The 45,523-nt window shown below is 74.9% G+C and carries 37 protein-coding genes; 17 read left to right on the top strand and 20 right to left on the bottom strand.

What is annotated here, in order from left to right; translation table 11 throughout:
- The 5 genes from AB0D46_RS32700 to AB0D46_RS32680 form a co-directional block, all read right to left on the bottom strand.
- On the bottom strand, positions 1–1,627 hold a 1,627-nt coding region (locus AB0D46_RS32700), incomplete at its 3' end, for a right-handed parallel beta-helix repeat-containing protein (protein WP_362882868.1).
- 134 nt (positions 1,628–1,761) lie between these two features.
- Positions 1,762–2,373, bottom strand: a complete 612-nt coding sequence (locus tag AB0D46_RS32695) for a hypothetical protein (protein WP_362882866.1) — start codon at positions 2,371–2,373, stop codon at positions 1,762–1,764.
- A gap of 316 nt (positions 2,374–2,689) precedes the next feature.
- Positions 2,690–3,514: an MOSC N-terminal beta barrel domain-containing protein gene (locus tag AB0D46_RS32690; RefSeq protein WP_362882864.1), complete on the bottom strand. Its 825-nt coding sequence runs from the start codon at positions 3,512–3,514 to the stop codon at positions 2,690–2,692.
- Between the two features lie 76 nt (positions 3,515–3,590).
- Positions 3,591–4,103, bottom strand: a complete 513-nt coding sequence (locus AB0D46_RS32685) for a DUF6643 family protein (RefSeq protein WP_362882862.1) — start codon at positions 4,101–4,103, stop codon at positions 3,591–3,593.
- Between the two features lie 273 nt (positions 4,104–4,376).
- On the bottom strand, positions 4,377–5,549 hold the full coding sequence (locus AB0D46_RS32680) for a glycosyltransferase (protein WP_362882860.1): 1,173 nt from the start codon (positions 5,547–5,549) through the stop codon (positions 4,377–4,379).
- A gap of 138 nt (positions 5,550–5,687) precedes the next feature.
- On the opposite strand from AB0D46_RS32680, the gene AB0D46_RS32675 reads away from it, so the two are divergent.
- Both AB0D46_RS32675 and AB0D46_RS32670 read left to right on the top strand, forming a co-directional pair.
- Positions 5,688–6,482 (top strand): aspartate/glutamate racemase family protein, encoded by a 795-nt coding sequence (locus AB0D46_RS32675; RefSeq protein WP_362882858.1) that lies wholly within the window; start codon positions 5,688–5,690, stop codon positions 6,480–6,482.
- 141 nt (positions 6,483–6,623) lie between these two features.
- Complete coding sequence (locus AB0D46_RS32670) at positions 6,624–7,925, top strand: hypothetical protein (RefSeq protein WP_362882856.1); 1,302 nt, start codon at positions 6,624–6,626, stop codon at positions 7,923–7,925.
- Positions 7,926–7,998: 73 nt separating this feature from the next.
- Here the strand turns inward: AB0D46_RS32670 and AB0D46_RS32665 are convergent, their stop codons facing one another.
- Positions 7,999–8,922: an ADP-ribosylglycohydrolase family protein gene (locus AB0D46_RS32665; protein WP_362882855.1), complete on the bottom strand. Its 924-nt coding sequence runs from the start codon at positions 8,920–8,922 to the stop codon at positions 7,999–8,001.
- Positions 8,919–9,587: a TetR/AcrR family transcriptional regulator gene (locus AB0D46_RS32660; RefSeq protein ID WP_362882853.1), complete on the bottom strand. Its 669-nt coding sequence runs from the start codon at positions 9,585–9,587 to the stop codon at positions 8,919–8,921. The genes AB0D46_RS32665 and AB0D46_RS32660 overlap by 4 nt, the downstream gene beginning before the upstream one ends.
- Before the next feature lie 215 nt (positions 9,588–9,802).
- Between AB0D46_RS32660 and AB0D46_RS32655 the strand changes: the two genes are divergently transcribed.
- The 3 genes from AB0D46_RS32655 to AB0D46_RS32645 all read left to right on the top strand — a co-directional run bounded on the left by AB0D46_RS32655 (position 9,803) and on the right by AB0D46_RS32645 (position 12,569).
- On the top strand, positions 9,803–10,318 hold the full coding sequence (locus AB0D46_RS32655; RefSeq protein ID WP_362882852.1) for a hypothetical protein: 516 nt from the start codon (positions 9,803–9,805) through the stop codon (positions 10,316–10,318).
- A gap of 93 nt (positions 10,319–10,411) precedes the next feature.
- Positions 10,412–12,049, top strand: a complete 1,638-nt coding sequence (lnt, locus tag AB0D46_RS32650) for an apolipoprotein N-acyltransferase (RefSeq protein ID WP_362882850.1) — start codon at positions 10,412–10,414, stop codon at positions 12,047–12,049.
- Positions 12,050–12,083: 34 nt separating this feature from the next.
- A complete protein-coding gene (locus tag AB0D46_RS32645; RefSeq protein WP_362882848.1) occupies positions 12,084–12,569 on the top strand; it encodes an NUDIX domain-containing protein in 486 nt (161 codons plus the stop codon).
- 104 nt (positions 12,570–12,673) lie between these two features.
- Here the strand turns inward: AB0D46_RS32645 and AB0D46_RS32640 are convergent, their stop codons facing one another.
- Complete coding sequence (locus AB0D46_RS32640; protein ID WP_362882846.1) at positions 12,674–13,459, bottom strand: trypsin-like peptidase domain-containing protein; 786 nt, start codon at positions 13,457–13,459, stop codon at positions 12,674–12,676.
- A gap of 214 nt (positions 13,460–13,673) precedes the next feature.
- Between AB0D46_RS32640 and AB0D46_RS32635 the strand changes: the two genes are divergently transcribed.
- Positions 13,674–14,492 (top strand): alpha/beta hydrolase, encoded by an 819-nt coding sequence (locus AB0D46_RS32635; protein WP_362882844.1) that lies wholly within the window; start codon positions 13,674–13,676, stop codon positions 14,490–14,492.
- Positions 14,493–14,546: 54 nt separating this feature from the next.
- On the opposite strand, the gene AB0D46_RS32630 is transcribed toward AB0D46_RS32635, so the two are convergent.
- The gene (locus AB0D46_RS32630; RefSeq protein WP_362882842.1) at positions 14,547–16,013 is read right to left on the bottom strand and encodes a hypothetical protein; all 1,467 of its coding nucleotides are present in this window, start codon (positions 16,011–16,013) and stop codon (positions 14,547–14,549) included.
- Positions 16,014–16,173: 160 nt separating this feature from the next.
- On the opposite strand from AB0D46_RS32630, the gene AB0D46_RS32625 reads away from it, so the two are divergent.
- Positions 16,174–17,463 carry a bifunctional GNAT family N-acetyltransferase/ATP-binding protein gene (locus tag AB0D46_RS32625; protein ID WP_362882840.1) on the top strand — a complete coding sequence of 430 codons (1,290 nt, stop codon included), beginning with the start codon at positions 16,174–16,176 and terminating at the stop codon, positions 17,461–17,463.
- A gap of 348 nt (positions 17,464–17,811) precedes the next feature.
- On the opposite strand, the gene AB0D46_RS32620 is transcribed toward AB0D46_RS32625, so the two are convergent.
- The 5 genes from AB0D46_RS32620 to AB0D46_RS32600 all read right to left on the bottom strand — a co-directional run bounded on the left by AB0D46_RS32620 (position 17,812) and on the right by AB0D46_RS32600 (position 23,139).
- On the bottom strand, positions 17,812–18,417 hold the full coding sequence (locus AB0D46_RS32620) for a hypothetical protein (RefSeq protein WP_362882839.1): 606 nt from the start codon (positions 18,415–18,417) through the stop codon (positions 17,812–17,814).
- On the bottom strand, positions 18,414–20,045 hold the full coding sequence (locus AB0D46_RS32615) for a serine/threonine-protein kinase (RefSeq protein ID WP_362882837.1): 1,632 nt from the start codon (positions 20,043–20,045) through the stop codon (positions 18,414–18,416). The genes AB0D46_RS32620 and AB0D46_RS32615 overlap by 4 nt, the downstream gene beginning before the upstream one ends.
- 124 nt (positions 20,046–20,169) lie before the next feature.
- Positions 20,170–21,426: a Tm-1-like ATP-binding domain-containing protein gene (locus AB0D46_RS32610; protein WP_362882836.1), complete on the bottom strand. Its 1,257-nt coding sequence runs from the start codon at positions 21,424–21,426 to the stop codon at positions 20,170–20,172.
- A gap of 48 nt (positions 21,427–21,474) precedes the next feature.
- The gene (locus AB0D46_RS32605) at positions 21,475–21,987 is read right to left on the bottom strand and encodes an NUDIX domain-containing protein (RefSeq protein WP_362882834.1); all 513 of its coding nucleotides are present in this window, start codon (positions 21,985–21,987) and stop codon (positions 21,475–21,477) included.
- Positions 21,988–22,041: 54 nt separating this feature from the next.
- The gene (locus AB0D46_RS32600; RefSeq protein ID WP_362882832.1) at positions 22,042–23,139 is read right to left on the bottom strand and encodes a cation diffusion facilitator family transporter; all 1,098 of its coding nucleotides are present in this window, start codon (positions 23,137–23,139) and stop codon (positions 22,042–22,044) included.
- A gap of 196 nt (positions 23,140–23,335) precedes the next feature.
- On the opposite strand from AB0D46_RS32600, the gene AB0D46_RS32595 reads away from it, so the two are divergent.
- From AB0D46_RS32595 to AB0D46_RS32585, 3 genes are read left to right on the top strand one after another with little or no spacing between them, the layout of a single operon-like run.
- Positions 23,336–25,690, top strand: a complete 2,355-nt coding sequence (locus AB0D46_RS32595) for an FHA domain-containing protein (RefSeq protein ID WP_362882830.1) — start codon at positions 23,336–23,338, stop codon at positions 25,688–25,690.
- A 6-nt stretch (positions 25,691–25,696) separates the two neighbouring features.
- A complete protein-coding gene (locus AB0D46_RS32590) occupies positions 25,697–26,320 on the top strand; it encodes a hypothetical protein (RefSeq protein ID WP_362882829.1) in 624 nt (207 codons plus the stop codon).
- A complete protein-coding gene (locus tag AB0D46_RS32585) occupies positions 26,317–27,330 on the top strand; it encodes a serine/threonine-protein kinase (RefSeq protein ID WP_362882827.1) in 1,014 nt (337 codons plus the stop codon). The genes AB0D46_RS32590 and AB0D46_RS32585 overlap by 4 nt, the downstream gene beginning before the upstream one ends.
- Here AB0D46_RS32585 and AB0D46_RS32580 read toward each other — a convergent pair.
- Positions 27,325–28,596: a streptophobe family protein gene (locus AB0D46_RS32580; RefSeq protein WP_362882825.1), complete on the bottom strand. Its 1,272-nt coding sequence runs from the start codon at positions 28,594–28,596 to the stop codon at positions 27,325–27,327. The genes AB0D46_RS32585 and AB0D46_RS32580 overlap by 6 nt on opposite strands.
- Before the next feature lie 126 nt (positions 28,597–28,722).
- Between AB0D46_RS32580 and AB0D46_RS32575 the strand changes: the two genes are divergently transcribed.
- The 4 genes from AB0D46_RS32575 (at position 28,723) to AB0D46_RS32560 (ending at position 37,515) form a co-directional block, all read left to right on the top strand.
- Positions 28,723–30,201, top strand: a complete 1,479-nt coding sequence (locus AB0D46_RS32575) for a DUF6777 domain-containing protein (protein ID WP_362882823.1) — start codon at positions 28,723–28,725, stop codon at positions 30,199–30,201.
- 151 nt (positions 30,202–30,352) lie between these two features.
- Positions 30,353–32,575, top strand: coding sequence for a SpoIIE family protein phosphatase (locus AB0D46_RS32570; protein WP_362882821.1), 2,223 nt, complete (start codon positions 30,353–30,355; stop codon positions 32,573–32,575).
- Between the two features lie 275 nt (positions 32,576–32,850).
- Positions 32,851–36,456 carry a phosphodiester glycosidase family protein gene (locus tag AB0D46_RS32565; protein WP_362882819.1) on the top strand — a complete coding sequence of 1,202 codons (3,606 nt, stop codon included), beginning with the start codon at positions 32,851–32,853 and terminating at the stop codon, positions 36,454–36,456.
- A 78-nt stretch (positions 36,457–36,534) separates the two neighbouring features.
- Complete coding sequence (locus AB0D46_RS32560) at positions 36,535–37,515, top strand: hypothetical protein (protein ID WP_362882817.1); 981 nt, start codon at positions 36,535–36,537, stop codon at positions 37,513–37,515.
- Between the two features lie 29 nt (positions 37,516–37,544).
- On the opposite strand, the gene AB0D46_RS32555 is transcribed toward AB0D46_RS32560, so the two are convergent.
- The 3 genes from AB0D46_RS32555 to AB0D46_RS32545 form a co-directional block, all read right to left on the bottom strand.
- Positions 37,545–39,506: an ABC transporter permease gene (locus tag AB0D46_RS32555; protein WP_362882815.1), complete on the bottom strand. Its 1,962-nt coding sequence runs from the start codon at positions 39,504–39,506 to the stop codon at positions 37,545–37,547.
- 230 nt (positions 39,507–39,736) lie between these two features.
- Positions 39,737–40,552, bottom strand: coding sequence for a molybdate ABC transporter substrate-binding protein (gene modA, locus AB0D46_RS32550; RefSeq protein ID WP_362882814.1), 816 nt, complete (start codon positions 40,550–40,552; stop codon positions 39,737–39,739).
- 200 nt (positions 40,553–40,752) lie between these two features.
- Positions 40,753–41,148, bottom strand: a complete 396-nt coding sequence (locus tag AB0D46_RS32545) for a helix-turn-helix transcriptional regulator (protein ID WP_362882812.1) — start codon at positions 41,146–41,148, stop codon at positions 40,753–40,755.
- Between the two features lie 134 nt (positions 41,149–41,282).
- Between AB0D46_RS32545 and AB0D46_RS32540 the strand changes: the two genes are divergently transcribed.
- Positions 41,283–41,714 carry an RNA-binding S4 domain-containing protein gene (locus AB0D46_RS32540; RefSeq protein ID WP_362882810.1) on the top strand — a complete coding sequence of 144 codons (432 nt, stop codon included), beginning with the start codon at positions 41,283–41,285 and terminating at the stop codon, positions 41,712–41,714.
- Positions 41,715–41,872: 158 nt separating this feature from the next.
- Here AB0D46_RS32540 and AB0D46_RS32535 read toward each other — a convergent pair whose 3' ends face one another.
- Both AB0D46_RS32535 and dhaL read right to left on the bottom strand, forming a co-directional pair.
- A complete protein-coding gene (locus AB0D46_RS32535) occupies positions 41,873–42,280 on the bottom strand; it encodes a PTS fructose transporter subunit IIA (RefSeq protein WP_362882808.1) in 408 nt (135 codons plus the stop codon).
- Entirely contained in the window at positions 42,277–42,885 is a 609-nt protein-coding gene (dhaL, locus tag AB0D46_RS32530) for a dihydroxyacetone kinase subunit DhaL (RefSeq protein ID WP_362882806.1), read from the bottom strand. Before dhaL ends, AB0D46_RS32535 begins: the two co-directional genes overlap by 4 nt.
- A gap of 363 nt (positions 42,886–43,248) precedes the next feature.
- Between dhaL and AB0D46_RS32525 the strand changes: the two genes are divergently transcribed.
- Positions 43,249–43,944: a DUF4142 domain-containing protein gene (locus AB0D46_RS32525; protein WP_362882804.1), complete on the top strand. Its 696-nt coding sequence runs from the start codon at positions 43,249–43,251 to the stop codon at positions 43,942–43,944.
- Positions 43,945–43,953: 9 nt separating this feature from the next.
- Positions 43,954–45,324, top strand: coding sequence for a DUF1996 domain-containing protein (locus AB0D46_RS32520; RefSeq protein WP_362882802.1), 1,371 nt, complete (start codon positions 43,954–43,956; stop codon positions 45,322–45,324).
- Positions 45,325–45,523: the final 199 nt, after the last annotated feature.

Here is a 45,523-nt window from a genome sequence, read left to right as displayed (position 1 = left end):
GACGGGCAAGAAGTCCGGGTTCACCGGCAAGGTCTGGGTGTGGGCGCCCAAGGAGTACGACGACCCGAAGTTCGCGAAGAGCGGCTTCCCCGTCAAACGATCCCGCCTGCGCCCCCGAGGGCGCGCTGCCGGCCCCGGACCGGGCGGCCAGTCGCGGCCCGGACTCGTCACTGGTGCACCCCTCGGCCTGCGGGCCGTCCTCCGCGAACTCGTAGCCCCCGCGCTCGCAGCGCTCGGTGTGGCAGGTCGTGAGCGTCGTGCGGCACCCGTCGATGACGTGGAATCCGAAACCGGAACTGCCCGTCACCCGGCACGACCGGAACGTGCCCCGGCCGGCCGCCGACACGTAGAAGCCCGCCTCGGTCGCGTTGGCGACCGTGCACCGCTCCAGCGACGGGTCGGCGCCCTTCGTGACGATCACGCCCGTCTGCACCCCGTCGATCGTGCAGTTGGCGAGGGTGCCGCCGCTGCCGTGGTCGCGGAACCACGCCCCGGTGCCCGCCTCGCGGATCCGGCAGTCGTCGACCTGCGCGGTGGCGCCGTCGCTCACCGAGACCGCCGTGTTGCGCACCTGCGAGAGATCACTGTCGACGACGTCGACGCGCGAACCCCGGTCGAGGACGAACAGCGCGTCCGGCACGTCGTGGACCCGGCAGGAATCCAGCGAGGCGGAGGCGCCGTCGCTGACCCACACCGCCGGGTAGTCGCCCGTGCTGTCGTGGATCTCGCAGGACTCGGCATCGACCCGGGTACCCGGGTCCCACACCGACAGGCCGTTGCGCCCGAACCGGCGGACCGTGGTGCGGCTGAGCGTCAGCACCGAACGGGACCGCAGGTCGACGGCGTTCTCCGGGATGTCGTGGATGTCGCAGCCGGTCAGGGTGAGGACGGCATCGGTGTCCAGGGTGACCCCGTCGGCCGAGGTGCGGTGCACGGAGCAGTCGGTGAGCCGGGCCGCGGCCCGGGCCGCGATCCGCACCCCGGCGCCCTTGATCTCGTACACCTCGCAGCCCAACGCCTCCAGGCCCGAACCCTCACCCGTGACGCCGATGCCCGCGCCGGTGGCGTGGTGGATCCGGCACCGCTCCAGGCGGGGGTGCCCGCCGCCGCGCACCGAAACCCCGGCCTGCCCGGCGGCGACGACCTCGCACTCCTCGAACACCCCGCCGCCGCCGTCCAGCACGGAGATGCCGACGCCGGCCGGGTTCTCCACCGTGCACCTGCGCACCAGCGGGCGGGCGCCGCCGCGCACCTCGATGCCGGCGGCCGAGCGGGTGCTCACGCGCAGGTCGGTCAACTCGGGGGAGCCGTCCTCGACGAGGACCGCGGGCGCCGCCCGGTCCGCTCCCTCCACGTACAGGTCCTGGATCACGGCCGAGGCGCGCACCGTCAGCGCGACCCCGTCGAGCGGGGCGATCCGCACCGAGCCGATCGCGCTCCCCTCGGGCCCGCGCAGCGTGACGGCATGGTGCAGGACCAGGTTCTCCCGGTAGGTGCCGGGAGCGATCGACAGCACGTCGCCGTCGCCCGCGACGGCGAGGGCGGCGCTCAGCGTCGGATACTCACCCGAGCGGCGCCGCCACCGCGAGGCTCCGCCGTGCGTCACCTGGACCGTGCCCTGAGCCATGGTGCTGTCGTGCCCCCACCCTCGTATTCGCGCCGCCGGAGCGGCCGAAGTGAATCAAGTCGTTCGAAGCGGCTGAAGCGATCCGAGCCGGCTTTGCCCCACCGTAGCGCGCGCGGGGCCGGCGAGTTGCCAGGTCAGTTGCCCGCCCCCGCCCGGCCCCAGTCCGGCCCGGCCGCCGCCCACGCGCGGTCCAGACGGAGGTACCGTCGATGCATGAGCCGACGTACGACCAGGCGCCGGACCGTCTCCACCAGGGCGCCCGCCGCGAGCGCGGCCGCGAGCCCGGCCAGACCGGCGTGGAAGGAGGCGGCGGACGGATCGAGCGGCTGCCCCACCAACCGCCCCCGGATGTCGGTCCATATCCGGAACCGTTCGCCGGGGACCGGCGGTTCCTCGGCGGCCGGGACCGTCCCCTCGTGGCTGCTGCCGTCGGGAGCGGTCCACGCGGCCACGATCCGACTGCGCTCCGGTGACTGGCGCCGCGCCGACGGATCCGTCGAAGCACCCGGGGGCGGCTGCGCCGCCGGCCGGACCACCACGGCCGGGACCAGGTAGCGCTCGTGGCGCTGCGCCTGGGCGGCCCGCTGGAGCGTCCCGTCCACCCGGAGCCCCGCGACCGTGCCCACGGCCGGAGCCACCAACAGGACGCACACCAGCGCGGCGAAGGCCACCCACGCCTCGAAGAGGTCGGTCCGCCGGCGCAGCGGATTGCGCCGCCAGCGCCACACACCCATTGCTGTCCGCACGGTTCGGCTCCCCCCGTTTTCGCCGGCTTTCGACTGCTTGCGCGTCCCAGCCTGGCGCACGTCCCGCGGACGCGCATTCCGGGACGCGCGAGACCCGTGGCACCGATCCGGTGGTCGATTCCGGAGGGCTGTCACACGTCCCGAAATCACCAACGGCGCCGCGTGGCCCGTTGGTTCCGGAGAAGGGCCCGAGCCCCTCGAAGGTGTCATTCCATCGCCCGGCCGGGGCGGTTCGCCGCGGCCGACGGCCTTGGCCGGGCCCGCGGCGGCATCCGGCCCCGGACCCCATCGGGGTGAGGACCCCGCGGGCCGCGCCTCACTCCAGGACCCGTACCTCGTCGCCCACGCGCACCGTGCCGAGGGCGACCGGCACCATGTGCCGCCCGAAGGCCAGGGACTTCCCGATCCGTCGGTGCCGGGCCAGGGTCTTCAGCGGCTCCCGGCCGCGCTCCGCCGTCCGCTGGTCGGTGGTCGTCACGACGCAGCGGCCGCACTCGCGCACCCCGCGGAAGACCGCCCCGCCCACCGCGACGCGCCGCCACTCGTCCTCGGCCCAGGCGTCGGCGCCCGCGACCACCAGGTTCGGCCGGAACCGGTCCATCGGCAGCGGGCCCTCCTGCGGATGGTCGCCCCCGGCGATCAGCTCGTTGAGGGCGTCGAGGGAAGCCGTGGTGACGGCCAGCAGCGGGTAGGCGTCGGCGAGGCTCACCGTTTCGCCGGGCAGCGCGTAGTGCGGGTCGACGGGCCGGCGGACCTCCGGATCGTCCATGTGCACGAGCCGCGCGTCACGGCCGAGGAAAGCGGTGAACCAGTCGGCCGCGGACCGCGCCGCGACCAAGGTGTCGATCTTGGTCCCGAAGTGCAGGGCCGGCTCCCGCGGGCCCGGATCGGGGACTTCCACGACCAGCTCCGGCATGCCCGGGGCCGACAGCGCCACCCGCCCTCCCGCCAGCGGGCGCGAGGAGGCCAGGGCCATGCGCGCCTCCTGGCGCTGGCTGATGACCGTGCCCGCGGCGTCGATCACGGCCCAGCGCCGGTCCCCGACCAGGCCCCACGGCTCCACGGCCACCTCGTCGGGAGAGGTCCCCGCCGCGGATTTGACGGGGTGGACGTGGAGCGACTGGACGTACAAGTTCGGCATGGGGGCATTTTGCCGGCCTCCCCCCGGCCGGGCACCGCGATTACCGTGCGCGCGACGCCCTACGGACGGCCGCCCGTCAGTAGCCGCGCCCCTGGTAGGGGCGGCCGTACGGGTCCTCGTACGAGGGGACCTGCGCGGGGCCCTGCACCGGGCGGGGTGCGGCCGGGCGCATGGCCTCGTACCCGGTGGCCGCGGCCATCGGACGGGGCTGCTGCGGCTGGTGCTGCGGGACGTAGCCCGCGAAGGCCGCGACCGGCTGCTGCTGCGGGATGTACGGCGCGGGCGCGTGCTGGAGCGGCACGGGCATCTGCTGTACGGGCGCCGCCTGCTGCTGGTACGGGTACCCGTAGCCCTGCGAGTGCTGCTGCTGGGGCATGGCCGGCGGCAGCGCGGGCATGGAGGAGGCGAGGGCCGGCAGGTAACCACCGCTCGAGTAACCGGCACTGGGCGACTCGTAGGCGGCGGGAACGCGGATCGGGGCGATCTGCGGAGTGCCGCGCTCGGCGACGAGGGAGTCGTAGATGGGGGTGTCCGTGAAGGAGGGCGCGGAGTAGTAACCGCCGCCATAAGTGGAGCGGGGGGAGGTCATGGGACCTAAGTTAAGCCCACGACTTCACGGGGTCCATAGCGAGGTGCCGTCAACCCCGCTCTGACCTGCATATTCGCAGGTCAGGGCCACAGCTTTCACTTCTCGTTCACGTGCCCCGTTTCACCACTTCCGCCCCGCCTTGTTCGTACTCGTACTCACTGGTTGACCCTTGCACCTATGTGGTGCTGACGCAGCGTCACAACGCGATGACCTCGGATGACGCCCCTTCACCGAGTGCCGGACGGGTTCGCCGGACGGGTTCACCGGACGTGTTCAGGCGTCGCCGGGGCGGGCATAGGTCCGGCCCTTCCAGGCGGCCCCGCGACCCCGGTAGTGCTGGACGGCCGAGTCGACGGTCATCAGGAGGTACAGCAGCGCGGTGAACGGCAGTGACGGCGCGAGGACGGCCGGCTGCCGGTAGTGGCGCAGCATCGGCAGGTAGGTCCCGGCCATCAGCAGCCAGGCGAGCCCGCCCGCCCGGGCGACGGCCGGCCGACCGCCCGCGAGCCCCGCGACGCACGCGATCGGCGGGACCAGGTAGACGAGCACGAGCCCCGCCACCGTGCCGGCCAGCAGCAGGGGCCGGTGGCGAAGTTGGGCGTACGCGCTGCGCGAGACCATCCGCCACAGGTCCCCGAGCGCCGGGTACGGGCGCACGCTCTCCGCCCGCTCCGCCAGCCCGAGCCAGATCCGGCCGCCCGACGCGCGGACCGCGCGGGCCAGCGAGACGTCGTCGATCACCGCCTGCCGGATGGAGTCCGGCACCCCGGCGCGCACCGCCACCTCGGTGCGCAGCAGTACGCAGCCGCCGGCCGCGGCGGCGGTCCGGCCGCCGGGCCGGTTGATCCGGCGGAAGGGGTACAGCTGCGCGAAGAAGTACACGAAGGCCGGCACGACGAGCCGTTCCCATCCGCTCGCCACGCGCAGTCGGGCCATCTGGGACACCAGGTCGAGCCGGGCGCTGGTCGCGGCGCAGACCAGTTCGCGCAGGCTGTCGGGCGCGTGCGCGATGTCGGCGTCGGTCAGCAGCAGGTATTCGGGTTCGGCGGCGCGGCAGGTCCGGGCGTGGTCGATGCCGTGCCGCAGCGCCCACAGCTTGCCGGTCCACCCCGGTGCGGGCTCGCCGGGCGACACCACCGTCAGCGGGAGCCCCGGATGCTCGGCGGCCAGCTTCCGGGCCAGGGCCGCGGTGCCGTCCGTGCTGCCGTCGTCGACCAGTACGACCTCGGCCGCGCCGGGATAGTCCTGCGCCAGCAGCGACGGCAGGCTCCGGGGGAGGACCTCGGCCTCGTCCCGGGCGGGAACGACGATCGCCACGGACGGCCAGCGGGCGGGGGCGGTGCGCGGCGGGAGCCGGACGTCGGTGCGCCAGAACATGCCCTGGGCCAGGGTGAGCCAGAGCCAGGCGGCGAGTGAGGCGTAGGCGGCGATCAGGAGGAGGCCCATGCCCCGCAGTCTGCCGAAACGCGATCCCGATGTCCCGCGTCCGGGCCGCGCGGACGCGGGTTGCGAGGGGGCCGCTCGACGGGCCCGGCGGGGGCGGTCGGGAGGGGTCCGGGACGGGGGGTCGACTAAGGTGGCCAGGTGAAGATCGCTCTCATGGACTCGGGAATCGGCCTCCTGGCGGCGGCCGCGGCAACGCGTCGGCTGCGGCCGGACGCCGATCTGGTGCTGTCCTGCGACCCCGACGGAATGCCGTGGGGGCCGCGCACCCCCGCCGACCTCACCGAGCGGGCCCGCGCCGTCGCCCGGGCCGCCGCCGCGCACCGTCCGGACGCGCTGATCGTGGCCTGCAACACCGCTTCCGTGCACAGCCTGGACACCCTGCGGGGCGAACTGGAGCCCGCCATCCCCGTCATCGGCACCGTCCCGGCGATCAAGCCCGCCGCGGCGGCCGGGGGGCGCGTCGCGATCTGGGCGACCCCCGCGACCACCGGGAGCCCCTACCAGCGGGGCCTGATCCGTGACTTCGCCGCCGGCGCGGAGGTGACCGAAGTGCCCTGCCCGGGGCTTGCCGACGCCGTCGAAGCGGCCGACGAGGCCGCCGTCGTACGGGCCGTCGCCGCGGCCGCCGCGCTGACCCCGACCGACGTCACGGACGTCGTCCTCGGCTGCACCCACTACGAACTCGTCGAGGAGCTGATCCGGGCCGCCGTCGACGCGCGCACCGGCGGCACCCCGTTCGCCTTCCACGGGTCCGCCGAGGCCGTCGCCCTGCAGGCCCTGCGCCGCGTCGGTGTCGAACCCCGGCCCGGGCTGGCGCGCACCGGCGGGCTGACCGTGATGCTCAGCGGCCGGCCCGGCGACCTTCCGCGCGCCGCGTTCGGCTACGCCGAGGGCCGACTGCTCGCCGAGCCGGCGCGGAACGCGTCCGTCTGAGCCCGGCGGGGCGGCCCCGCGCGCCCGGCGGAGCCCGGTGGAACCGTCCGGCGCGGGCCGCCCCGCCAGGCCTCGTTCCCGTCACCGATCGTTTCCTCACCGCCCGTTCCGCGGCGCCGGGAGCGCTCGCATACTGAAGCCGTGACTGCCTACGCCAAGCACGTGCCGAGCGGGGTGATACCCGCAACCGGCGTACGTACGTGGGGTGTTCCGGGTGCCGAGAGCTGGCTCAAGGAGCGCGTGCCGCTCTTCTTCACTCCGGGCGGCGGGAGCCTGGCGCTCGGCGCCCTCGTCATCGTGTCCTTCCTGCCGGTGCTCTGGACCGGGGCACCGGACGGTGCGGTCGGCACGGCGTGGCGGGCCTACCCGTCGACCCTCCTCCTCGCGGCCCTGCCCCTGTGGTTCCGGTACCTGCCGGGCGCGGCCGCCGTCTCGGCCACGCTGATCGCCCTGGAGTCCGCCGCCGCCCTCGCCGGCCGGGGGACCGGCGCCGTACGGACCCGGTTCGGCCTCGGCCTCGTCTGCCTCGCCGCGCTGTGGACGCTGGCCGGGGCGCTGCTTCGGCTGCGGGCCCGCCGCCGGCAGGGGGAACGGGCCCTCGCGGCCGCCGGGACGGCCCGGTTCCCCGTACCGGGACCGCTGCCCGACGGGCACCGCCGCCGCGGCCTCCCGGCGGTTCTGTTCGGCGCGCTGCTCTGCTTCGTGGGCGGCGGGATCCTGCTCGACGGCCTGGTACGGGACGTCGGCGCGCACGGTGCGGCGCTCGGGTACGACGCCGTGGGCCAGCAGTGGTTCGCCGCGCCGTTCCTGGTGCTCGGCGCCACCCTGCTCGGTCGCGGCGCGAGCGCCGGCCGGGCGGCGCGGCGGTTGCGCGACGCCTTCGTGCCGGCCGTGGTCGTCGGCGTCCGGAGCTCCCGGTCCGGGCACCACTGGCTGTACCCGGACGCCGACGAGATGGCGGGGCGCCCCCTGATCGCCTTCCGGGCGCGCGGTGTCGACACCCGGCCCGAGGTACGGATGTTGGCCGGCGGGCCGACGGCGGGGGCTGGGCGCGCGACGCACGACGTCGACGCCCGCGGCGAACCCTTCGAGGCGGTGCTGTACGGGGTGCCGCGCGAGGGCGCCGAGGTCGTCCTGGAGTACGCGGTCCACGGCGACCGCGGCTACTCGATCAGCTCCTGCCTCACCGCGGCCGTGCTGTTGCCACGCCGCCGGCACGGGCTCGACGCGTGGGTCCCGGCGGGCGTTTCGTACCGGGAGAGCACGGCGCGGATCAAGGCCCGTGCGGAGGAACGCCGCCGGGAGCAGGCCCGGTCGCGGGCGGAGAAGGACCGGGAGCGCCGCGACGGGCGCACCAACGAGACCGCGGGCGGCTGCGGAGGCAGCTCGGGCGGGTCCGGCTGCGGGGGCGACGGAGGTTGCGGCGGATGCGGGTGCGGCTGACCGGGAGCGTCCCGTCAGCCCCATGACCGACCGTCCCGATCACCCCGACCGTCCCGGCGGCCCCGGTCGGCGCTCAGCCGGTCGGCGCCGCGAGGCGTTCGGCCAGGGCGCACAGGGCCCGCGCGTCCAGCACCCGGTCTCCGTGGCCGGGTAGCGGCACGTGCAGCGGCTCCGTCCACTCGGCAGGGACGGCGTCCCGGCCGTGGACCGCGCCGGCCAGGATCCCGGTGACGGCGGCGACGGTGTCGGTGTCGCCGCCCAGGTCCACCGCAGCCCGTACGGCCGACGCGAAGTCGGTGGTGGTCCGCAGGGCCCACACAGCCGAGCCGAGGCAGGGCCACACCGCTCCGTTGAACTCGGTGGCGAGGCCCGGGTGCCAGGCGGGGTCGAGCACCCGGGCGTAGCGCTCGCGGTGATCGGGGTGCACCGCGTCGAGGGCGTCGGGCAGGGCGGCCAGCGGGTCGTCCCCGTCCAGGGCCACGCGTACCAGCTCGTGCAGTACGGCCGTGCCCTCCCAGGCGGCCCGGTCGCCGTGGGTGAGGGCCGCGATCCGGCGGGCGGCGTCCATGGTGGCCTCGCGTCCGGCGGCGGCGAACCACACGGCCGAGGTGGAGGCCCGCATCAGGGAACCGTTGCCCGCGGCCCGCGCGTTGATCTGGAAGTGCAGGGCGGCGGCCAGGTCCCAGGCCTCGCCGTTGGTCAGGACGTCCTCGGTCTGGAGGCCGATGTCCTTGGGGTGGCCGGCGGCCCACCGTTGGAAGCGGGCGAAGACGTCGGGCAGGTCGAGCCCGCCGTGCTCCAGCAGGGACTCCCCGACCAGCACCGCCATCTGCGTGTCGTCGGTCGCCTCGCCGGGATCCCAGCCGCCACCGCCCCGCATCTCCAGCCCCCGCGCGGTCAATTGGCCCGCCGGGCCGAACTCGTAGGGCGCGCCGAGGGCGTCGCCCGCCGCCGAGCCGAGTACGGCGCCCACGGCGCGGTCGAGTCGGGTGGTCACGGGGTCTCCTCGGGGCACACGGTGTTCAGCAGGCGGAGCGTGAAGGCGTCCAGGTCGTCGAGGCCGGCCGCCGCCAGGGTGGCGGGGGCGCCGGCCAGTAGGTGCGGGATCGCGCCGTGCAGCGCGAGGGTCAGGGCGCGCGCTCCGTCGGACCCCTCGGGCAGCCCGGCCGCCTCCCACAGCCGCCGGTGCGCGGTGAAGTCGCCGGCGCCGATCGGGTCGATCAGCGCGGCCGGCCACGGCCGCCGGGCCGCCTCGGCCCTCAGTTCCAGGTAGGCGAGCATCCGCGACCGGCCGGGCCCGGCGACGTCCCGCAGCCGTCCCGCCAGGAACGCCGCCAACTCCGCCCGCCCGGACGGCCCGGGTGCGGCTCCGGCGCCCGATCCCGCCACGGCTTCCACCCCGGCGCCCGACGCCGTCGTGGTGTCGGCCGCTCCGGCGCCCGTTGTCGGGCCGAGCGCCGCGGCCACGGCCCGGTACTGCTCCAGGCAACGCTCCGCGACGGCCCGCAGCAGGGCTTCGCGGGTCGGGAAGTAGTTCTTGGTCGTCCCCGCCGGCACGTCGGCGGCGGCGTCGACGGCCCGGTGCGTCAGCCCGCGCCCACCCGCCCCGCCGAGTACGTCCACGGCGGCGTCGCGCAGCCGGTCCCGCCGGTCCTGATTCACCCCGTCAGGATAACCACGCACGTGGTACCACGGATGCGGTACCACACATGAGGTATCCAGGTGCCCGGTTGTACGGCCGGGCGGGTCGGGTTTCCCGAACGGGCGGGAGGGCAGACGCTCCAGGCCCCGGGCGGGCGCGGACGAGCCACCGGCCCCGTCGGCCGACCGGGCGGGAGGCGGTGGCGTCCATGCGGAACGTGAGTACGCTGGCACCCATGACCGGTCATCCACCGGGGCCGCTCTGGACGGGCCGAGCCTCGAACCGCGTGCAGTGGGTCCTCGCCGCCGCCGGAGCCGCGTGCCTGGCGCTCGGCATCGAGCTCGCCGTCGACGGCTCCTGGACCTCCGGTATCGCCCCGCTGCTGATGTCCGTGGTCGGCTGCCTCGCCGCCGGCCTGCTGATCCTCTTCGGCACCCTGGCCTTCGTGCACGTCGCCGTCACCGTCGACTCCCAGGTCCTGGAGGTCCGCTGCGGCCACCTGGGCCTGCCGCGCCGGAAGATCCCGCTCTCCGAGGTCACCTCCGCCGAGTTCGTGCCCCGCATCACCCCGCAGCAGTGGGGCGGCTGGGGATACCGCTGGCGTCCGGAGCAGGGCACCGGCGTCATCGTCCGCCGCGGCGAGGGCGTGGAACTGCGGCTCGGGGACGGCAAGCTGTTCACGGTCACCGTCGACGACGCCGAGAACGCCGTCCGCGTCATCCGCGCCCACCTGCGCGCCCTGGCCGGCTGAGCCCCTCACCCCGCCCGCGGCCCGCCGCCCGTCAGGGGCCCCCGCCCCCGGGCGTTGCCCGCCTTTGGCGTGCGGGGACGTACACTCCGCCAGATGAGCAGCAGTGTCACCCGCGACGCCGGGAACGACCCCTCCCCGTCGCCCCCCACCACCCCCGGAACAGCCGAAGCGAGGACCGCCGGCGCCGACGCGCCCGCATCCGGCGCACTGTCGCGGTGGGCCGCCCGGCTGGTGCGGCCCGTACTCGCCGTCCTCGCCGGGGTGCTGCTCTACCTCAGCTTCCCGCCCCGCCCGCTGTGGTGGCTGGCGCCCCTGGCCCTCGCCCTGTTGGCCGGGTGCCTGCGCGGCCGCCGCGCCCGGGCCGGCTTCGGATTCGGGTTCCTCTTCGGACTGGGCTACCTGCTGCCGCTCCTCGTCTGGACCAGCGAGGGCGTCGGCCCGGTGCCGTGGATCGCCCTGGTCACCCTCGAAGCCCTCTTCATCGGACTCGCCGGCCTCGGCATCGCCCTCGTGAGCAGGTTGCCCGGGTGGCCGTTGTGGGCCGCCGCCGTCTGGGTCGCGGACGAGGCGCTGCGCGCCCGCGCCCCCTTCGGCGGATTCCCCTGGGGCAAGCTCGCCTTCGGTCAGGCCGACGGGATCCTCGTCCCGCTCGCGGCCCTCGGCGGTACCCCGCTGCTCTCCTTCGGCGTCGCGCTGTGCGGCTTCGGCCTCTACGAGGTCCTGCGCACCACCCGCGAGCACCCCCGGCAGGTCACCGCCGCGCTCGCCGCGCTCGCCGTCGCCGCGCCCGTCGGGGCGGCCCTCGCCGCCCGTCCCCTGGTCTCCGACGCGGCCGAGGACGGCAAGGCGGTGGCCGCCGTCATCCAGGGCAACGTCCCGCGCCTCGGCTTCGACTTCAACGCCCAGCGCCGCCAGGTCCTGGACAACCACGCGAAGCGTACGATCCAGCTCGCCGAGGACGTCGAGGCGGGCCGGGCCCCCAAGCCCGACTTCGTGCTGTGGCCGGAGAACTCCTCCGACATCGACCCCTTCACCCAGCCCGACGCCTACGCGGTCATCGACCGGGCCGTGAAGGCCATCGGCGTGCCCGTCGCGATCGGCTCCGTACTGGCCCCCGAAACGGGCCCGCTGCGCAACACGATGATCCTGTGGGACCCGGTCAAGGGCCCCGTGGACACCTACGACAAGCGCAAGATCCAGCCGTTCGGCGAGCGCATCCCCATGCGGTCCTTCGTCCGGCTCTTCAGCGCCGACGTGGACCGCGTCCGCCGCGACTTCGGCCCGGGCAAGGACCCCGGGGTGTTCGACATGAACGGCAGCGGGGTCGGCATGGTCACCTGCTACGAGGCCGCCTTCGACGACGCCGTCCGCTCCACCGTCCGGGCCGGCGCCCAGGTCATCGCCGTGCCCAGCAACAACGCCACCTTCGGCCGGAGCCAGATGACCTACCAGCAGCTCGCCATGGACCAGATCCGCGCGGTCGAGCACAGCCGGACGGTACTCGTCCCCGTCACCAGCGGGGTCAGCGCCGTCATCCGGCCCGACGGGTCGATCAGCGAGCGGACCGAGCTGTTCACCGCGGACGCGCTGGTCACCGAGATCCCGCTGCGCTCCACCGAGACCCCCGCCACCCGTTTCGGTCCGCTGCCCGAGTACGTGCTGCTGCTGATCGCCGCCGGTGGGCTCGCCGGCGTCCTGGTCCGTCGGATCCGCGCCGGGCGGGCCGCGTGACGACGCCGCCCGCCGGGCCCCGTAGGGTCGTCGGATGACCACACCCGAGTTCATCCGGGCGATCCGGGCCGGCGCCGGACAGCAACTCCTCCTGCTGCCCGGAGTCACGGCCGTGATCGTCGACGACGCGGACCGCGTCCTGCTCGGCCGCCGTGCCGACACCGGGCGATGGTCGGTCATCGGCGGGATCGCCGAACCGGGGGAGCAGCCCGCGACGACGGCCGTCCGTGAGGTGTACGAGGAGACGGCCGTGCGGTGCGTCCCCGAGCGGGTCGTCCTCGTCGAGATGCTGGCGCCCGTCGTGTATCCCAACGGGGACGTCTGTCAGTTCCAGGACATCACCTTCCGCTGCCGCTTCACCGGCGGCGAGGCCCGCGCCCACGACGGGGAGCTGCTGGAGGTCGCCTGGTTCGAGGCGGCGGAGCTGCCGCCGCTGGAGCGGTTCGCCCTGGAGCGCGTCCGGCGTGCCCTCCTCGACGAACCGACCTGGTTCGCGCCGGCCGCGACCGACGGCGACTGACCCCCACACCGACGGCGCCCACATCGACCGGCGCCCACACCGGCCCACGCCCATATCGACCGGCGCCCACCGCGGCCACCGATGACGCGCACCCCCGGTGACGCTCAGCCGGCGGACCGCGGGGCCGTCGCGAAGGCTCCCGGCGCGGACGCCTCCCGATACAGCGCCAGTGCCCGCTCGCCCATCACCGCGCTGTACGAGACCTCCGGGACCGTGCCGCCGCCCTCGTACCCGCCGAGCACGCCGGCCAGTTCCCCCTCCACGAGCCAGGGACTGCCGCTGGTGCCGCCGCTGAGGTCCGGGCAGTCGACGCGGCGCTGCGTCGGGGAGAACAGCTCGGTGGAGTTGGTGCAGCTCAGTGGGGTCTCCCGGGTGCTGGGGTAGCCGAGGATCGTGACGGGGACGTCGTCCGGCTGCTGCCCGGCCACGGCGAAGCCACCGACGACGTCCTCGACGCGGGCGCCGTCCAGCGGGGCGAGCGTCGCGAAGGCGATGTCGGCGTCCGCGTCCTTCCCGTCCTGCCAGGCCGGGGCGACGTACACGCCGGTCAGCCGCCACACCCCGTACGGGGCCCCACCGTCCCGGTAGCCCGGGACGAAGACCGCCGTGTCGGGGTCGTCCAGGCAGTGCGCCGCCGTCGCGATCAGGTCGTGGCCCTCGCTGCGCACCACGGCGGCGGTGCAGAAGTGGCCGCCGTCCAGCCCGCCCGCGAACAGCGCGCCCACCCGGTCCGCCACCGCCCCGGCGCGGGCCGCGACGGTGAAGCCCGGGGGCGGCGCGGCCGGCGGGTCGGGGACGTCCACGCCCAGCAGGGCGGCCATCGCGCTCAGGGCGAGCAGGAGCCGGGACGCTCGCCGGGTGCGGGGGCGGCCGGCCTGTCGGGGGAACATGCCTTGGATCATGTTCCGAGCCTCCCCGTCGAAACCGTGTGCGGAGCCAGAAATTCCATATGAATCAGCTGTGAATCCGGGAGGAGGGCCCGGGCGGAGGCGGAACCGGTCGAGGGCCGGCCCGGCAGGCGGTCGCACAGGCGGGACCCGGCCCGCGGGGCGAGACTGGCAGAGGTGCTGTTCAGGGGGGCCCAGGCCTTCGGGAGGTCCCGTCATGACCACACGGCGCACACCGGTGATCTTCATCCACGGCATGTGGCTGCACTCGACGAGCTGGCACGGCTGGGCCGATCGCTTCCACGACGCCGGATACGAGCCCTTGATACCGGAGTGGCCCGGGGTGCCCGATACCGTCACCGGGGCCCGCCGGTTGCCCGAGCCGCAGGGCGGCGTGGGTCTGGCGGACATAGCCGAGGCGTACACCCGGGTGATCCGAACGCTCTCCGCCCCGCCGGTGCTCGTCGGGCATTGCGTCGGCGGGTTCGTCGCGCAGCACCTGCTCGGCGAGGGGCTGGCCTCGGCGGCCGTGGCGATCGCCCCGGGCCAGATCAAGGGGGTGAAGACGCCGGCCCCGGCCCAGGCGAAGTCCGCGTTCGCCGTCCTGCGGGACCCCGGCAACATCCACCGCTCGGTCTCGCTCAGCCGGGAGCAGTTCCGTTACGCCTTCGCGAACGCCGTCTCCGAGGCGGACGCGGAGGCGCTCTTCGACGCCTGGACCATTCCGAGCCCCGCCCGGCCGCTGTTCCAGCTCGCCCTCGGCAACTTCACCCCGCACTCCCCGGCCCGGGTGAACACCGACAACGCCTCGCGCGGCCCGCTGCTCCTGATGTCCGGCCGGCTCGACCACATGATCCCCGACGTGCTGACCCGGTCCACGTACAAGCAGTACCGGCACTCCCCGGCCGTCACCGAGTACCAGTGCTTCGAGGACCGGGGTCACTCCCTGGTCGTCGACCCCGGTTGGCCCGAGTTGGCGACCGCCTCCCTGACCTGGCTCGGCACCCACGCCCGCCCCCTGGCGAGCGCCCGCTGAACCAGCGCCCGCCCCCTGCGAGCACCCGCTGAACCCGCGCGGGACAACGCCGGGTCAGCCGCGGCGTTCCCAGACGGTGACGCGGCGGCCGCGGAGCTGTTGGTCCTCGACCACCGTGAAGTGCTCGCGCAAGGCCGCCGCCTTGGCCTTGTCGCGCTCCGCGCTCGGCGGGCGGGCCACCGCGTCCGCGTCCGTGACCAGCAGGACGCGGCGCCGCTCCAGCAGGGCCGCGCGGATCCGGGACGGGTCGGCCTCCTCGCCCTTCAGGGTGGCGGAGGCCGTCGGGCTCTCGGCCAGGGCCACGTCCGCGAGGTCCCGGAACGGGCCGGGGGAGACGAGGGCGGTGTCGCGCCGGGCCGCCGGTACGAAGAGCACCGCGTCCCCGGGACGTCCCAGCCGGGCCACCTCCCCGGCCACGGCCAGCACGTCGTCGACCCGGCTGGCCGGGGCCCGCTTGCCGAGTTCCACGGGCAGCAGCGCGAGCACCGCCACCCCCGCCACCGCCGGGACGAACAGCGCCCGGGCCCCGGGGAGGCGGGGCGTCAGGGCCCGGACGCCCGCGCCCAGCGCGGCGCCGATCAGCAGGGCCAGCCCGAGCATGCTGAACAGGACGTAGCGGTCCAGGAACAGGGGCTGCACGAGGGACAGTCCGATCAGGGCGAGCTGCGGCACCACCAGCAGCGGCAGCCCCACGGCGGCCACCGTGAGCCGGCCCCGGGCCGGTCGGTCCGCCCAGGCCCCGAACGCCCCGACGGCCAGCAGGATGCCCGGCCCGATCATCATGTGCCAGGTCAGCGGCGGTATCCAGGACACCTGGTCGGACTGGCCCCGGCTGAACAGGATCAGGGGCAGGGCCCCCGTCACCGCGCCCGCCCCGGCGGCCGCCCAGCGCAGCCACACCCCGCGCCCGGCCCGCACCCACCACAGGGTCACCGCGTGCGCGGGCAGCGCCAGGAGCGACAGCCAGTTCAGCAGGGCGCAGACCAGCACGAGCAGCCCGTACGCCGTCCAGCGCGGCCACGTCCGCCGCCCGGGGGCCTCCCGGACGAGGGCGACGAGGAGCAGCGCCGACAGCGCGGCCCCGGCGGCGACCAGCGCGTAGGGCCGGCCCTCCTGGAGGTAGAACTGCACGGCGGGCAGCAGTCCGAGGGCCAGTCCGGCGCCCAGCCCGACCGCGGGCCCGGACAGCCGGTTCCCGATCAGGGCAACGCAGGCGGCGGCCGCCGCGACCGCGAGGACGGACGGCAGCCGCAGCGTCGTCGTACCGGCGCCGAAAACCTCGAAGAGGCCGTGCATGAACAGGTAGTACAGGCCGTGCACCGCGTCCACGTTGCCGAGCATCGCCCAGATCTCGCCCACCGACCGCCCGGCGACCTGCCAGGTCGCCGCCTCGTCCCGCCACACGCTGTCCTGCCGGGACAGTCCCCACAGACCGAGCGCCAGGGTCCACAGGACCGGCACCACCCGGACGAGGAACGGACGGTGGCGGGCCGGCGCGGCGCCGGGTATGTGGGATGTCATGAAGGCGCGCGGATCCTCGGTACGGGTCGTCGGTGGAAGACACCAGTCTATGGACGACACGGAGGGTTTCCGGAGGCGGTGTTGTGCACGACGGAGCGTGATCGCCCGGCCCCCTGGCCCCTAGCCTCGCCGCAGGAGCACGAACGAGGGGCGGTACCCGGTGAACTGGCTCATCCACGACTACCGCGAGAGCGATCTCGCAGCGGTGGTCCACCTGATCGACACCACGGCCGAACTCGGCCAGGAGTCCGTCTTCTCCCTGGCCGAGTGCATCAGCGCCCTCACCGACCGGCAGCCCTGCGTGGTCGCCGTCCACCAGGGCGTCCCGATCGGCGCGGCCCTCGCCTGCGTGACGGGGGAGCGGGCCTGGGTGATGCGCCTCGCGATCGCCGCCGGCTGGCGCGGCCGGGGACTGGCCAGCGCCCTGCTCGTCGAGCTCGAACGCCGGCTCATCGCCGCCCGCGTCGGCCGGATCGCGTACGTCCTGCCGGAGGAGGACATGCTCGGCGAAGGCCTCCTGAACGCCGGCTACACCCGGCAGCCCGCCGTCGCCTACTTCGAGAAGACCGAGCCGCTGCACGGACCGGCCGCCGGCCTCCTCGACGACCTCGGCGGCCGGTTCCTGCCGAGCGACCTGTGGGACAAGGTCGCCGGCATGGAGAAGGAGAAGGACCTCATCGAGCGGCGCGTGGTGCTGCCGCTCGCCGAACCCGAACGGGCCGCCTCCCACGGCGTGCGCCCGCCGCGCGCCATCACCCTCTTCGGACCGCCCGGAACCGGCAAGACCACCTTCGCGCGGGCCATCGCCTCCCGGCTCGGCTGGCCGTTCGTGGAACTGCTGCCCTCCCGTCTGGCGGACGAGGGCAATCTGGCGGCGGCGCTGCGCGACGCCTTCGCCCGGATCGGCGAGCTGGAACGGGTGCTCGTCTTCATCGACGAGGTGGAGGAGATCGCGCCGGTGCGCACCGAGCCCGCCCAGCCGGGCGGGATCCACGGCGTCACGAACGAACTCCTCAAGCTGATACCCGGCTTCCGGGAGGGCGACGAACGGCTGCTGGTCTGCGCGACGAACTCGGTCCGCTCGCTCGACCCGGCGTTCCTGCGGCCCGGCCGCTTCGACTACCTGATCCCGATCGGCACCCCGGACGCCGGGGCGCGCGCCGCGATCTGGTCCCGGTACACGGCCGGACGCGCCGACGTCGACGTGGCGGCGCTGGTGGCGGCGACCGAACTGTTCACCCCCGCCGACATCGAGCACGCGGCGCGGATCGCGGCGCAGGTGTCCTTCGAGCGGGACCTGGAAGCGGTGGGCGCGCGGGGCGCGGCGGGCGCGCAGCTCGGCGCGACCACGGCGGACCACCTGGCGGCGATCGCCCAGTGCCGGCCGACGGTGACGCCGGCGATGACGGGCGAGTTCGAGGCGGACATCACCGCCCACGCCCGGTTCTGAACCCCGTCCCCCCGGTTGCGGCGGGGGGACGGAAACGAAGCGGCCCGCAGCCACTCCCCAAAGCGGCTGCGGGCCTCCCCGCACGGACTCGGCATCCGCGCGGGACGGCCACGTTCCGGTTGGGGTGTGTCGCCGGCTGGAACGTGGCACGCAGGGTGCCCGAGGGCGTCCTGCGTGCCCTCGTCCACACCTCCGAGTCAACCAGCGCGGGGAGTGGCGCCGCTTCGGCCGGACGGCCACGTCCGGCCGGCCGGAAGGACGGCCCCGGGCCACGGACCCGGGGCCGTCCCTTCCGGCCGGCCGGCTTCGGGAACGGACTGCCCGGACGGTCGCCCGTCGGGCCCGCCGTCACGGGCGGCAGCGGTAGGTGAACTCCACCGACGCGGTGCGCCGTACGGGCTCGATCAGCTGGAGTTCGGCCTTCGCCGGGTGGCTCCCCGTGCCGTGGAACGTCCACAGCAGGTGCAGCGCGGCCTGATCGCGCCCGCTGGGCACCCGCTCCGTGAGCTCCTGGGAGCTGGTCCCGTCGCTGCGGACCCAGCGGTAGACGAGGGTGCCGGGCCGGCCGTTCGTCGAGACGAAGGCCACCACGTCGGCTGCGGCGTCGCAGCCGGGGCCCTGTGGGTCGGTGCTGACCCTCACGTCCCGCACCTCGATGGACGGCCCGAACCGCTGCCAACCCAGGTAGCCGAGGACGAGCGCCAGGACCACGAGGGCGAGCGTGTACCGGCGCAGGCCGCCGCCCCCGCGCGCGGGCCGCGCGACCGGCGCCGCGACCAGCGGGAACGGGGCCGGTATGGCGGCCGTCACCCCGGGTCCGAACCGCAGTACGGAGCCCTCGACCCGGTCGGGGGCCGCGTCGGCGGGCGCCGGGGGACCGGTGAACCAGTGACTGCCGAGGACGGTGGCGCTGTACTCCTCGTCATCGGCGTGCGGTGCGCGGGGCTCACTCATCGCGGCGGCTCCGGCTGCTGGCAGCGGCGCAGCAACTGCGAATCGGACGCCGAGGAGTTCCCGGCGGCGGGCTTGGTGGTCACCCGCACCCCGCCGTAGCAGCCGCTGCCGCGGCTGAAGGCGTGGGAGCGGACCACCGGGGCGAGGGATCCGGCCTGCACGACGAACGTCTCGCTGCCGTCGGCCGTGCTGAGGGCGCCCGGCGCGGTGCCGAGGAACCACTCCACCACCACGGTGACCGGGCCGGTGCCCTGCGCCGCGACCGACACCGTGGCGTCGCCGCGGTAGATGCCCGGCGCCAGCGACACGTCGACCTTGGTCACCCGCAGCGTCGGGGTGGGGGTCGGCGTCGGCGTCGGCGACGAGGTCACCGTCGGCTTCGGGGTCACCGAAACGCTCGGACTCGGCGGGTGCGGCGCCGAGTACGAGGGCGACGGGGTCGCGGAAGGCGACGGCGAGGCCGAGGCCGACGGGGAGGTGCTCGGGGACGTCGACGGGCTCGGGCCGGCCGACACCGTCGCCGACGGGGCCGGAAGCGGCGGGGCGCCGCCCGGCGGGGCCGGGCTCGTGGTGGCGAAGTCGCTGAGCGCGGAGGTGTTCGGCGGGGTGCCGCCGATCGCGTCGGTGGTGAGCACCAGCAGCGCGCCCAGCACCAGGGCCAACCCCGTCGCCAGCCAGCCGGCTCGCCCCGGAGCCCACCCCGACCGGCCGGCGAACGTGGTGCCCGCCACCGCGGTGGTGCCCGCCGCCGCGGCCCCCGCCGACGGGAACAGCAACGGCAACAGGGCGGCCAGCGCGGCCAGCTTGCGCTGCCCGCGCTCCTCCCACTGCGGCCCGTAGGCGGCCAGCGCGACGTCCTCCAACTCGGCGACGAAGGCCTCCGCGTTCTCCGGACGCTGTTCCGGCAGTTTGGCCAGACCCCGCCGGATCAGCGGGCGCACCGGCTCCGGGGCCTCGGTCTCCGGCACCGGCGCCTCGATGTGCTGGACGGCGAGTTCCGCGAAGTTCTCCCCGTCGTACGGCTTGCGCCCGGTCAGGCACTCGAAGAAGGTCGCCGTCGCCGCGTACACGTCCGCCGTCGGCGATGCCGGTCGACCCTGCCACTGCTCGGGGGCCATGTACGCGGGCGTGCCCGCGACGCCGGGCGTCGTGCCGCGCCCCGCGGCGATCCCGAAGTCCACGAGCTTGGAGGAGCCGTCCGCCGCGACCAGCACGTTCTCCGGCTTGTAGTCGCGGTGGACGACACCGGCCCGGTGCGCGGCCGCCAGCCCCAGCAGGGAGCCCTTCAGCACCACCAGCGCGGCCTCCGGCTCGGCGCGTCCGGACTGCTTCAGGACCGCGCGCAGGGAGATCCCGTCGACCAGTTCCATCACGATCGCGGCGCCGCCCGGCGCCTCGACGTACTCGTACAGCCCCACCACGTACGGCGAGCCGAGGCCGCCCAGGAGCCGCGCCTCCGCCCGGAACTCCCGGACGAAGGCGGGGTCCTCGCGCAGCCTGTCGCTCAGGTACTTCACGGCGACCGCGGTGCCCGTCGCGTCGTGGACGGCGAGCACCACCCGCCCGCTGCCGCCCGCCCCGAGCTCCCGTACCTCGCTGTATCCCGGTACCGTCCACTCACCGCTCATCGTTCGCCCCCCGTCCGTGGCATCGCCGCATCCCCGCCCGTCGTACCCGACCGGCCACCACCAGGGACACGTTTCCGCCACGGCTGGTTCCCCACCGGGAGGGGCGTCTCGAAGTGCTGTCCGCTCAGGCCACGGCCGCGAGCGCGCCGATCATGGCGTGCAACCGGTCGGCGGCGGCCCGGCCGAAGGACGGGTCGTTGATGTGGGTGTCGTAATCGTGGATCCGGGCGGCGCTGCCCCGCAATCCCTCGCGCAGCGCCGAGAACAGGGCCCGGTCCGCGCCGGGGTCATGGTAGGGCCCGCCCGGCGCGCCGAGCGTCGACAGTCCGCGCAGTGGGACGCAGATCTCCGTCGGCCCCGTCGAGCCCCGTAGTTTGGCGGCGACCCGACGGCCGAGCTCCGCGCACTCGGACTCGTTCGTGCGGATCACCGTGATCGAGGGGTTGTGGACGCGGACGCGGCGGTAGCGGGCCCGTTCCGGCAGGCTCTCCAGCGGCCCGAACTTCACCATGTCCAACGCCCCCAGGCTCACCACCTGCGGAACCCCCGCCCGCCCGGCCGCGGTGAGCCGGTCGGGTCCGGCGGTCAGGATGCCGCCGCACAGGTCGTCGGCGAGTTCGCTGAGGGTGAGGTCCAGCACGCCCGCGAACACGCCCTGACCGGCCAGGGTCTCCAGGGTGCGGCCGCCGGAGCCGCTGACGTGGAAGACGAGCACCTCGTAGCCCAGCTCCGTCAGCCGCTCCCGGGCCGCGTCCACCCCGATGGTGGTCACGCCCGCCATGCTGGCCGCGACGAGCGGCCGGGGACCCGACCCGAGCCGGCCCCGCCGGGCCGGGTCACGGCTGCCGCGGGCGTACCCCTTCGCCATCCCCGCGACGGCCTCCACCGCGTTGGCCAATACCGGGGCGGACACGCTGTTGATCCCCGCGATGTCCACGACGCTGTACATCATCGTGAGGTCCGAGGATCCGACGTACGGGGACACGTCCCCGGACGCCATCGACGAGACCATCACCTTCGGCACGCCCAACGGCAGGGCCCGCATCGCGCGGCTCGCGATGGAGGTGCCGCCGCTGCCCCCGATCGCGAGGACCCCGTGCAGCCGACCCTCGGCGTGCAGGCGCAACAAGGTCGCCTCGGCCCCCTCGGCCATCGTGGTCACGGCCGCACCCCGGTCGGCGGCCGCGCGCAGTCGCGACAGTTCCGTACCCGCTGCCCGGGCGACCGCTTCGCGCGGCACGTCCGCGGGCACTTTCGGTTCTCCCATGATCCCGGTGTCGACCAGGATCACCTCGACGCCGGCGCGCGACAGCCTCTCGCGCAGCCAGCCGTACTCGACACCCTTGGTGTCCAGGGTTCCCACCAGCACGACGTTCGTCATATGTGCAATGTCCATGCAGGTGGGGTTTGTTGGCAAGTAAAGGTCGGGTCAACCCTTCAGGAGCATCAACAGTCGCTCCAGGAACGGGATTTGAGAGGTCATCAGCTTCTCTTCGGCCACCGGGGGAGTGAACCAGGCCACCCGGTCCAGTTCGGGGAACTCCTCCTCGCGACCCGAGTGCGGCGGCCACTCCATCGTGAAGGTCCCGGGCACCATCAGCGCGGGGTCGAGGTCCGCCTCCACCGCCCAGATGGTCACCAGCTTGCCGCTCGTCAGTCGTACGTCACCCAGTGGCAGGTACTCGCCCTCCGGCGGCGGCAGCCCGATCTCCTCGGTGAACTCCCGGCGGGCCGCGTCCCGCGGCGTCTCCTGCGGCCCGTACTCGCCCTTCGGGATGGCCCAGCCCCCGGCGTCGCGCCCCGACCACAGCGGACCGCCCATGTGGCCCAACAACACCTCGATCCCGTCCCCGGGATCCGTCGCGGCGCGCTCGGCGCCGCCGGTGGTCCGCCGGAAGAGGAGCAGTCCGGCACTGCGCTTGTGGCGTTTCGGTTCCGTCATGGACCCATCCATGCCCCGCCCCGGCCGCGCTCAGTGATCGGGGCGGGGTGAGCGTCAGTGCGGGTGCGGGCCCTGCCGGTGCACCGGGCCGTGGGCGTCGGCGCAGTGCCCGTCGCCCGCCGGATCCTCGCCCGCCCGGCCGACCGAGAGCAGTGCTTCCTGGACGTGGTCCACCTGGAGGGTGGTGTGGGTGATCCCGTACTCCTTGTCCAGCAGCGCCTCCAGGTCCCGGCGCACCGCGTGGCAGTCACCCGCCGGCTCCACCAGCACGTGCGCGGACAGCGCCGCCTGTCCCGAGGTGATCGTCCAGATGTGCAGGTCGTGGACCTCCGTCACCGGCGGCTGCCCGGCGAGCCGGTCACCCACCGCGTCCGGGTCCAGATGGGCCGGCGCCGCCTCCAGGAAGATCCGCCCGGACTCGCGGACCAGCCCGTAGCCCGCCTTGACCATCAGGACGACCACCACGAGCGAGGCGATGGAGTCGGCCTGCCGGAAACCTGTGGTCAGCACGATCAGACCGGCCACGGCCGTCCCGATGAACGCGAACAGGTCGTTCAGGATGTGCTGGTAGGCGCCCTCCACGGCCAGCGAGGACCGGTTGGCCCGGGAGATGCACCAGGCCGCCGCGACGTTGACGAGGATGCCCGCCAGCGCCGTCACCAGCACCAGCCCGCCCTCGACCGGCGGCGGATCGAACAGACGCCGTACCGCCTCGTACGCCAACCAGACCGCCAGCAGCAGCAGCGTCAACCCGTTGGCCTGCGCCGAAAGTATCTCGGCACGCTTGAGGCCGAACGTGAATCCGCCGCGGGCCGGACGGGCCGCGAGCCGCATCGCGATCAGCGCCAGCACGAGCGAGACGGCGTCCGTCAGCATGTGCGCGGCATCGGAGATCAGCGCCAGCGAATGCGCCATGACGCCGATGACCACCTCGATCGCCATGAACCCGCAGATCAGCGCCAGGGCGATGCCCAACCAGCGCCGGTCGGCGTCCGGGTCGACCCCGTGGGGGTGCCCGCCCGGGCCGTGCGCGTGGGCGCCCTGACCGTGCTCGGCGTGCTCACGCCCGGCGGGGCCGCGGCCCTCCCGGCCGCCGCGCCCCGGGTGCCCGTGCTCGTGCGCGTGCTCGTGCGCGTGCTCGTGCGCGCTCATCGCTTCCCCCGTCTTCGTTCGCCGTTTGTTCGGTTCGCCATTCGTTCGGTTCCGAGTTTGTTCGGTTCCGACGCGTGAAGTGAAGCGCACCGCGACGAGATCGGCAAAGGCTGCAACGGGGACCGTTGTCATTCCCTTTAACGCGCCCCTGACCTGCCCTTATGCCGGCAGCGCAGGATCATGGGAAAATCTGTCCATGGTCCAGCGCCCCGGTGTGCCGACCCCACCCGAACTCGTTCTGGAAACCGCCCGCGGCTCCACCGAGATGAGCCCGGAGCGGACCTACCACGTCGGCCGCGACCCCCTCTGCGAGATCTGCCTCGACGACGCCCGCGTCTCCTGGCACCACGCGGTTCTGCGCCCCGACGGCGACCACTGGACCGTCGAGGACGAGGGCAGCACCAACGGCACCTGGGCCGACGGCCACCGCGTCCACGCCCGGCACATCGGCCCCGGCAGCGAACTGCGCTTCGGCAGCCCCCAGGACGGCCCGCGCGCGGTCCTCACCGGGCGCACGCCCCCCGAGCCCGCCCCCGCCCAGCCCTCGGGCGTCTTCGCCCCCGCCCTGACCGGCACCTTCCGCCGGCCCACCAGCGTCCGGCCGGTGCCCGCGCGGACCGCGGTGACCATCGGCCGGGACCCCGCCAACGACCTCGTCCTCGACGACCTCGTCGTCTCCCGCCGACACGCCGAACTGCGCGCCCTCGTCGACGGCGGCTACGAGATCGTCGACCTCGGCAGCCACAACGGCACCTACCTCAACGGAGCCCCCGTCGAACGGGCGCCCGTCACCGACGGCGACATCGTCGGCATCGGGCACTCCGCGTTCTGCCTCGTCGGCGACCGGCTCCAGGAGTACGTCGACACCGGCGAGGTCTCCCTCGACGTCCAGGACCTCGCCGTCACCGTCGACCACGGCCGCAAGACCCTCCTCGACCACGTCTCCTTCCCCGTCGGCGCGAAGTGCCTGCTCGCCGTCATCGGCCCCAGCGGCGCCGGCAAGTCCACCCTGCTCGGCGCCCTCACCGGCCTGCGCCCCGCCGACCACGGCAGCGTCCTCTACGACGGCCGCGACCTCTACCGCGACTACGCCGAACTGCGCAGCCGCATCGGCCTCGTCCCCCAGGACGACATCCTGCACGCCCAACTCACCGTCCGGCGGGCCCTCACCTACGCCGCCGAACTCCGCTTCCCTCAGGACACCGCCAAGGCCGAACGGCGGGCCCGGGTGGACGAGGTGATCGGCGAACTCGGCCTCCGACAGCGCGCCGACCAGCCCATCCACAGCCTCTCCGGCGGCCAGCGCAAACGCGTCTCCGTCGCCCTCGAACTGCTGACGAAGCCCTCCCTGCTCTTCCTCGACGAACCCACCTCCGGCCTCGACCCCGGCATGGACCGCTCCGTGATGCACATGCTGCGCGACCTCGCCGACGACGGCCGCACCGTCATCGTCGTCACCCACAGCGTGCTCAGCCTCGACGTCTGCGACCGGCTCCTGGTCCTCGCGCCGGGCGGGCGCACCGCCTACTACGGGCCGCCCGGGCGGACCCTGGACTTCTTCGGCTTCACCCAGTGGCCCGAGGCCTTCGAAGCGTTCGAGAACGACCGCGATCGCGACTGGGCCGGCCAGTACGCGGCCTCCCCCGAGCACCGCAGGTACGTCGCCGGCACCGTCCGCCCCCTGCTGCCCGACGGAACCCGGCCCGCCGCCGCCTCCGTCGCACCACCGCCCACCGCGCAGAGTTGGGGGTCCCAGCTCTCCACGCTCATCCGGCGATACGCCGCCGCCCTCGGCGCCGACCGCACCTTCCTCGCCATCATGATCGCGCTGCCGTTCGTGATGGGCGCCATGGCCCGCGCCCTCGCCGGCTCCACCCTGACCAGGGATTCGGCGATCAACGCCCTGCTCATCCTGTGCGTCGGCGGCGTCCTGACGGGCGCCGCCAACGCGGTCCGGGAACTCGTCAAGGAACGGGTCATCTACCAGCGCGAACGCGCCGTCGGCCTCTCCAGATCGGCCTACCTGATGTCCAAGGTCGTGGTGCTCGGCGCCATCACCGTCGCGCAGGCCGTCGTCCTCACCCTCGTCGGCCTCTTCGGCGTGGAACTCGGCGCACCCGGCGGCCGTGGGGTGTTCCTGCCGCCCCTCCTGGAAATCACCGTGGCCGTCGCCCTGCTGTCGTTCACCGCGATGATGCTCGGACTGCTCGTCTCCGCCCTCGTGAAGAAGGAGGAGGTCACCATGCCCCTGCTGGTCCTCCTCGCCATCGTGCAGGTGGTCTTCTGCGGGGCGCTCCTGCAACTCGACGGGGTCCCCGTCATCGAACAGTTCGCCTGGCTCGTCCCCTCCCGCTGGGCGCTCGGCGCGATGGCCGCCACCCTCGACCTCGCCCGGATCGTGCCCGGCCCGCTCACCGACGACCCCCTGTTCGCCCACTCCGCCGGCGTCTGGCTGCTCGACGTCGGCATGCTGGTGGCCCTGTCCGTACTGTTCGGGGTCCTGGTCTCCCGGCTGCTGCGCCGGCACGAGCCCGCGATCATGCGGAAGTAGGCGCCGGTGAACAGCGCACCGGACACCCCCGGCGCCGGATTCCGGCCCACGCACGTCGTCCCGGGCGACGGACTGCCCGCCTGGGAGGCCCCCGACCCGAGCCGGCCGACCGCCGCCCTCGACGCCTTCCTCCCCGTGCAACTGCTGTCCCGGCAAGGGGAGTGGGGGCAGGTGCTGTGCTCCAACGGTTGGTCCGCCTGGGTCGACGGACGGCTCCTGGTGGCGGTGCCGCGGCCGCCCCCGACGGCGGGCCGGCCCCTCGAACGGGCCGAGGACCCCGCGCCGCTGCTCGCCCGTACCGCCGAGGCGCTGGAGCGCGTCCGCCGGGCCGCCGCCGACCTCGCGGCGGGTCGCCTCGACGCCGACGGCGTCCGCCGCGCCACGCTCGGGCTGCGGGCCGGCGTCGTCCTCGACGGGGACCGGCTGTGGGTCTACGACGAGGAGGCGGGGCAGTGGCTGTACGCGGACGGGAGCCGCCCGACGACGTACGCGGTCGACGCGGAACCGGGCACCCCGCCCGCTCCGGAGCCCCCGCCGCCCGGACCGGACCCCGGCGCGGGAGCCGACGTACGCGACGTGCCGCACCCGCCGACCCGGGTCACCGGGACGCCCGACGGGGCGGGGCCGTGACGGGCGCCGCCGACGCCGCGCGCGGCGGGCCCCCCGGGCTGCCGGGCCGGCGGATCGCCGGGTACCTCGTCGAGGACGAGATCGGCCGGGGCGGCATGGCCGTCGTCCACCGGGCGCGGGACCTGCGCCTGGACCGGACGGTCGCGCTGAAGGTGCTGGCACCCGAGTTGGCCCGCAACGACACCTTCCGGCGGCGCTTCGCCCACGAGTCGAAGGCCGCGGCGGCCATCGACCATCCGCACATCGTGCCGGTCTACGAGGCCGGCGAGGCGGAGGGGCTCCTGTACATCGCGATGCGGTACGTCGCCGGACAGGACCTGCGCGCCCTGCTCGACCGGACGGGCCCGCTGCCCGTGCCGACGGTGGTGCGGATCGCGGGCCAGGTCGCGTCGGCGTTGGACGCGGCGCACGCCCACGACCTGGTCCACCGGGACGTGAAACCCGGCAACATCCTCGTCGCGGAGGGCACGGACGGCGATCACCCCGAGCACGTCTACCTCACGGACTTCGGACTGACGAAGAAGTCGCTGTCGCTCACGGGGTTCACGACCGTCGGACAGTTCGTCGGAACCCTCGACTACGTGGCCCCGGAGCAGATCTCCGGCAAGCCGGTGGACGGCCGCTGCGACGTCTACGGCCTGGGCTGCGTGGTCCACGAGATGCTGACGGGCGGGCCGCCCTTCCGGCGCGACGACGACCTCGCCCTGCTGTGGGCCCACCAGTACGACCCGCCACCACCCCCGTCGGCGGAGCGCCCGGAGCTGTCCCCGGGGGTCGACGCCGTGCTGGCGAAGGCGCTCGCGAAGGCGCCCGAGGACCGTTGGGACGGCTGTCTGGAGTTCATCACGGCCCTGCGCGCCGCCGGAGCCGGAGGAGCGGGGAGCGGGCGGCGGCCGGAGCCCGGCGGAGACGTCGCCGGGGATGCCGCTCGGGACGCCCCCGCCGCGCCGCCGTCCTGGGCGCTGCCGGTGTTCGGCAAGTCCGGGGATCGGCACGCCCGACCCTCATGAGGCGTCGGGCGCCCCGGCCGGGACCCGGCGTCGCAGCGGGCGGGCCGACAGGGCGCCGAGGAACCCGGCCACCGCACCCCAGAGGAGGGCCAGGCCGACGGTGCGCAGCAGCACCGGCGTGAACGCGACCGTGCCGCCCAGGGCGTCGCCCGCGCCGATGCCCAGCAGTGAGAGCCAGAACTGCGCCTGGACGCGGGCCAGCAGGCACACGGTCAGGGTGCCCAGGGCCAGCGCCACGGCCAGGTGGAGGGCGTGCTGCCGGGGACGTATGTGGACGGGGGAGCGGACGGCGGCCAGCACGCCCGCGCCGAGCAGCAGCACGGCCGCCACCGGCACCAGCCACCAGGCCCGGGCGTCCCGCTCGGCGAGGGAGGCCACGTCCACGGTGGACAGCTCCGGCCCGCGCAGGGCCTCGTCCAGGAGGCGCGGCATCGGCAGCCCGAAGGGTCCCTCGGCCCGACCCCGCCAAGCCCCGCCGAAGCCTAGGGTCAGCGCGGGCCAGACGAGGTTCGGGAGGCCCAGCAGGAGCACGGCCAGGGTCCGGTCGGCGTGCCCCTGGGTGAGGGCGACCACCACGCCGACGCCGAGGCCGAGGACCACGTACGCGAGGAGCAACAGGGTCGTGGCGAACGCGGCCGGGCGCACGGCCGCGTGGAAACGGACCAGCCCGGCCGGCAGCGGTGCGCGGCGTGAGACGAGCAGGGAGACCAGCAGCAGGCCCAGGATCCAGAGGAGTCCGAAGCAGAGGGTCGCGGGCAGGTCGGCGCGGAACCCCACCGTGGGCGCGGAGTCGAGGAGGTCGCCGATCTCACCGATGTCGCCGAGGTCACCCGGTGCGGAGTCGCCCGTGGTCAGGCCGAAGTCCTTGCGGGCGAGGAGGGCGAGGCCGACCAGCGCGAGCAGCCACAGGACCGTCAGACGGGCCGCGCGGAGGAGGAGTTCGGTCGGGCCGGCGACCGCCCGGTTGTGCAGGGGGCGCAGGAACACGGCGCCCGTCGTGAGCGCGCCCGCGAGGGCGACCGACAGCGGCAGCACGGACAGGCTCGCGTCCGCCTCGGCCAGGAACCCGGCCCCGCCGGACACCTCCACCGCGCCACCGGCCGCCATCACCACCACCGCGGCCACCACCCGGGGGAACGCCCCGTCCGGCAGGCCGCCCGCGCCGGCGCAGGCGAGGCCGGCCGCGGCCACCGCCGCCATCACCACGAAGCCCACCACGACGGCGACGAGGGCGTCCCGCCAGACCCTCGGAGAGGTACGGATCACCCTGCAACGGTAGGCACCCCCGGCTTGCGGCCACCACCCGAACGACGCAGACAATGGTGGACAGAAGTGCGAAAAGTCCGGATACCTCCCGCTCGTCGGCGGCCTGTTCGCTTGGGAAGAGAGCCTGTGACCACGCACCCCTCCGGCGAACGTCCGCCGCAGCCGAACCAGCAGCCGAACCAGCAGCCGTCCGGGGCGTCGCCGACGTCGGGGGCTGCTTCCCCGGGCGGTCCGGGCTCCCCGTCGGGACCTCCGTCCGGGCCGCTTTCGGGCGGCGGGCAGGGGGCGCCGCCCCCGCAGGGCCCGCCGGCCGGCGGCGGTCCTTCCGGGAAGCCCTGGTGGCGGTCCCGGCGCGGGGCCGTCGCGGCGGCCGTCGCGCTGGCCGCCGTCGCGGCCCTGGTCGTCGTGCTGACCCGGCCGGGCGGCGGGGGCACGCCCACCCCCGACCGGGCGGGCGCCGAGGTCTTCCTCCAGCCGGCCGCCGCCACCGGACCCGACCCGTTCACCGAGTCGACGGCCGCTGCGGGGGGCGGTGTGCCGCCCCCGAGTCGACCGCCGGAGCCGTCCACGTCACCCACACGGAGTACTGGCGCTCCCGTCGGCATCCGCAGCGTCACCGGGTCCACCCCGGGCCTGTACGGCGGCACCGAGAACGTGGCCAGCTGCGACGTCGAGAAGCAGGTCGCGGTGCTGTCGGCGGAGCCCGCCAAGAACGCCGCCTTCGCCTCCGCGCTCGGCCTGCGGCCGGCCGCCGTACCGGCCTACCTGCGCTCGCTGACCCCCGTACGGCTCGCCCTGGACACCCGCGTCACCAACCACGGCTTCCGCGACGGCCGGGCCACCCCGTACCAGGCGGTGCTCCAGGCCGGGACGGCCGTCCTCGTGAACGACCGGGGCGTGCCCCGGGTGCGTTGCGCGTGCGGGAACCCGCTCGGGGCGGCCGTCGCGCTGTCGGCCGACGCGAAGCGGCAGGGACAGCCGTGGAAGTCGTACCAGCCGCAGGACGTGGTGGTCATCGCCCCGTCGGTGACCGTCGTCAACAAGATCGTCATCTACGACCACGAGGAGCGCCGCTGGTTCGAGCGCGAACGGGGCGCCGACCCGCGACCCGACAGGCCCGTCCCACCGCCGGTCATCCCCAACCCGAAGTACACGACTCCGCCGGTGAGTCCGCCGGTCACGCCGCCCGCGCCGGACAGTTCCCCACCGGTCACGTCCCCGCCCGTGACGTCCCCGCCCGTCACCGATTCGGACGGCCCCGACGGCTCGCCCTCGGACCGTCCGGGGGACACGCCCTCCGACAGCCCCGGGGACACGCCCTCGGAGGAGTCCCCGGCCTCGCCCGAGGGCTCCCCGGCGGATTCGCCCGACGGATCCTCCCCGGACACCCCCGACGGGCCGTCGACGCGGTCCCGGGCACCCGGGCTCACCGACGACTCCGGCACCCCGACGGGAACGCCGCAGTCGCAGTCGCCGGACCGCCCGCAGCAGGAGCGGGCGGTCACCCCGACGGTCACCGGCACCGGGACCGGCACCGCCACCGCCCCCGGTAGCGGCACCCCGACCGGTAGCGGTACCGCGACCCTCCCGCCCTCCCGGGACTGACCCGCTCGGCGGCGCCCGGGTGGGAGGGCGCGTGCGGGGTGCCGGGTTCGGGCAGGTCGGCGGCTCGCGCACCTCGTAAGGCTCGTGCAGGGGGGTGGGCCGGCTCCTGCTGCGCATGCCGGGGGCGGGGTAACAGTGAGACCCTTGTCGCATGGACCAACGGGGACGAAACCCCGAGGTCGATTGGCCCGCGCGGCCTGATCTGAGCCTCGCGCTCAACCGCATGGGTACCTTCGACTGGGATCTCGACAACGGGCGCATGCACCTGGACGCCACCGCGCTGGAGGTGCTCGACCTGTGTCCGGAGGAGTTCGACGGAACTCCGGCCGGGCTGCGCGGCCGCGTCGCCCCGGGCGAGGAGGAGCGCTACGACAGCCGCGTCGTGCAGGCCCTCCAGGACGGCCGCAGCCACTACGGGGTCTACTTCCGCACCCCCCGCGCGGACGGCGACACCGCTTGGATCCACCTCCAGGGCCACATCCTTCGGGACCCCGACGACCGCCCGTACCGGATCATCGGCATCCTCCGCGACGCCGCCCGCGACCCCGGTGAGCCGGGCGCCGCAGGCGAGCGGGACGAGGGCCGGCGCCGGATGACCGGCGTCGTCGAACGGACCACAGCGATCCTCGCCCACGCGCGCACCGTCAACGACGTGACCGACGTCCTCAAGGACCGCGAGGCCCTCGGCCACCTCGGCGCCGTCAGCGTCATGCTCGGGGTCGTCGACGGCGGCCGGATCCACTTGGTCGCGGAAGGCCAGTTGGGCACGTACGTACCGGAGATCGAGTACACGCGCATCGACGCCCAGCTCCCCATGAGCGAGGCCGTACGCACCCTGCAGCCCGTCTACATCTCCTCCCGCGAGGAGTTCCAGCGGAGCTACCCGCAACTGTGGCCGTACATCGAACCGCTCTCCGTGCGCAGCGGCGTCTACCTGCCGCTGATCGCCCAAGGACGCCCGGTCGGCGCGCTCGGGCTGCTGTACACCCGGGACGGTGACTTCACCGCCGAGGAACGCAACCTCCTCGTCGCCCTCGCCGGCGGCATCGGGCAGAGCCTCCAGCGGGCGATGCTGTTCGAACAGGAGCACGACCTCGCCGAGGGACTCCAGCGGGCCATGCTGCCGCGCCGCATCCCGGAGGTGCCGGGCGCGCGGATCGCCGTGCGCTACCGGGCCGCCCGGATGGGCCGGGACATCGGCGGGGACTGGTACGACGTCATCCCGCTCGGCGCGGGCCGCGTCGGCGTGATGATCGGCGACGTCGAGGGCCACGACACGGACGCGGCCGCCGTCATGGGCCAGCTGAGGATCGTGCTCCGCGCGTACGTGCTGGAAGGCCACACCCCCGGTACGGCGATGGCCCGCGCCTCCGCGTTCCTGCGCGAACTGGCCACCGACCGCTTCGCCACCTGCACCTACGCCGAGGTCGACCTCAACACCGGCATGATGCGCATGGTCCGGGCCGGCCACCTCGACCCCGTCGTACGGCGCGGCGACGGCAGCTGCCACCGCGTCCAGGTCGCGGGCGGCCTCCCGCTGGGCCTGCCCCCGCGCGAGCGGCACGGCACCGGGTCCGGCTACCCCGTGACCTCCCTCGAACTGCACCCCGGGGACACCCTGTTGCTCTGCACGGACGGCCTGGTCGAGTGGCCCGGCCGCGATCCCGAGGCCGGCATGCGGCAGCTCATGGACACCGCCGGCGCGGGCCCCGCCGACGTCGAGGAACTCGCCGACGTGCTGTGCGACCTCGTCGGGGACGCGGGCGGCGGGGACGACATGGCCCTGCTCCTGCTGCGTCGGCGGGGCGCCGCCGCCCCGCGCGGTGGCGGCCCGCTGCACCAGCGGCTCGCGCCAGGCGATCCCGACGGGCCGGCGATGGCCCGCCACCTGATCCGGGCCGCGGTCGCCGCGTGGGGGGCCCGGGAGCGGGCCGACGAGATCGAGCTGGCGGCGGACGAGCTGATGACCAACGCCCTGGTCCACACCGACGGCGGCGGGCACGTCGTCATGTGGCTGACCGTGGGGGGCCGCATCCGCATCGAGGTGGAGGACACGAGCAGCGCCCTGCCGAGGCGCCGGGAGGCGGGTGACTGGGCGGTGTCGGGCCGCGGCCTGATGCTGGTGGACCGGCTCGCGGACGACTGGGGCGTGGAGCCGCGCGGCAGCGGCAAGAGCGTGTGGTGCGAGTTCGACGTCCCGCCACCGGGCCCGGCGCCGTCCCCGACACCGGCGCGGACGGAGCCAGAGGCGGGGCCCGTGCCGGGTTCGGGGCGGGGCCCGCATGCGGGGGTGGCGGGTCCGGGGCTCGCGCGACCCGAACCGGAGCCCTCGCTCGGGCCGACGGGGACATCGCGGGTGGCGTGGGGGGACTGAACCCCGTTCCGCTCAGGGCCGGTTCGCTGCGGCGTGCGGCGTGCGGCGTTGGTCGTGCTGGGGGTGTCCTGGCTCCGGTTGGCCGGTTGGCCGGTTGGCCGGTTGGCCGGTTGGCCGGTTCGGTGGGGAGGCGAGGCGTGCCGGGGGTGGGCTGCGTGGAGTGAGTGTGTCCTGGCTTCGGGTGGCCGCGCCGGTTCGACGGCAAATGGCTGAACACGCCACCACGGGGCGGCCGGACGACCCGATCGTCCTACGAAGTGATCGATGCTGCCTGGATGCCGAGCCTCCGCCCGCTGCTGCCCGCCCTGCTCGCCATGGCCCTCGCCGCTCCCGCCCACGCCGCGGGCTCCGAAGCACGGGCGTCGGATCCGGCGCGTCTCGCGACTCCGGTTGCCACGACGGATCCCGACCGGTTCCCGCACGCGGCGGCCCACGGGCTGTTCCTGCACCCACAGCTCCCGGGACAGCCGCCGATTCCCATGGGACCGGTGCTCCCGCTGCCGCCGGCGTTCTCGGCGGCGCCCGGTGCTTACCGCCCCGCCCCGGGGCTCTTCGGGTACCCGGAGGTTCCGGGGTTGCCCGGTGTTCATGCGTACCGGCCCGTCCCGGGGTTCCTCGGGTACCCGGCGGTTGCCGCGTCGCGGGCGCCCTCGGCGTTTGCGGCGCTGACCGGTGCTTCCGCGTTCCGGGCCGTCCCGGGACGGCCCCCGTACTCCGCGGCTGTCGCGTTCCCGGCGGCTCCCGCGGACCCGGCCGTCCCCGTACTGTCCCCGTACCCCGTGGCCCCCGCGCGCCCCGTGGAGGCCCCGGTCCCCGGCGACGGGGTGGAGACCGCTCGGGTCGGGCGGGCGGTGGCGCCGGGGGTGCGGTTGGAGTCGTACGACCGGCTGGAGGGGGACCGGTGGCTGCGGATCGACGAGTTGGTGGCGGACCTCGGGGCGGGGAGCGGGGTGCGGGCCGAGTACCTGGGCGGCGCCGGCCCGCTCACCCTGGCCGAGGCCGCCGCCCGGCATGACGCGGGGCCCGGACGGCGCGTCGTCGCCGCCGTCAACGGGGACTTCTTCGACATCGGGGCCACCGGAGCCCCCCTCGGCCCGGGCGTTCGCGGGGGCCGGCTGCTGCATTCCGGCTCGCCCGGACCCGGAGGCGGCGCCGCCGTCGGGTTCGGCGCGGACGGCACGGGCCGGGTGCTGCGCCTCGTGGCGGCCGGCGACGTCACCCTGCCCGGCGGTCCGGCCCGGCCCCTGGCGGGGTTCAACGCCGCCCGGCCCCCGGTGGAGGGCTTCGCCGCCTACACCGCCGACTGGTCGGGTACGACCCTGCCCGCCCCGGCCCCCGGACCCGGCGCGCTGGTCGAACTCCGCGACGGCGTCGTCGCGGCGCCCGCCCGGAGCCCGCTGCGCTCCGCCCGGCCGCAGCGCCCCGCACCCGGCACCACCCTGCTGTTCGCGAGCGGTGAGCGGCAGACGGCCGCCCTCGCCGCCCTGCGCCCCGGCGACCGGGTGAGCGTCAGGGCGCGGCCCGTACCCGCGTCCGGGCCGGTTCCCGTCGTCGCCGTCGGGGGCCGCGAGGCCCTGGTCGTCGACGGGAAGCCGCTGGACCACACCGGCCGGCCGAACGACACCGCCGCCCCGCGCACCGCCGCCGCGTTCTCGCAGGACGGCCGCCGGCTGCGGCTCGTCACGGTGGACGGCCGGCAGCGCGACAGCGGTGGCCTCACCCTCACCGGCCTCGGCCGGCTCCTGCACCGTCTCGGTGCCCACGAGGCCCTCAACCTCGACGGTGGAGGTTCTTCGACCCTCCTCGCGGCGGGCCGGGGCGAGTTGGTGCTCACCACGGAGAACTCCCCGTCCGAGGGCCGGCCCCGGCCCGTCCCCAACGGGATCGTCCTCACCGCTCCGGCCGGATCCGGACGGCTCGCCGGCTACCGGGTCGAAGCGCGCGGCGGCGCCGTCCGGCTGTTCCCCGGCCTGACCCGCACCCTCACCGCCACCGGCCACGACACCGCGTACGGCCCCGCCGCCGGAACCCCGCGCTGGACCACCACCGGCGGCCGGATCGGCCCGGACGCCGTGCTCCGCGCCGGCCGGCCGGGTCCCGTCGCGGTCGAAGCCCGACACGGCACCGCCCTCGGCACGCTCCGCCTCGACGTCCTCGGCCCGCCGGCCCGGCTCCGGTCCACCCCGGACCGGATCGGCCTCCTGACCCGCGATGAGAGCGCCACGTTCACCCTCACGGGCTACGACGACCAAGGCGCGGCGGCCCCCGTCGAACCCCGCGATGTCGCCCTGCACTACGACCGCAACCACTGGCACGTCACCGAGAACGGACTCGGCGGCTGGACCGTCAAGGCCCTCACCCCCCACGCCACGGGCCACGTCCGCGCCACCATCCGCCCGCCGGTCCCGCACCCCGCCCCTGCCCCCGCGACCACTTTCGGCTCTGACTCAACCTTCGCCCCCTCCTCGGGCCTCGGCGCCGGAGCGGGCCCCGCCCTTGCCTCTGCCTCCGCCTCCGCATCCGCTTCCGCATCCGCCTCCGCTTCCGCATCCGCCTCCGCATCCGCTTCCGCTTTTGGCTCGGGCTCGATTTCCGCCCCGGCCCCCGGCCGCCCCGCCTCCTACCCGACCTCGGCCTTGGCCGTCGGCTCGGGCACTGCTCTCGGCTCCGTCCTTGAGCCGACGCTCGGTTCCGGCCCCGGCTCGGCGTTCGGCTCCGGGGTGGCGCCCGCCCTCGCTTCCCCTACCGCCTTTGGCCCGGGATCAGGTGCCGCGCCGTCCTTCGGTCCCGCCTCCCCCTCGACTTCGTTCGTGACCCTGGCCTCTGGTTCCCCCTCCGGTTCCGGTTCCGATTTGGGCTCGGGCTCCGCCCCCGTCCGCGCTGTCACCGTCGACGTGCCGCTCGGTGTCGGGGTCGTGGCTCGGCCGCTCGCCGGGTTGGAGGACGCTGCCGCGTGGCGCGGTACCGGGGCGGCGCCGGCCGCGGGGCGCTCGGGTCGGGGGCTCGCCCTGGAGCCCGGCCCCGGCCGGGCGGCCGGCGCGACGCCGCCGCGGTCGGTGCCCGTGCCGGAGCTCGCCCGGTCGGTGGCGTTGTGGGTCCACGGTGACGCCTCGGGAGCCCGGCCCGCCCTCGAACTGGTCGACGCGGAAGGGGCCGTGGTGACCCTGCGCGGGCCCGCCGTGGACTGGACCGGCTGGCGCGAGCTGACCCTGCCGCTGCCCGCCGACGCCGAGCGACCCCTGGCCCTCACCCGGCTCTCGGCCGACGGGCCCCGCCCCGGCCGGCTGGTCCTGGACTCCCTGACCGCCCCGACCCCGCCCACCGGGCCCGCCGTGCCCGGCCCGGTCCGTCCGGACCCCGTTCTGGCCTCCGCCGCCGAGGTGCGGGCCCGGTCCTGGCGGTTCGCCGTCGTCTCTGCCGCCGCCCCGGGGACCGCCGTACCGGCCGGGACGGCGGACCTCGTGCTGACCGGCGCCGAGCAGCGGCCGTTCGTCCACCGCGGCGTACGGTTCCTGCCGCTCGACACCACCCGCCGGACCCTCGACGGCGGCGGCCTCGCCCGGACGCGCGCCCTGACCGCGGCGCTCACGGCCGCCGCCCGGGAGACCTGGACGGGGGCGCTGGTCGTCGTGGCGCCGTACGCCCCCCACACCGTCGACCGCAAGGAAGCGGCCCTGCTGGCCGGGCGCCTCGCGGAGTTCCGGCGCGGCACCGGTAAGAACGCGGTGCTCATCACCCCCGGAGCGCCCCGTTTCGCCGTCGGCCGCAGCGAGGGCGTCCCGACCGTCGCCACGACCGGCACGGCCCGAACCCTGTTCGGCGTCGACGCCTTCCCGCCGCCCGGCCACGAGTGGCTGTCGGTACGTCAGGAACGCCCGTAGATCGTGTCCGGAACCCGCGGCGCGGGAAACCCTGTTGCCTCCCTGGTCCCTCGTACCACGGCGACCTAGCATGCTCGGGTGGACGTTGACGTGAAGCTGGACCCGGAGGACGTGGACCGGCGACTGGTGGCCCTGGCGGGGGCGTCGGAGCTGCCACCACCGCTGCTCCGGCGGCTCCTGCGGCATCCGCAGGCCCGGCGGGAGGCGGCCCGCGTCCGGCGGGACCTGACGGAGGAACTGGCGGGGGAGATCATCGCGCTGGGATCGGCGCGGCCGCTCGCCTTCAACGCGAGCCTGCCGGCCGCGGTCCGCCGCCGGCTCGCCGCCGACCCGCAGGAAGTGGTGCGTGCCGCGCTCGCCGCGTCCGCTCCGGACGACCCGCCGGGATTGCTCGCGGGTCTGGTCGCCGACCCGTCCGCGTTCGTCAGGCGCTTCCTCGCCATGAACGGTTCCCTGCCCGGGCCCGTCCTCGTACGGCTCGTCGAGGACCCCGATCCCCAGGTCCGTTCGGAGCTCGCCACGTGGCAGCGCGATGCCCCTGAGGAAATCCGCGTCGCCTTGCTGAGCGATCCGGAGCCCGTCGTACGCTCCGTGGCCTGCCGGTCGTACGTGCCGCCCGCCGCTCTCGTCCCCGACCTGCTCGCGGACCCGCGGACGCGGCGGGACGTCCTCCGCCACCTGGAACTCGACCCGGACCTCACGGCCTGTCTGGCCCGGGACCCGGACGTGGGGGTACGCGCCGAGTTGGCCCGGTTGCACCCGGAGCTGCCCCGTTCCCTGATCGACCTCCTCGCCGCCGACCCGGAACCGAACGTCCGCGCCGTGATCGCCCGGCGACGGGAGACCACGCCGACGGTACGACGGTCCATCGAGGCAGATCTGCGCGCAGGCGCCGACCGCTTCCTGGCGGACCCGGCAGCGGCGACCGAAGAGGACTTGGCCCGCTACGCGGCGTCCTTCGGGCTGCACGGTTGTCCGCCGCGCACGCCGCCCGTCCCGGACGCTCCGCGGCCCTCCCTCGCGGAGGTGGAGGAACTCCTGTCCCGCGCAGGCCTGTGAAACGCCGCTGCCCCCCCGGGTGCTGAGGCCTACAGCCGGACGAGGGTGACCTCGGTCGCCTTCACGCTCGTCCAGACGGACGCTCCGTCGATCACGCCGAGTTCGGCGGCCGCCTCCGGGGTGATCTCCGCGACCAGGTCGGGTGCCTCGCCCGAGGCGATCAGCACGCGCAGCCGACTGCCCACCGCGGTGATCTCCCGGACCGTGCCGCGCCACACGTTGCGCGGGCTGCCGCTCGGGCGGTCGCGGTGCACCGACACCGCCTCGGGGGCGATGATCGCGAGGGCCTGCGCCCCCTCGGGCAGGCCATCCGCGACCACCAACCGGCCGCCGCCCGCGAGGGCGAGGCCGTCGGCGGACGCGGTCCCGGGCCAGGCGTTGCGGCCGAGCATCCGCGCCACCCAGGGGGAGCGGGGATGCCGGGTGACCTCGGCGGGCGCCGCGTCCTGGAGGGTCCGGCCGTCGGCGAGTACGAGGACCCGGTCGGCCAGCGACACCGCCTCGACCGGGTCGTGGGTGACGATGAGGCAGACCCCGCCGAAGCCGGCCAGGTGGGTGCGCAGGGTGTGGCGCACGCGGGCCCGGGTCGTCTGGTCGAGGGCGGCGAGCGGCTCGTCGAGCAGCAGCAGTCGGGGGCGGGCGGCCAACGCCCGGGCCAGGGCGACGCGTTGTGCCTGCCCGCCCGACAGCTGGGCGGGCTTGCGCCGGGCGAGGTGACCGACGCCGAGCCGGTCCAGCCAGGCCTGCGCCTCGCGGCGGGCCGCGGCCCGGTCGGTGCCGCGCGCGCGGAGTCCGTACGCCGTGTTCGTGAGGGCGGTCAGGTGCGGGAACAGGGCGCCGTCCTGGGGGACCCACGCCACCTGCCGGCGGTGCGGGGGCAGTGCGGTGACGTCCGTGCCGCCGAGGCTGAGCGTGGCGTGGGCGCGGGGCGTCAGGCCGAGCAGGGCGCGCAGCAGGGTGGTCTTGCCCGCGCCGTTCTCGCCGACGACCGCGATGGTGGTGCCCGGCGCGGCGTCCAGGGTGAGTTCGTTGAAGCCGGTGACCTCGGCGTGCAGCGGCCAGCGTCCCCCGGTCGGATCCTCGGCCCCGCCGGCGCCCTTCGCCCCGTCGGATCCGGCAGCGGTCCCCGGCACGTCGGGGTTCGGCGCGGCGGGTTCCTCCGCCACGGGCGGCACGTCCGCCGCGCTGCGGGCGACGGGGGCGCCGGTCCAGCGGCCGCGCAGGGCGATGAGGACACCCATGGCGATGGCGAGCAGCAGCAGCGACACCGAGGTGGCGGCCTCGGGCTGGTCCTGGAGCAGCAGGTAGACCTGGAGGGGCAGGGTCTGCGTGGTGCCCGGCAGGTTGCCCGCGAAGGTGATGGTGGCTCCGAACTCGCCGAGCGCGCGGGCCCAGGTGAGGGCCGCGCCGGCGATCAGCCCGGGCGCCACCATCGGCAGCGTCACGGTGAAGAACACCCGGACCGGCGAGGCGCCGAGGGAGGCGGCGGTCTCCTCGTAGCTCTGCTTCAGGCCACCGAGGGCGCCCTCCAGGCTGATGACGAGGAAGGGCATCGCGACGAAGGTGGCCGCGACGACGGCGCCCGAGGTGTGGAAGGGCAGCGTGATGTCGAAGGTCTCCTCCAGCCACGGCCCGAGCAGTCCGCGCCGCCCGAAGCCGAGCAGCAGGGCGACACCACCGACGGTCGGCGGCAGCACCATCGGCAGCAGGACCAGCGAGCGGACGAGGGCCTTGCCCTTGAACTCGACGCGGGCCAGCAGCCAGGCGAGGGGCACGCCGAGGACCAGCGACAGCCCGAGCGCCCAGAGGGACACCACCAGCGACAGCTTGAGGGCCTCGACGACGCCGGGGCTGGTGAGGTGGGTACCGAGTTCGCCCCACTGGGTGCGGGTGAGGATGCCGATCAGGGGCAGCAACAGGAACCCGATGGCGAGCAGCGCGGGAAGCGCCAGCGTCACGGGCGGCCGGTTGCGGGTGCGGAGTCTGCTCATGGGGTTCCTGGCTGGAGCTGCTGGGACCGGTACCGGAAGGTGCCGGGGACGAGCGTACGAAGTACGGGCCACGCGGACACGCACCCCGGGGACGGCGGCCCCGGGCGGCGGGTCCGCCGGCCACGGGAACGGTGGTCGCGGCGCGGACGCGCCCGCGGCCGTGCGACGCCGAGGGGGCTGCCCGTCCCCCCGGACCGGGCAGCCCCCTCGGCGCCGTACGGCGTCGGTGGTTACGGCTGCTGGAAACCGGCGTCCTGGAGGATCTTCTGCGCCTCGGGGCTGTTCAGCCAGGTCACGAACGCGGCAGCGGCCTCGGCGTTCTTCGACTGCTTGAGGGTCGCGGCCGGGTAGGAGGCGACGGCGTTCTGGTCGTCCGGGATGTCGACCGTGACGACCTTGTCGCCGGACTTCGCGGAGTCGGTCTTGTAGACGAGACCGGCGTCGGCCTCACCGAGCTCGACCTTGCTCAGCACGGCGCGGACGTTGGGCTCCTGGGAGACCGGCTTCACCTCGACCTTCCGGGCGTCCAGGATCTGCTTGCTGTAGCGGCCGACGGGGACCTCGGGCGCCGCGAGGACGACCTTGAGCTTGGTGTCGGCCAGGTCCTTCAGGTCGTCGATCTTGAACGGGTTGCCTTTGCCCGTCGCGATGACGAGACGGTTCTTCGCGATCACCGAGGCGTCGTTCGTCTCGGCCTTGAGGCCGTCCATGGTCTTGGTGTCGGCGGTGACCAGCGCGTCGGCCGGGGCGCCCTGCTTGACCTGGGCGGCCAGTTCCTGCGAGCCGGCGAAGGAGAACGTGACCTTCGTGCCGGGGTGGGTCTTCTCGTAGGCGGCGCCCGCGGTCTTGAAGGCGTCGGTGAGCGAGGACGCGGCGAGGACGGTCAGGTTCGCGGCCCCGGCCGGGGCGGAAGCCGAAGTGGAGGCGGAGGCGGACGCGCCGGTGTCGGTCTTCTCGTCGTCGCTGCCGCCACAGGCGGACAGCGGAACGAGAAGGGCGGCGGTGAGCGCGGCGGCCGCGGTGCGACGGTTCAGTATCGCGGACATGGTGGGTGCTCCTCGGGCGGGTCGGCGGTCGGCCGGATGCCGGGACCGCGTGGTGGTGACCCGCGCCGGTGACGGGCGGAGCGGGTGGAGAGGTCTGGGGAGGTCTGGGGAGAGCGGGAGGAAGAACGGAGAACACGGGCGGAGGACAAGAACGGGGCAGAGCGGAGACAGGAGCGGAACGCGGAACGGGCCGTGCCGGATCAGGCGCGGTCCACGTGCACGCTGGTGGACTTCACGCGGGCGGCGGCCCGCATGCCGACCTCCAGCCCCAGTTCCTCGACGGCCTCGCGGGTCAACAGGGAGACCAGCCGGTGGGGACCCGCCTGGATCTCGACCTGGGCGGACACGTCACCGAGCTTGACCGCCGTGACGATGCCGGAAAAGGAATTGCGCACCGAGGTGTAGGGCTCTTCGTCCTCGACGTGCGCGCCCTGGCCCATCTCCACGGAGAAGGCCGCCAGATCCCGGCCGTTGATCAGGCGACGGCCGCCCTCGTCGCGATGGGTCGCCACCCGGCCGGCGTCGGCCCAACGACGTGCCGTGTCCGGGCTGACGCCCAGCAGGCGCGCCGCCTGTCCGATCGTGTAGGACTGCATGAGCGACAAGGTAGGGGCATTGCTCGCGCATTTGCAATTCATTTGGGATGATCTCCATTGCAGATGCCATGCCTGTTGTGTCATCCGCCAAAATCCATTCCGTTGCCGGCCGGCGCGCTCGGTAAAGTCGGGGCATGGCTGAGGAAAAGACGCAGGAGCCGTCCACAACGGCAGCGGTCGCGGTCCCGGCGGGGCCCGCCGACGCGGGCAGCGCCCGCGTGGACGCCTGGATCTGGTCGATCCGGCTGACGAAGACCCGTTCCGTCGCGGCGACCGCCTGCCGGGCGGGCCACGTGAAGGTCAACGGAGAGCGGGCGAAGCCCGCGCAGACGGTGCGCGCGGGCGACGAGGTACGGCTCTTCCACGCGGGCCGCGAACGCATCGTGGTCGTCCGGCGACCCGTGGCGAAGCGGGTCGGCGCCCCCGTCGCCGCCGAGTGCTTCATCGACAACAGCCCCCCGCCGCCCACCCCCGTCGAGGCCGCCGTGGTCGGCATCCGAGACCGGGGGACCGGCCGACCGACGAAGCGCGACCGCCGCGAGATCGTGAACCTGCGCGGCCGCTGACGCGCCCACCGCACCCGCCGACCGCCCCCGGGCGGGGCCGGTCCGGCACGGTCCGCCGAGGCCGCCCACCGGCCGACCCCGGTCCGCCGCGATCCGCCACGACCGGCCGGGCCTCCGGCCGGTCAGGCCGGGCCTCGGCTCCTCCGGCCTCCGGCCGGTCAGGCCTTGCGGTACGCGTACGCCTCCCCGGCGGCGGCCACGACCGCCTCCAGGTCCGCCCCGGCCGAGGCGGCGACGACCGCCGCCACCGCGCCCTCCACGAAGGGCGCGTCCACCAGCCGGCACCCGGCCGGCAGCTCGTCCTCCTCCAGCAGCGACTTCACCGTCAGCACCGAACTGCCGAGGTCCACCAGCAGCGCCACCCCCGCGCCCCCGTCGACCGCCGACGCGGCCGCCAGGACCAGGTCCGCGCTCGTGCCCAGCCCGCCGTCGGGCGTACCGCCCGCCGGGGCGATCGGTGCCACCGTCCCGCCCCCGGCCAGCCCGCGCGCCAGCTCCGCCACGGACTGCGCGACGGCGGCGCTGTGCGACACCAGCACGATGCCGACCAGCGGCCCGGCGCTCACGCGGCGCCCTCCGCGGCGTCGGCCAGCGCGTCCAGCAGCAGGGCGGACGAGGTGGCCCCCGGATCCTGGTGCCCGACGCTGCGCTCGCCCAGGTAGCTGGCCCGGCCCTTGCGGGCGATCAACGGCACCGTCGCCCGGGCGCCGTTCTCCGCGGCATCCGCGGCGGCCCGGTACGAGGTGCCCAGCGCCGCCACCCCCGGCAGCAGCGCGTCCAGCATCGTCTTGTCGCCCGGCGCCGCGCCGCCCAGCCCGGCCACCGCGGCCACCCCCGCCGACAGGGCCTCATGCAGCTCCTCGTCGGAGACCTCGGCGGCCTCGCCGAGCTCCTTGCCGGTGCGGCGCAGCAGCGTCCCGTACAGCGGCCCGGACGCGCCGCCGACCGTGGAGATCAGGGTCCGTCCGGCGAGCTGGAGGAGCGCGCCGGGCGGGGCCGCCGGATCGGCGCCGGCCAGGGCGCCCCGTACGGCCACGAACCCGCGCAGCAGGTTGCTCCCGTGGTCGGCGTCCCCGATGGGGGAGTCGAGTTCGGTCAGTCGGTCCGCCTCGCGTTCCACCGCGTCGGCGGTGGCGTCCATCCAGCGCCGGAAGAAGTCTGCGTCTCGCACCGGGTCTCCTCGCCTCGCCTCGTACCCGCCTGGGCCCGTCCCCTCCACCCTACGACCGGGGCCCCGTCCGGCGACCGCGACGCAGCGCCGGGCTCGGGGACGCGGGTACGGGCGGGGGAGCGGGCAGGGCGGGGGAGGGCGCGCACGGGCGGAGCCGGCGGTGACCCGGGTGCGGCCGGGGCACGGTACCAGCCTTTCGAGGGGTTGCCCGGATGTCTATCCGATGGTGATTGCCTTGATGTTCCGTCACCACGAGCGGCACTAGCGTCCCTTGGCACCCGGGAGTGCGGATGCGTCCGGCCGGCCCGACACGGCCGCCGGTGCGGCCCGCAGCCCTCCTGGCCCCCAGAGCAAGGAGGTACTGTGCCGTCACTGCGTCGGTCGTCCGTCGGCAGCATGTCGCTCGCTTCGAGGCACGTGATCGGGACGGCCATCGTCATCGGTGCCCTCGCCTTCACCCTGATCGCCCTGCTGATCCCCGTGGACAAGTTCGGCGGCACGTCCGCCTCCGCCGCCACGGCCGCGGCGGACGATGACGGCGCCGGAACCCTGAGCACGGCCTTCGGGCCGCTGACCCCCGCGGACCGGGACTTCGTCCGCAAGGTCCGGCTCGCCGGCCTGTGGGAACTCCCCGCCGGCCGGCAGGCCCAGCAACGCCCCACCCGCCCCACGGTGAAGACCGCCGGTGAGCACCTCGTCGAGGGCCACACCGAGCTGGACCGCCGGGTACTGGAGGTGGGGCAGGCCCTCGGCGTCGAACTGCCGGACCGCCCCAGCCCGCAGCAGCAGGACTGGCTCGACCAGCTCGACCAGGCCCAGGGCGCCCAGTACGAACGGCTGTTCGCGCAACTGTTGCGCCGGGCCCACGGCAAGGTCTTCGCCCTCGTGGCGCAGATCAGGTCCCAGACCCGCAATTCCATGGTCCGCGCCCTGGCCACCGATGCCAACGCCACCGTTCTGGACCACATCTCGGTCCTGGAGGACACCGGGCTGGTCGATTTCGACGGCCTCGCGGACGCCTCACCGGCTCCCTCCACCGTTCCCCGATCGACGAAGTGAAGTGATCGCATGAGTCAAAAGGGCCACAAACGCCGTCTCCGACCCGCCCACAAAGCCCTCGCCGTGGTGGCCGCCCTCGTCATGGGCGGCGGCGGGGTCGGTCTCCTCGCCCAGGGCGCTTCCGCCGGGCAGGACGACAAGGCGGCGGTGACCGCCACCATCGACTGCCCCGACGTCGGCGACAAGCTCCGCGACGTCCCCGAGCAGGCGCGCAAGGAGGTCGACGAGAACCTCGCCCAGCTCGACACCCAGGTCGCCGACGCCTACGCCAAGCTCTCCTCCGGCCGGGCCAAGGGCAACGCCCTGCTCGGCGAACTGAAGAACCAGCGCGGCGGCACCATCGGCCGCCTCTCCGACGCGATGGCGAGGTCGGGCTCCCGCCCCCAGGGCTTGGACGGGCTGAGCGCCTGCTCGATGCAGGAGGCCCCGGCCGCCGACGCCGCGGACGTGAAGAACGCCCAGGCCGCCGGCGCCGCGCCGGCCGCGAACAAGGGCGGCGGCGGGCCCGCGCGCAGCGACTTCGTCGCCATCGGCACCGTACGACCCAACGTGCGCAAGCCCGCCGCCCGCGGGGGCGCGTCCACCGGCACCTTCTCCGTGCAGTGCGGGCGCAACGAGAACGGCCACTTCAACCCGGACAACGTCATCGTCGCGCCGGGCGTCAGCAACGGCGCGCACCACATGCACGACTACGTCGGCAACAGGACCACGGACGCGTTCTCCACCAACAACAGCCTCGCCGCGTCCGGAACGACCTGCACGAACGGCGACCAGTCCACCTACTACTGGCCGGTGCTGCGGCTGCGCAACGGACAGAAGGAACGGGACGCCGCCGCGCCGGGCGGCGGTCAGGACGGGAACGTCGGCACGATCCTCCAGCCGAAGCAGGTGACGATCGACTTCAAGGGCAGCCCCGCGAGCAAGGTCACCGCCATGCCGCGGTTCCTGCGGATCATCACCGGGGACGCCAAGGCGTTCACCAACGGGACGGCCAACGCCAACGCTTCGTGGAGCTGCACCGGTTTCGAGAACCGGCAGTTGAAGGACAAGTACCCGATCTGCCCCAAGGGCAGCGACGTCGTGCGCACCTTCAACTTCCAGAGCTGCTGGGACGGACGCAACACCGACAGCGCCAACCACCGTACGCACGTGGCGTTCGCGGACAAGAACGGCTCCTGCCCGAACGGCTTCAAGGCCATCCCGCAACTCGTGCAGCGGATCGTGTACGGGGTGCAGCCCGGCGCGAAGTTCGCCGTGGACAGCTTCCCCGAGCAACTGCACAAGCCGGTGACCGACCACGGTGACTTCATCAACGTCATGTCCGACGGTCTGATGGCCGGCGCGGTGCGCTGCATCAACGGCGGGCGCACCTGCCGCTGAGAACCTCGGGGTGCACGCCTCCCCTCCCCCGCGTCACCCCGAGAGCGGTGCCGGTCCGAAGCCGACTTCGGACCGGCACCGCGCGTTTGCGCGTCCGCGCGGGGGAGGGGGCGTGGGCGCGCCCGGGCCGCGGGGCCGGGGTCGTGGCTCCGCCGGGGGGGGTGCCGGGCTGCGGCCCGTCCGGGCCCCTCCGGGGCCG

It is taken from the genome of Streptomyces sp. NPDC048383, assembly GCF_040651775.1.
Classification (GTDB): domain Bacteria; phylum Actinomycetota; class Actinomycetes; order Streptomycetales; family Streptomycetaceae; genus Streptomyces.
The sequence above is the reverse complement of the archived record's forward strand: the minus strand, read 5'-3'. Positions and strand labels throughout refer to the sequence as shown.

What these genes read in the sequence shown, in the direction of transcription:
- AB0D46_RS32690 (WP_362882864.1), bottom strand. Translation starts at nt 3,514, where the DNA reads ATGCCGAACTTGTACGTCCAGTCGCTCCACGTCCACCCCGTCAAATCC.
- AB0D46_RS32685 (WP_362882862.1), bottom strand. Translation starts at nt 4,103, where the DNA reads ATGACCTCCCCCCGCTCCACTTATGGCGGCGGTTACTACTCCGCGCCC.
- AB0D46_RS32680 (WP_362882860.1), bottom strand. Translation starts at nt 5,549, where the DNA reads ATGGGCCTCCTCCTGATCGCCGCCTACGCCTCACTCGCCGCCTGGCTC.
- AB0D46_RS32655 (WP_362882852.1), top strand. Translation starts at nt 9,803, where the DNA reads ATGACCGGTCATCCACCGGGGCCGCTCTGGACGGGCCGAGCCTCGAAC.
- lnt (WP_362882850.1), top strand. Translation starts at nt 10,412, where the DNA reads ATGAGCAGCAGTGTCACCCGCGACGCCGGGAACGACCCCTCCCCGTCG.
- AB0D46_RS32645 (WP_362882848.1), top strand. Translation starts at nt 12,084, where the DNA reads ATGACCACACCCGAGTTCATCCGGGCGATCCGGGCCGGCGCCGGACAG.
- AB0D46_RS32640 (WP_362882846.1), bottom strand. Translation starts at nt 13,459, where the DNA reads ATGTTCCCCCGACAGGCCGGCCGCCCCCGCACCCGGCGAGCGTCCCGG.
- AB0D46_RS32635 (WP_362882844.1), top strand. Translation starts at nt 13,674, where the DNA reads ATGACCACACGGCGCACACCGGTGATCTTCATCCACGGCATGTGGCTG.
- AB0D46_RS32630 (WP_362882842.1), bottom strand. Translation starts at nt 16,013, where the DNA reads ATGACATCCCACATACCCGGCGCCGCGCCGGCCCGCCACCGTCCGTTC.
- AB0D46_RS32620 (WP_362882839.1), bottom strand. Translation starts at nt 18,417, where the DNA reads ATGAGTGAGCCCCGCGCACCGCACGCCGATGACGAGGAGTACAGCGCC.
- AB0D46_RS32615 (WP_362882837.1), bottom strand. Translation starts at nt 20,045, where the DNA reads ATGAGCGGTGAGTGGACGGTACCGGGATACAGCGAGGTACGGGAGCTC.
- AB0D46_RS32610 (WP_362882836.1), bottom strand. Translation starts at nt 21,426, where the DNA reads ATGACGAACGTCGTGCTGGTGGGAACCCTGGACACCAAGGGTGTCGAG.
- AB0D46_RS32605 (WP_362882834.1), bottom strand. Translation starts at nt 21,987, where the DNA reads ATGACGGAACCGAAACGCCACAAGCGCAGTGCCGGACTGCTCCTCTTC.
- AB0D46_RS32600 (WP_362882832.1), bottom strand. Translation starts at nt 23,139, where the DNA reads ATGAGCGCGCACGAGCACGCGCACGAGCACGCGCACGAGCACGGGCAC.
- AB0D46_RS32595 (WP_362882830.1), top strand. Translation starts at nt 23,336, where the DNA reads ATGGTCCAGCGCCCCGGTGTGCCGACCCCACCCGAACTCGTTCTGGAA.
- AB0D46_RS32570 (WP_362882821.1), top strand. Translation starts at nt 30,353, where the DNA reads ATGGACCAACGGGGACGAAACCCCGAGGTCGATTGGCCCGCGCGGCCT.
- AB0D46_RS32565 (WP_362882819.1), top strand. Translation starts at nt 32,851, where the DNA reads ATGCCGAGCCTCCGCCCGCTGCTGCCCGCCCTGCTCGCCATGGCCCTC.
- AB0D46_RS32555 (WP_362882815.1), bottom strand. Translation starts at nt 39,506, where the DNA reads ATGAGCAGACTCCGCACCCGCAACCGGCCGCCCGTGACGCTGGCGCTT.
- modA (WP_362882814.1), bottom strand. Translation starts at nt 40,552, where the DNA reads ATGTCCGCGATACTGAACCGTCGCACCGCGGCCGCCGCGCTCACCGCC.
- AB0D46_RS32545 (WP_362882812.1), bottom strand. Translation starts at nt 41,148, where the DNA reads ATGCAGTCCTACACGATCGGACAGGCGGCGCGCCTGCTGGGCGTCAGC.
- AB0D46_RS32540 (WP_362882810.1), top strand. Translation starts at nt 41,283, where the DNA reads ATGGCTGAGGAAAAGACGCAGGAGCCGTCCACAACGGCAGCGGTCGCG.
- AB0D46_RS32520 (WP_362882802.1), top strand. Translation starts at nt 43,954, where the DNA reads ATGAGTCAAAAGGGCCACAAACGCCGTCTCCGACCCGCCCACAAAGCC.